Source organism: Flavobacterium granuli, assembly GCF_031456055.1.
Lineage (GTDB): Bacteria > Bacteroidota > Bacteroidia > Flavobacteriales > Flavobacteriaceae > Flavobacterium > Flavobacterium granuli_A.
This window is the reverse complement of sequence record NZ_JAVDTX010000002.1, coordinates 576,715-634,385: the sequence shown is the minus strand read 5'-3', so window position 1 is coordinate 634,385 and position 57,671 is coordinate 576,715. Positions and strand designations below refer to the sequence as shown.

The window sequence follows — 57,671 nt, the reverse complement described above, 5'->3', positions numbered from 1 at the left end:
ATTACGCTTTTTGGTTCTGTCTTTTGAATGATAGGTTACGTAAACTTGCCCTTTGTTATCAATCATCGCTGCATTTCCGTATAAAATTCTGTAATATTCTTCGGGATGACTGTAAAATGCTACGTCACTTATTCCGTCTCCTCCAATTGAGAATATTTGTCCTTCATGCAAATTTGCAGGCAAAGGGAATTTTATTTTATCAGGTGAGTGAATAATGTATTGAAATGGAGCTGCCTCACCTTCAGTGTTTGAAATTCCGCCTGTAGTTTGATCGTTCAGCGCCATTGCTCCAATAGCATAATTAATAGCTTTGGTGGTATCTCTGGCTACGCCAATGATTTCTCCAAATAAATTCGTAATATTTGTATGGTAAGAGCCCCATTGAATATCATCGATTTCTTCACGTTTCGTCAGTGATTGAAGAGTTAATTTAAAATATTTTGATTTTGGGGCCAGTACGACTTTTGCAACAGAGCCATTCGAATAACTTATGGTGAAAGTGTTGTTTTTCTTGTCGAATTTGGCTTGTTTAGGCTCGTAATATTTCTTTTTTGAACTGTCATACAAACACATCAGCGGAGATGGTTTCTCAGTTGGGCTGAACTCACGATTGGAAGTTACAGTCGTGTTTTTCATACTTGTGATAAATCCTTTGTCATTAACATGGATTTTGAAATAATTAGTATTGAAATCCCATTGGGCTTGTGCTTTTAAACCAAATAGCAATTGCAATGCAATAAAAAATGTCAGATTGCTGAAAGTGAAAATTCTCTTTTCCATCTTTTTGTTTTATTATTTCTGTTTTTTTAGAAAATCTAAAATTACTTCTTAATTATTTTAGCGATTAGTTCAATTTTATCCATATTTAATTATTAATTATCAATCTTATCCTAAATAAAAAATCAGGATACAAAAACTGATTTTTTCATTGGGTTTGTACTTTGAAATGGTCATTTTTTCTGAAACTATTTTGTTGAATTATGAATTAAAAGTTACTTCAAAAATGAAAATTGCAAAATAAAAATTGTGTCCTATTATATATGTATGTCATTTTTGTATTTCCTATGTAGAATATTTTCAGTCTTTTTTTTATTTGAATTCTTATAAAAAAATAATTGCACTCGATTAATGTACTAAATGATTTTTCTTCATTTTGTTTTAAAACATCCTTATTCTTTCTGAAATAAAATCATATTTAATGGTATTTTTTGATACTAAATGTTAAGATAATAATTGCTTAATTAATGATAATTTTGAGTTAAAATAAAACTTAATTATACAATAACTTTATTTTTTTTAGATTGAGTCAAAATGCTGTGTCTGAAAATATAAAACGTTTTAGTTGATAAAGTTATTTTTGGTAGAGTACGCCGTATTGTTACTACTAAATCGTTATCGTTCCAAAGAAAAAAACAATAAATAAAAATATGAAAAACAGAATAAAACTAGTATTGGCTGCCTGTTGTTTTGCTACTACGACTCTGTCACATGCACAAGGTGATATTATGGTTGAAAACGAAAAAACACCTTATGATACTTATATTGCTCCAAAAGACAAGGAAGTAAAAGAAAACTTATCAAAATGGCAGGATTACAAATTTGGAGTTTTAATTCATATGGGGTTGTATAGCCAATTGGGAATTTGCGAATCGTGGGGATTAGCTCCAGAAGATTGGGTGACCCGTAACGGTTATGATGATTATGATTCTTTTGCTTCCGATTATCGTGGTGCAAGATTCAGTTTGAATCCAACAAATTTAGATTCTGAAAAATGGGCAAAAATGTTTAAAAATGCTGGAGCAAAATATTTGATTTTTACATCCAAACACCATGATGGGTTTTGTATGTATGATTCGAAATTCACCGATTTCAAAATTACCAACCCAAATTTGCCATCCTCGAAAAACAAGAATCCTGATGTATTGAAAAACGTTTTGGACGCTTCTCGAAAAGAAGGATTGTCAGTTGGAATTTATTTTTCAAAACCAGATTGGACTTCACAGGATTTTTGGTGGAAATACTATCCTCCAAAAGACAGAAATCCAAATTATGATATAAAAGCATATCCTGAAAAATGGCAAAGTTTCGTAAAATACACCCAAAATCAATTGGATGAATTGACGAGCAATTATGGTAAAGTAGATATATTGTGGCTTGACGGAGGATGGGTTCGTCCAGTATCTACGGTAAAAGAAAACGAAGGAAAGAAAGGACGTCAGAATTTAGACATCAATATGAAACTCATTGCAGAAACTGCACGTAAAAAACAACCGGGATTGATTGTGGTGGATCGTTGGGTACCAGGCGAATACGAAGATTATCTTACTCCTGAACGAAAAGTGCTTGAAAAACCAATTCCGGTGCCATGGGAAAGCTGTGTTACCCTTGGAAACGATTGGGGTTGGGTGCCGAATGACAAATACAAATCGGGAACAGAAGTTATTCAACTGTTAACTGGAATTGTTGCCAAAGGCGGAAATTTATTGCTTGGTGTTGGTCCTGACGGAAAAGGCGATTTTGAACCAAAAATTCAACAAACATTGGCCGAGGTTGGAAAATGGCTTGATATTAATGGTGAGGCTATTTATGCTACAAGACCAATCGCACCTTATTCTGAAGGTAATTTGTATTATACGTCGAAAGGTGAAAAAACAGTTTTCGGAATTTACCTTCCAACTGCAACTGAAAAAGAAATTCCTTCACAAATTGTCATTAAAAACAATTTAAAAGGGAAACTAAATGTTACACTTTTGGCAAACAAACAAAAACTAAGTTACAAAAGCGTCAATGGTGGAATCAGTGTTACGATTCCTAATTCATTGAAAGCGGAATTGGCAAAACAAGGAGGAGTCTCAATAAAAGTGAGTGCACAGTAAATAGTAATTGTATTGAATTGTTTTTCAGTATATTAATTATTAATTTCAATCTTTTTAAACTAAAAAAAATAGAATGGTAACCCAAAAATATTGTCTTGCATTAGACTTGATTGAAGACCCAACATTAATGGCAGAATATAAAAAATACCATGAAAAAATTTGGCCAGAAATCACAAAAAGTATCACTGGTTCAGGGATTGAAAATCTTGATATTTATTGTGTGGGCAACAGGATGTTTATGATTATCGAGGCCAATGAGACTTTTACTTTTGAAAGAAAAGGGGAGATGGATGCCAATAATCCGAAAGTACAGGAATGGGAAGAATTGATGTGGAAATACCAAAAAGCATTGCCTTGGGCAAAAGAAGGTGAAAAATGGATGATGATGGATAAGATATTTGACTTGCATAAAAATGGTTAATCATCATAGCGAATTTGAATAAATGCCAGATAAGTAAAATTAATAAGGATTAAGAAACATCGTTCAGATTGAGTCCTATATCAAATTTATGATATTCGTAAGGTTTCAAAACGAAATTTCAAATTCAAAAAAAATATAGAAAATGAATCTCAATTTAAAAGACAAAATTGTAATCGTTACAGGAGGAGCAAAAGGAATTGGACTTGGAATTTGTAAAGTGTTGGCTTCAGAAGGAGCTATTCCTGTAATTGTAGGAAGAGTTGATGCCGACAATCAAATTGCTATCAAAGAGATCGAAACCGAAGGCGGAAAAGCATTATCAGTCGTGGCTGAATTGACCAATCCAGAAGCTTGTAAAAGTGCTGTTGACCAAGTAATAGCTCTATGTGGCCGCATTGACGGATTAATCAATAATGCAGGTGTTAATGACGGTGTAGGTTTGGAAAGTGGAGACTATGAAAAATTTCTAGCATCCATTCATAAAAACTTGGTTCATTATTATTTGATGGCACAACATGCTTTGCCAGAGTTGAAAAAAACAAAAGGAGCAATTGTGAACATCGGTTCAAAAACAGCCGATACAGGACAAGGAAATACTTCAGCTTATGCAGCTTCAAATGGTGGACGAAATGCTTTAACCCGAGAATGGGCTGTTGAATTGTTGAAATATGGAATCCGTGTAAATTCAGTAATTGTAGCCGAATGTTACACACCATTATATGATAAATGGATTAAAACTCTTGAAAATCCGGAAGAAAAAATAAAAGAAATTACAGCTAAAATTCCGTTCGAAAACAGAATGACGACTGCTGAAGAAATTGCAAATATGGCTGTATTCTTGTTGTCAGACAAATCGAGCCACACAACTGGTCAGTTGATTTATGTAGATGGAGGTTATACACACCTTGATCGTTCGTTGTAAATTATAATTAAAATTTTAAAATGATTTTTTCCAAAGTAAAGAGTATACTGTTTTTATTTTTCCTGATAACATTTGGTGTTTCAGGACAAGTTGCCGACACTATAAAAGTGACGCAATTTGGTGTAAAATCCAACAGTTATTCCAATGCAAGTAAAGGTGTTCGAGAAGCTTTGGAAAAATGCAAAGGCAAACAAAATGTTGTCATTCAGTTGCCGGGAGGAAGAATTGATTTATGGCCTGAAGATGCTATCAAAAAAGAAATTTATATTTCGAATTCGACAGAAAGTGATACTTTATCTAAAGTAAAAAGCATTGGATTTTACTTTGACAATTTGGAAAATGTCACTTTGGACGGAAATAATACTTTGGTGGTTTTGCACGGAAAAATGGTTTCGTTTGCTTTGTTCAATTGCCAAAATATTGAGATTAAAAATATTCAATTTGACTATGAGCGTCCAACGATGTCAGAAGTGACCGTCGTTTCGGTTTCACCATCGGCTATCAAAATGAAAATTCATCCTGATTCAAGATATTTTATCGAAAATGGTAAAATTGGATTTTATGGAGAAGGATGGAAAAGTAATTCGCATCACACTATTTCATTGGATAAAGAAAAAAATCTAATGCGTTATTCTTCATTTGGTCCATTTTTGAAATCAAAAGCGATTCAGGAAGAAAACAGAACCGTTTTGTTTGAAGGTGATTTTGCAAAAGAAAAATATAAAGATGGAGATGTGCTTTCTATTCGTGATACTTACAGGGATAATTGCGGCGGATTTATCACTTTGAGTAAAGATATTGTTCTTTCGAATGTGAAAATGCACTTCATGCACGGATTGGGAATCGTTTCTCAATTTGCTGAAAATATTACACTTTCAAAAGTTGTCGTTGCACCGCGGGAAGATTCAGGTCGTGTGATAGCTTCATTTGCAGATTGTTTTCATTTTTCGGGATGTAAAGGAAAAATCTTAGTTGACGGTTGCAGAACATCTGGTTCACATGACGATCCGATGAATGTACATGGAACCCATTTGAAAATCACCGAAATTTCTCAAGATAAGAAAATAATAATAGTGCAATTTATGCACCATCAAACATATGGATTTGAAGCTTTTTTTGCAGGTGACAGCATAAGTTTTGTTAGTCCACAAACGTTAAAACCAATTGTTTCCGGTAAACTGAAATCGGCAAAATTGATTAATAAAAAAGAAATGGAATTGGTTTTGGATGGCAAAATATCAGATAAAGTGAAAGTGGGTGACGTGATTGAAAACACAACTTGGACTCCGGAAGTTACTATCAAAAATTCAAGATTCGAGCGTACCAATACTCGTGGTTTGTTATTGACTACTAGCAGAAAAGTATTGATTGAAAATAATATTTTTTATCGAACAGGAATGCACGCAATCCTGATTGCAAACGACGCTTCGAGTTGGTTTGAGTCTGGTTCGGTTTCCGATGTAACGATTCGTAACAACACTTTTGAAGAGTGTGCTTACAATTCAGGAACAATCATCAATATCGCACCAGAAAACCACGAACTGGTTGAAGGTTATTATGTGCATCGTAACATCCGAATAGAAAACAATACGTTTAAAATTTTCGACAAACCTATTTTGTCAGCACGATCAACTGACGGATTGTTTTTTTCGAATAATACAATTAATCAATCCGATTTGCTCTCTGCTGGATCCAATGAAAATTCGTTTTCTCTTACGGCATGCAACAATGTTGTAATCAAAAATAACAAGTTTGGTACAACTTGGAAACCAAAAATTACAACTGACAAAATGACGAAAAAGCAAATTAAAACAGATATTAAAGATTTGAATAGTAAATAAAAACAACAACTGAAATGCTGTTCGTTTTAAAAACAAAACCAAAAACCAAAAATTAAAAAAATGAATATGAACAAAAAGATGTTTTCGCTGAACAATTGCCTTTCTCTGGTAGTTTGTTTGATGATGGGATTTTCAGGGTTTTCTCAAAATACTGCGATAAAGAGAATGGGTTCCACCGATACTCAATCATTTGACGATAATTGGCTTTTTTCAAGATATGGGCTACAAGCCGATGGATTGATTAAAGAAGAACCTAAAAATTTAGAAGCCGTTTCAACCAATGAAACCAATTGGGAAAAATTGAATTTGCCACACGATTGGGCTATCAAAGGACCATTTAGAATTGAACTAAGAGGTGAAACAGGAAAATTACCTTGGAAAGGAATTGGTTGGTACCGTAAACATTTTACAGTTCCTGCTTCGGATTCTGGAAAAGAAATTTTTGTAGATTTTGATGGAGCTATGGCTAATGCCAAAATTTATTTGAATGGAAATTATGTTGGAACTTGGCCTTATGGTTACAATTCTTTCCGTATGAATTTGACCCCATTTTTAAAATTTGGACAGGAAAATATCTTAGCCGTTCGTTTGGATACGGAAAATTGGGATTCCCGTTGGTATCCTGGTGCTGGAATTTATCGCCACGTTTGGTTGGTAAAAACCAATCCTGTACATGTGGGACATTGGGGGACTTATATTACTACTCCGAATATCACCAAAGAAGCAGCAGATATTAGAATGATCGTAAAAGTAGACAATGCCACCAACCAAACTGTAAAAGCGGTAGTTACGACTGATTTATATGAAATGGACATTAATGATGTGGCTAAATTAAAAGTGGGGTCATTAATTCCAAGAACCGTTGAAATTAATGCTAATGGAAATAAGGAAGTCGAAGCTCATTCCGTTTTGAATAATCCAAAATTATGGGATTTGAAAACCCCAAATCGTTATGTGGCACAAACCAAAGTGACTGTTGACGGAAAAGTGGTGGATACTTACAATACGCCTTTTGGTATTCGTACAATAGAATTTACAGCAAGAAATGGATTTCTTTTGAACGGAAAAAGAGTTGAAATTTTCGGAACTTGTAATCATCACGATTTAGGTGCTTTAGGAGCAGCTATAAATACATCGGCATTAAAAAGGCAATTGGTAATGTTGAAAGAAATGGGATGTAATTCTTTGCGTACTTCTCACAATCCTCCGGCTCCTGAATTATTAGAATTGGCTGATAAAATGGGATTCTTAGTTTGGGACGAAGCTTTTGATGCTTGGAAAAATGGTAAGAAAAAATTGGATTACAACGTGATTTATGACGAATGGCACGAAAAAGATTTACTTGCTTTAGTTCACAGAGATAGAAACAATCCTTCGGTGTTTATTTGGTCAATTGGGAATGAAGTTCCAGATCAACAAAACGTTGCAATGACTAAACATTTGGCAGATATAATGCGTAGAGAAGATCCAACTCGTCCTGTTTCTAATGGCTACAACGATCCTGATGGTGGACGCAGTTCTGGTGCAGTTGTTGCATTGGATATTATGGGGGTTAATTATTTCTTCAGTCAACAACCAAAATGGGATGTTGATCCAAGATACGAGAAAAAGCCAACGCTAGGTAGTGAAACCGCTTCAACAGTGAGTTCTCGTGGCGAATATTTCTTTGGTGACCCATATAATAAAACATCTTGGCAAATTTCGTCCTATGATGATGCTTTCCCAGGATGGGGTTGTTCACCAGACACTCAATTCCGTACCAATGCCCAATTTCCTCATTTATTGGGAGAGTATGTTTGGACAGGATTTGACTATTTGGGAGAACCAACACCTTACAATTCTGATGAAACCAATTTATTGAATTTTAGAACCGATCCTTCAAAACAAGCAGAATTGGAAGCAAAATTGGCAGAATTGCAAAAAAGTAATCCACCTTCAAGAAGTAGTTATTTCGGAATTATCGATTTGGCCGGTTTCCCAAAAGATCGTTATTATAGCTACAAATCGCATTGGAGACCAGATGTACCGACAGCACACATTCTTCCTCACTGGAATTGGAACGAACGTGTTGGACAAATAGTTCCTGTACACGTTTATACTTCGGGTGATGAGGGTGAATTATTCCTTAACGGAAAAAGCATTGGAAGAAAGAAAATGGAGGCTGGAAAAGATTTTCGTTTGGTTTGGGACAATGTGGTTTACACACCTGGCGAACTCAAAGTAGTCTGTTACAAAAAAGGAAAACAATGGGCTACGGATGTGGTTAAAACTACAGATGTTGCAACAAAATTAAAAATGACCGCTGATAGAACCGAAGTATTTGCAGATGATGTTGATTTGGTTTTCGTAACAGTTGATATTACAGATAAATCAGGATTGGTAGTGCCTCGTTCAAATGAATCAGTTAAATTTTCACTTGAAGGAGCTGGGGAAATTGTGGCAACCGACAATGGAGACGCAACCAGTTTTGTTCCTTTCCAAAGTCACGAACGTCCTGCTTACAACGGTAAAGTTTTAGTGATTGTAAAAGCCAAAAAAGGGCAAAAAGGACAATTTACAGTGAAAGCTGAAAGCGCGGGACTACAAACAGCTTCGACAGTTATTAGAATTAAATAAAAAACAAACTAAAAAAAACTATAGACTATGATAAAGAAATTAATATTGGGGGCTCTGCTTATCGGAACTTCGATAGTGGGTAATGCGCAGAATAAAATTCAAACGAAGGATATTGCTGAAAAAATGAAATGGTTTGAAGATGCTAAGTTGGGTATTTTCATTCATGCTGGAATCTATTCTGTTGCCGATGTTTCGGAATCTTGGAGTTTTCATAACGGAAATATTTCTGTTGATGATTATATGAAGCAGCAAAAAAGTTATACATTGAGTAATTATGATCCAGCAGCCTGGGCACAAATGATAAAAGATTGCGGTGCTAGATATTGTGTGATAACTACGAAACACCACGACGGCGTAGCGATGTACGACACCAAATTGGGGAAATTGAGTTCGGTAAAAACTACTCCTGCCAAAAAAGACATGATTAAACCTCTATTCGAAGAATTACGTAAAAGAGATGTGAAATGTGGCGCTTACTTCTCATTAATAGACTGGACACACAATGATTATCCGGACTTTTTGAAAGAAAAAAAACGTTATGATATCAAGAAAGAACCTGCTCGTTGGGAGCGTTTTCAAAAGTTTTTTCAAGGGCAAATCAAAGAAATCTCTGATTGGTACAATCCCGATTTATGGTGGTTTGATGGGGATTGGGAGCATAGTGCAGATGAATGGCAAGCCGAAAAAACACGTAAGATTTTGACCGATAGAAATCCAAATACAATCATCAATGGTCGTTTGCAGGGATATGGTGATTATGATACTCCTGAACAAAATTTCCCTGTGGTGCGTCCTGCGTTCAAATGGTGGGAATTGTGTATGACTATGAATGAAAATTGGGGCTACCGTGTGAGCGATAATAATTGGAAAACACCTTATGAAATCATTACCATTTTTGTGGATGCTGTTTCAAATGGAGGAAATTTATTATTAGATATTGGACCAAAACCTGACGGAACTTATCCAGAAACAGTTGTTTCTACATTGAAAGAATTAGGGGATTGGAACAAAAGAAACGGAGAAGGTATTTTCGGAACTATCCCTGGAATTCCACAAGGGCATTTCTACGGGCCTACAACACTTTCTAAGGATTCTAAAACACTTTATTTGTTTGTTCACGGAAAAACTTCCGGACAAGTATTGTTGAAAGGTTTGGATAACAAAATTCAGGATATTACTGTTTTGGGGTCTAATGTAAAGTTGACTCATAAAGTAGTAGGAAAAATTTCGTGGAGTGCCGTTCCAGGGTTGGTATATATCGACTTACCGGAAACTGCTATTGATAAATATGTGACTTGTATCAAAGTAACATTAGACGCACCAATTAAATTATACAGAGGCAACGGAGGTTTCTTGACGAATTAATAAATAATATGAAAATGTCATCTTCATTTTTCGGGGATGGCATTTTTTTTAACAAATTCATTTAAACGATTTAGTAAAAAAGTCGAAATGAATTGAAAATACGAGCAGTAATGAAGATTTACTCTTCGATAATTGAATAGAATAATATAATTCAATGGTTATCAATAGTATGAAAAAAACATTTTTATTTTTAGCGCTTTTGCTTTTGCCTTTTGTGGGTATTAGTCAGAAAAAAAGTAAATCAGAAACACCAAAAGTGAATGAAGTCATCGTGGTTTTTAAAACCCATTTTGATATTGGTTACACCGATTGGTCGGATAATGTGAGATACAATTATGCGAATTCGATGGTGACTAGTGCATTGAAGACAATCGATGAGTCAAAGCATTTACCCAAAGACCAACAGTTCAAATGGACTGTTTCGGGCTGGCCGATGAAAGAAATGCTTTTGAAGTCGAAACCGGAAGTGAAAACTAAAATTGAAAAAGCGATAAAAGACGGAAACCTTTTTGTTCATGCGCTGCCTTTTTCAATGGAAACAGAAGCTGCCGATTTGGAGCCATTAGTACAATCGTTGGGCTACGCTTCAAAAATACACCGTGATTTAGGATTGCCTTTGGCTATTGACGCAAAAATGTCGGATGTGCCGAGTCATTCGTGGATTGTACCAACAATGTTGAACAATGCTGGAGTGAAATTCTTGCACATCGGTTGTAATCCGGCTTCGATGTCACCAAAAGTTCCATTGTTATTTTGGTGGGAAGGTCCGGACAAATCAAAGCTGATGACTTTCTATTTCGGGGAATATTATGGAACAAGTCCAGCACCGCCAAAAGATTGGACACACAAAACGTGGTTGGCAATTATTCAAACCAACGACAATTCTGGTGCACAGACGTATGAAGAGTACAGAAAAGCAGTAGCAGAAATTGAAAAACTTAATCCTGGTGCGAAAGTAAGAGTAGGTAGTTTAGCAGACTTTTATAATACTATCAGCAAAGAAAATCCAAAACTGGAAACCATCAAAGGGGATATGCCAGATACTTGGATTCATGGTTATATGTCGATGCCTCGCGAAATGAAAGCGAGTCGTGCTTTGAGTAAATCGACTTTAAATTTGGAAGCGTTCAGTACTTTATCTTCTTTCTGGGGACAAAAAGAAGAAGAACCAATACAGAAAATGGTGAACGAATCTTTGGAAGGAATTCATTTGTTTGACGAACATACTTTTGGATTAGCCATGAGCCACGGTCATTCAGGATATTGGGCATACGGAAATGAATTTGAAAAATTGAGAGCCAAAGGATATTATGACATCATAGAATATTCTTGGAAAGAAAAAGGAAATCACGTTACAGCCTCCGAAAAATTAATTTTGCCAGCGTTCAGCCGGGAATTAAAACGTTTGGCAACATCCGTAAATGTAGAAGGGGAGCGTATTGTAGTGTATAACCCACTGCCTTGGGAACGCAATGATATGGTAACACTTCAGACAGGTACAGCCTTTAAAAAATCATTGAAGAGCGTTGCGACTGGTGAAATTATTCCAATTATCAAAAATAAAAACATTTTGCAGTTCCAAGCCAATAAGATTCCGGCCATGGGGTATGTGACTTTTGTTTCGACAGATGAAGAAGCGCCTGCAGCAAAATCAAGTCTATCGTTTGATACTGATAAAGGAATAATGGAGAATGCATTTTTCAAAATCACTTTCGACAAACAAAACGGAACCATCAAATCATTGATTGACAAAAAATCGAATAAAGAAATGGTGAACGCCAATTCGGAATACAAATTTGGTCAATATATAAACGAAAGATTTGCCAAAACGCAAACGGATAAATACGCCAAGGATTATATAAAAGCGGGTTGGAATTGGGCGTATCAAGAATTGGGAAGAATCAATCTTGACGACACTCCTTATAAAAAATCATCAGGAAAGAATGCTGAAATCGAATTTTCTAAAGATGGATTGTCAGTTTCGGCCACAATGAAATTCAAAGGAGATACCGATTTAAACCACAACTATTCAATGGTTTTTACTTTGTATGAAAACAAACCTGCAGTAGAAGTGATTTGGAGCATTAGTGGAAAACCTGCTGAAGCATGGCCAGAAGGCGGATGGATCAGTTTTCCATTCAATATTGATAATGCACAGTTTAAATTGGGACGTTTAGGTGGTGTAATCGATCCTGTAAAAGATATTGTGAAAAATTCTAATCTGGATTACGGTTTCATAAACACCGGTGTTGGAGTTTTGGACAAAAACAACCAAGGTTTTGGAGTGACATCTGCTGATGTACCAGGAGTGAGTTTGGATCGTCCGGGATTGTGGAAATATTCAACAGATTTTGTTCCTCAAAAAGGAAATGTGTTTTTTAACCTTTACAATAATCAATGGAGTACCAATTTTACCGAATGGGTAGAAGGTTCTTGGACTGCAAAATTCTATGTGTGGAGCATTGACAATTATACAGACGGAAGTTCAATTGTTGTTCCTGCAGAGGAAATCAGGAATCCATTGATGGTATCATATGCAGGTGGAACAGCTGGTAAAATTGCTGCTTCGGCAAAAGGAATTTCAGTGTCAGAAAAAGGTGTTTTGGTTACTTTCTTCGGAAAAAATAGAGATGGAGAAGGTGACTTGATCCGACTTTGGGAACAAAATGGAAAAGATACTGTTTGTACCGTGACTTTGCCTCAAGGAAGTATTTATAAAACAGCTCAATTCTGTGACTTGAGAGGAGAAGAAAAAGGAGAAACTTTGTCGATTTCAAACAATGCAATTCAAGTAAAATTCAGAGCAAATCAACCGGTTTCTTTGATTTTGAAATAAAGCTTTAGTCATTGGCTTTTTGGCAATTAGTCAAAAGCCAATGATTTATAATAACTGATGGTTTCGTCCATAATAATATTCAAATGCGCCTTAGCGGTTAGCCAATAGCAAAGACATGAACAAAAAAGCACTTTTACTATGTTTCCTTTTGGGAACTCCGATGTTGTTTTCCCAAAACACACCAAAGTATAAAAATCCTAAATTACCGGTGGAAGAACGAGTTCAGGATTTATTGTCCCGAATGACACCAGAAGAAAAATTCTGGCAGATGTATATGATTCCAGGGGATTTGTCCGACGGTACCGATAACTACAAAAACGGAATTTTCGGTTTTCAGGTAAGTGCCAAAGGAAGTTCCGACGCGGCGAATCAAATTTTGGATTACAGTGCGGCAAGCAACGCTCAGGAAACAGTAAAATTGATTAATAAAATACAAAAACATTTTGTCGAAAATACACGTCTTGGTATTCCGATTATTGCTTTTGATGAAGCATTACACGGATTGGTAAGAGACGGAGCAACTGCTTTCCCTCAATCCATTTCATTGGCAGCAACATTCGATACTGGTTTGATGAAACGTGTTTCGACAGCCATTGCATTGGAATCCAAAAGTCGTGGAATTCGTCAAATTTTATCGCCAGTTGTGAATCTTGCGTCAGATGTTCGTTGGGGTCGTGTGGAGGAAACGTACGGGGAAGATCCTTTTCTTTCTTCCAAAATGGGTGTCGCTTATGTGTCTTCTTTTGAAGAAAGAGGAGTGATCACAACCCCTAAGCATTTCTTGGCAAATAGCGGGGACGGAGGTCGTGACAGTTACCCGATTGATTATAACGAACGTTATTTGGAAGAATATCAGTTTCCACCTTTCAGAGCTTGTTTTACTGAAGGCGGAAGCCGTAGTGTGATGACTTCGTACAATACCGTGAGCGGAAGTCCTTGTACGGCCAGCGATTGGTTGTTGAACAAAAAACTGAAAGGCGAAATGAATTTTAAAGGATTCATTATCTCTGATGCTAATGCTGTTGGAGGAGGAAATGTATTGCATTATACAGCCAAAGATTATACTGAATCTGGAGTTAATGCGATTAATAACGGTTTGGATGTGATTTTCCAGACAGCTTATGAACATAACAAATTGTTTCAGCCGCCTTTCCTTGACGGAAGAATTGATACAAAAAATATTGACGAATCAGTAGCAAGAGTGTTGCGATTGAAATTTGAATTGGGATTGTTTGAAAAACCTTATGCAGATGAAAAAGAAACCAATAAATGGAACGGAAATCCTGCTCACAAATTATTGTCCAGAGAAGCTGCTGAAAAAGGGATGGTTTTGTTGAAAAATGACAATAAAGTTTTGCCTTTACAAAAGAATATTAAATCAATTGCCTTGATTGGAAACGATATTACCGAGGCCCGATTGGGAGGTTACAGCGGACCCGGAAACGGTAAAGTGAGTATGCTTGACGGAATTAAAGCCAAATTGGGTAAATCGGTTGCAATCAATCTGGCCGAAGGTTGTGCGAGAAAAAGCACTGATTATGTTCCTGTTCCGTCCGCTAATTTATTTACAGTTGAAAAAGGAAAATCAGTGAATGGTTTGTCGGGAGAATATTTCAATAATGTTCAATTGAGCGGAACTCCTGCTTTGGTTCGTTTGGACAATAAAATTAATTTCGATTGGACTTTGTATTCACCGGATCAGACAAAAATCAATTATGATTTTTATTCTGTCAAATGGAGCGGAAAAATCAAATCGCCAGCAACAGGAACTTACAAAATTGGTTTCGAAGGTAATGACGGTTATCGTTTGTATTTGAACGGAAAACTAATTATAGACAATTGGAAAAGTCAAACGTATTCAACAAAACTGGTTGATTTCAATTTTGAAAAAGACAAAGAATACGATATCAAAGTAGAGTTTTTCGAATCACAAGGATATGCCAAATTCAAATTGGTTTGGAATATTGGTGTAAATAACGATTGGCAAAGAAAAATTGACGAAGCCGTTGCGGCTGCCAAAAAATCGGATGTGGCGGTGATCGCAGCCGGAATTGAAGAAGGTGAGTTCAATGACAGAGCCTATTTAGGTTTGTTAGGACATCAGGAAGAATTGATCAACGCTGTTGCTGCAACTGGAAAACCTGTAGTAGTGCTTTTGGTGGGAGGAAGTGCCATCACAATGGATAAATGGATTAACAATGTACCGGCGATTTTGGATGTATGGTATCCAGGTGAAGATGGAGGAAATGCTGTGGCAAATATCCTTTTTGGAGACAAAAATCCTGCAGGACGTTTACCAATTACTTTCCCTGTTTTTGAAGGGCAATTGCCTTTGGTGTACAACCACAAACCAACAGGTCGTTCGGATGATTATACCAATTTGAATGGTGCGCCTTTATTTCCGTTCGGGTATGGATTGAGTTATTCGACTTTTGAATATAGCAATATGCGATTTGATAAAAAGCAAATCGGAAAGGCAGAAACCACAAAAGTGTACTGTACCATCAAAAACACCAGTAACATTGATGGAGATGAAGTAGTTCAATTATATGTGAGAGATGTTTTGGCATCCATTGCACAACCAATTAAGCAAATGAAAGGTTTTCAAAGAATTTCGCTGAAAGCGGGAGAATCAAAAGAAGTTTCGTTTGAAATTAACAAAGAAACGCTACAAATGCTGAACGGAGACATGAAATGGGTAGTTGAGCCAGGCGATTTCAGAATTATGATTGGTGCCTCATCAAGAGACATCAAATTGAGAGATATTCTTAATGTTACGGAATAATTATAAATTCAATTCAAAATCGGTTAAGGATTTATTTGAAAGAAGAAACTAGATATTAAAAATAATACTGAAAATGAAAAAACTGCTATTGTCATTCTTCCTGTTTTGTGTTACGATTGGTTTTTCGCAAGATAAAAACGGCTTTCCGAAAGCGGAGAATAATCTCACATCGCAGGCTCCCATTAGTTCTTGGGACGAAGCAATTCCGTTGGGTAATGGATTGACAGGCGGACTCTTATGGGGAGAAAAAAATATAATTAAACTTTCGCTCGATCGAGGTGATTTGTGGGACGAACGCACCAATGGACCAAAAGATTGGTGGAAAACCCAAACTTGGGTTAAAGGAGGCAATATGTGGGAAGATGCATATTATGGAGCCTATCCAACCAAATTACCTGCCGGTGGAATCGAATTTACCTTGAACAACAATACTGTCAAATCGTTTGAATTGGACAAACAAAGAGCAACTGGAATCGTTCATCTTGCGAATGGGAAACAGGCTAAAGTTTTTTTTAGTGCTGTAAAGCCAGTTGCAATATTCCGTATTTCGGATCAGGACTTGGATGGATTCGAAGTTTTAAGTTCGTTGCAGGTTTCTGCGAAATATAGAGGAGGATCTGCAGGACCAGACAGTCATTCGGTAAACGCTTTGGGCTATCCCGAAGCAACGAACGGTGTGGAAGGTAATGCCAAATGGTATGTACAACCAGCCGCTGAAGGATTGGTGTATTGTGTTTATACCGAAACCCGTCATCTGAAAGGGGAATCAATAATCGCCATTTCTGTAACTACGAATCGTGATGGAGGCAATCCTGTGGCATTAGGAAAACAACATTGTACTGAAGCACTCAATGAAGGAATCGGCAAATGCTTTTCTGATCATGTAAAATGGTGGAAAGCATTTTGGGGACAGTCACAAATCATTCTGCCCGAAAAAAGGATGCAGGATTATTACACATTTGCCCGCTATTTGTATGGTTCGGGTTCAAGAGCCGATGCACCGCCAATGCCTTTACAAGGTGTTTGGACATCTGCAACTGGTAGTTTACCACCTTGGAAAGGCGATTATCACAGCGATTTGAATACTCAAATGACTTATATAGCTTATCAAACTGCCGGAAATTTTGATGAAGGAAGCAGTTACCTGAATTTTCTTTGGAACAAAAGAGACCTTTGGCGTGCTTTTGCCAAAGATTTCTATGAAACGCCAGGATTAGCAGTTCCTGGTGTAATGACAGTTGCGGGACAGCCTTTAGGCGGTTGGGCGGCTTACAGTTTGTCTCCTACAATGACCTCATGGAATGCACACTTGTTTTACCTTCATTGGTTATACACAGGCGATGGCAGTTTCCTGAAAGAGCGTGCTTATCCTTGGTGTAAGGAAGCGGCAGAATGTTTGCGAGCACTTTTAAAACCAGACAAAGAGGGTAATTTAAAATTATTGAGATCATCTTCACCCGAAATATTTGGCAACAAATGGTTGGAACCAAATACCAATTACGATTTGATGAGTATGAAAATGCATTTTTTGGCTGTAGCCGAAATGGCTGAAGCGCAAGGATTGACTGCCGAAGCGAAATCTTGGAAAGAATTGGCATCAAAATTAGGCGATTTTCATGTGGCTTCCGATGGAGAATTGATGCTTGATTCAAAATTAATGCTGAGAGACGACCATCGTCATCTTTCGAATATTATTGGAATTTACCCTTTCAATCTTATTACTGTCGAAGGAAGTAAAGAAGATCAACGAAGAATCAATACAACTTTGAACCGTCCAGAATGGAATGCGCAAAAACACAACGAATGGTGTGGTTATTCCTGGGCGTGGATGGCCTGTATGCAGGCACGTGTGGGTAATGCCGAAAGTGCTTACCACCATTTGGATGTTTTTGAAAAAGCTTATATTTTGAGAAATGGTTTCCATGTGAATCAAGACCAAACTCCAGATAGTCGTTACGGTAATGGAGGAGGAAAACCATTCACTTTAGAAGGAAATTTTATCGCTATGCAGGCCGTGCAGGAAATGTTGTTGCAGAGTTGGAGTGCTACGCCAGGAAAACTCGATTCAGGAATTATCCGAATTTTTCCGGCTACGCCAAAAGAATGGGCAGATGTTTCTTTTACAGATTTGAGAGCTGAAGGCGGATATAAAGTTTCGGCTACTAGAAAAGATGGCAAAATCAGTTCTTTCAGCATTATGGCCAAAAAATCGGGAACTGTTAGAATCAAGGACAATTTTGATGGACAAACTCCTAAATGGAATTCTAAAGAAGTAAAACTTCAAAATGGAATCTATGAAATTCATGTGAAAGCTGGAGATAAATTAGAAGCGAAGTTTTAATTAACATTAATAAAACAATAAAATAGTTTTAGAAAATGAAAAAACATAAGAGTATAAAGATTTACATTTTGGGATGTTTCTTATTGCTGTCAATTTTTCAAACGGTTTATGCACAAAAAAACTATGAATTGATTTCTCCAAACAAGAAATTAAAAATGACCGTTTCGCAATCTAAAGAAGATGGGGTGACATACTCTTTTATTGCTGATGGTAAATTGCTTATCAAGCCTTCACAATTGGGTTTGGCTCTTGACGGGAATTCATCAACAAACAATTGGGTGGTTGCAAAAAGTGAAAACCGAAAAGTAAATACAGTTTGGAAGCCTGTATGGGGAAAACGTGCCGTTGTAGCAGACAAGTTCAATGAAATAACTTTGTTATTGGAGGGTGATGGAAATGTTAAACCCAATTTGAAAATCATCTTCAGGATGTATGATGATGGTTTGGCTTTCCGTTATGTTTTTTCGGATAAAAATGTAAAAACGGTTTCCGATTTGACAAAATACAATTTTGCGGGTGATTATACGGCTTGTTTTTACAATGGAGAAAATCCAAATCTAGGGCCTAAAAAATTATCTGATTGCGATGGAACGTTCTTACCAGTAATGACAATCCAAGCAGATGATAGTCACTTTATGGCATTGCACGAAGCGGAATTGATAAAGGGTTCGCCATTGGTATTGAATACAAAAAAAGGAAATACTTCATTTTCGGTTTCAGCTAATATGGATGAAATTGGGAGTGAATATAAATCGGCTTGGAGGGTAATTTTATACGGTTCAACACCGGGAGCAATGGTAGATTCCCATATCATTGAATTGCTGAATCCAAACCCGTCACCCGAAATGGATTTTTCGTGGGTAAAACCAGGAGTTGCCGTTTGGGATTGGCGTATTGACGGTGCAATTATTGACGATTTTAAGTATTCAATGTCTTATCCTTCTTGGACAAGAATGGTTGATTTTGCTTCGGAACAAGGATTTAATTATTTGGTTTTGGATGCCAATTGGTATGGTCCCGAATTCAAGCAGGATTCAGATCCGCTAAAAGGGAATAAGGCTTCGGATGTGAAAAAAATCATTCAATACGGAAAAAACAAAAAAGTAGGTGTTTGGCTGTATTTGAACGATGTGGGAGGAAAAAAATTCGACATTGACCAAACATTAAAGCAATATGGAGAATGGGGAGCTTCTGGTGTGAAGTACGGATTTATGACAGGTACACCAAAAGAAAAAAATAATTGGACACAAAAAATTACTGCCTTATGTGCTAAAAATCATTTGTTAGTTGATTTTCATGATGGCCCGGTTCATCCTTATGGACAAATGAGAACATGGCCGAATGCCGTAACACGTGAATTTTGTCACGCTCAGTTGGATGCTCACCGCGTTTTTGAGCCCAAAACTTTTGTGACTACGGTTTTTGTGAATATGCTTTCGGGACCAATTGATATGAATAACGGAATGTTTGATCTTCGACAGGGAAATACCACTCGAGTTGATGAAAACCAACCTGTACCATCAACGGTAGTTTCAGAGGCAGCCCGCACATTGATTGTTTTTTCTGGAGCAACTATTATTCCGGACATCCCTGAGTTCTACAAGAAATATCCAGATTTGCTCCACTTTATTTCCGAAGAAAAAATGCCTTGGAAAGAAAGTAAAACTTTAGATGGGAAAATTGGAGAATATATCGTGATGATGCGACAAAATCAAGAAGGTAGTTTTTTGGTGGGAGCAACTACCAATGAAGAATCTAGAACGCTAACAATTCCGCTTTCGTTTTTACCAAAAGGGAATTACGAATTGACTTTGGTTCAAGACACCAAAGATTCACATTATCTGACGAACAGGGAATCATTTAAAGTGGATAAAAAAAAGGTTTCAAAGTTAGATGTGATAACCTTGAATTTAGCTCCAGGAGGCGGTGCTTGTCTGTTGATAAAGAAGAATAATTTATAATAAAAAAAATGAAAAGGAAACTGAATTTTTATCTGATGGCATTCCTTTGTACTGTTTCAGTATTTTCTCAATCTGTCATTTATGTTTCTCCGAAAGGGAATGACAAGGCAAATGGCGAAAAAAATGCACCATTGCAGACGATACAGTTTGCTATAGACAAAAGCCAGAAAACAAACGGGAATGTGATTATTGAGCTTTTCGGGGGAAATTATGCTATTGATAAAACAATCGTAATCCACAAAAATAATCTTATCATTCGATCTTTTGAAAATCAAAAAGTTTCGATTTCGGGTGACATCACCATTCCTTTGTCAAAAATGGAAAAGATAAAGGATAAAAAGATTCTTGATCGAATTGATAAAGATTTTCAACAAAAAATTGTCGCAATTGATTTTCAATCTTTGGGTGGAAAAATCGATGGTTTGCATTCCGTTGGTTTTGGACGTCCTTCGGATATTGGTTGGAGTGAACTCGTAGTCAATGGCGAACCATTACAACTCTCAAGATGGCCCAATAATTCGATGGAGCCCATTGGAAAAATTTTAGTCAGTGGAAATGTGAAAGACAAAAGTGAAGGAAACTTACCTGTTTTTCAGTTTAAAACCGATCGCCCGAAACGTTGGAAAAATGCTAATGAGATTTGGTTGTCGGGCTATTTTGCCCACGGTTATGCCGATGATATGATTAAGGTGAAGGAAATGAATTTGGTAGACAACACTTTCCACATGAATGATTTTACTACTTATGAATTTATGACTGGAGCAGCTTTTCGCCAATGGTTTGCCGTGAATTTATTGGAAGAAATTGACCTCGAAGGCGAATATTCAATTGACGAGAAATTGCAGAAAATATATTTCTTGCCTAAAGGAAAAGTAAGCGAGTTAAAATTGCTCAGAATGAAAGAACCTTTGGTGGCTATTGAAAATTGTGAAAATGTTTCTATTCAAAACATCACTTTCGAGAATTCAAGAGGTATTGGAATTTATATTGAAAAGGTCAACGGAACTTTAATAGATGGTTGCACTATTCGAAATTTAGGAAGTGTTGGTATTTGCATGGGAAAAGGAAATTTACCAGAAATAAAATCAGACGACCATTCGATGGAGGGCGGTGGTGAACAAGCTTCGCGGATCATAGGGAGTATGATGGGGGTTATGTACAAGAATACTGTATTGGACCGTCAGGCTGGTACAAATAATGGTGTGAAAAATTGCCAAATTTACAATACAGGCGGTGGTGGAATTATTCTTAGCGGAGGTAATCGGCTCACACTCGAAAGCGGAAATAGCTTTGTAGAAAACTGTAAAATCTACAACTACAATCGCATCGAAAAATCGTATCGACCTGGGGTTTGGATTGATGGTGTTGGTAATAAAATAACAGGTTGCGATATTTTTAATGCGCCAAGTATGGCTATTCTTTTTCATGGAAATGAACATGTGATTGAATACTGTAAAATTACCAATGTGTGTACCGAAGTAGATGATCAAGGTGCAATCTATTACGGAAGAGACCCTTCGGAAAGAGGAAATATTATTCGATACAATTATTTCAAAGAATTAAGTCCGAAGCATAGGGTGACGGCTACTTATCATGACGATATGGCTTGCGGATCCAAGGTTTACGGAAACGTATATTTTAATGCTGGTTCATTACCTGTATTGATTGGTGGAGGAAAAGACCATCATTATTATAACAATATTTTTATCAATTCGCCGATGGCAATTCATATCGATAATCGCGGAGAAAACTGGGCAAAAGGAATGTTTGACAAGGATGCAATTATTGATCAACGACTACAAAGAGTAAATTATAAACAAGCTCCTTATGTTACCAAATATCCTGAACTTGTAAATTATTGGGAAGAAGGTGCTATGAAACCGATGAGAAATGTTTTTGATGGCAATTTGTTTGTCAATATTGAAAATGTGTTAGATGGTAAATCGTCTTGGGGCGAATTCTACAACAATTGGATGACCAATGATGATGCAGGATTTGTGGATAAAAATAATCCAATGAAAGGTTTCAAAGAAAATGCCGAAGTATTTAATAAAATTAAAGGTTTCCCAAAATTGCCTTTTGATAAAATGGGAAGTACGTTGAAGTAGAGAGATTAGAGAATAAAGAGTAAAAAACAAGATAGAATTAAATTGGAAGAATAATGAGGAAAATAATTTTTACAATGCTGCTGGGAACTTTGATTTTTAGTAATAATGTCACAGCACAGAAAATAGAAATTTTTGATCAGGTAAGAGTAAATCACGATGAAAATCGTAAGGACTTTTCTACTGACAATAACGGGAATATCTATTATGGAGGAGGTCAGTATGTGTTTAAAAAAGTGACTTTCCCGAAGCAACAATTGAATACCAAAGCAGAAATAAGTGTTACAGTTATTTCAGGAGGTGATCGTTACGATCGTGCCGGTTCGATTTATGTACTTCCTGTGGACAAAAACAATTCGCTTGAAGATGTGGTGAAAAACAAAAAGTTTGCTTCTAATGAATATACGAAAATCAAAACGATTGTTCCAGAAGGGAATTTTTCACCGACCATCGAGTTAATGCGTTTTATGACCACATTCGGTGTTGGTTTTTTTAGCAATGATTCATTGCAACGCAAACCTGTTTACATTCCGTATTGGGAAAGAGAAGTGAAATGGAAAGAAGATATTTCTCAATTCTCCACTTTGTTGCAAGGTGAAGTTTGGATTGGTGTTCATATCGGGAATTATACCAAGGGTGGGCATATCATAAGTGCATCGATCAATCTTAAGCCTAGCGAATTGAGCTGTGATATTGCCAAGAACAAAGTGGTTGTACCCATATTAAACACAGACCCTTTTGGAACCAATCAAGGAAATGATGAGCTTTTTGCTTATAAAGATTTTCAGGTTGAATTCAATTTGCCAAAAGGAGCTAAAAATCCAAAACTTTATTACATCACCACTGGCCACGGAGGTCATGGTGAAGGCGATGAATTTGTTAAAAAACAGAATATCGTAAAAGTCGATGGAAAAAAAGTAATCGATTTTGTGCCGTGGAGAGATGACTGTGCCAGTTTTCGCCGATTTAACCCAGGTACAGGGGTTTGGTTGAGAAAACGTGTGGCTCCTTATATCCAAGAGGACAAAGGAACTTATACTACAAAAGAAATTGAAGAACCTATTGCTAGTAGCGATCTGAGCCGTTCGAATTGGTGTCCGGGAAGTAATGTTCCAGCGATGATGGTTCCTTTGGAATTAAAAGAAGGGAAGCACACGGTGATTTTTAGTATTCCAGAAGCGCAAAAAAATGTTAACGGAACTTCAAATCACTGGATGGTGAGTTCGTATATCGTTTATGAGCTGTAAAAATTTAAATAATTCGAAAGAATAAATAATTATCAAATGAAAAAAGCATTCTTAATTTTATTGTTGCCATTTCTTTGTTTGGCACAAGCGCCTTACCGAGTTTCGATTATCCCAAAACCTCAAAAGATTAGTTTTAATGAGGGCGGATTTATTTTAAAAAATGGTTCAACAGTGGCAGTAACCGATGCGAGTCTTACTCCTTTGGCAAACTATCTTGTGGCAACCATTGGGAAAGAAAATGGTTTGGATTTAAAAGTTTCAAAAGATGCCAAAGCCGACATCACACTTTCGTTGGGTTACAAGAACGAAAAAACGGAAGCTTATAAAATGGAGGTTTCTGCCAATGGAATTGCCATTACCGGAGCTTCTCCTGCTGGAATTCTGATGTCGATTGCCACTTTGCGACAACTGATTCCTGTTGGTGTAAACCAAACCAAAGTACAGTTTCTAAAAATAGAAGATTTTCCAAAATACAGTTATCGTGGAGCACATTTGGATGTGAGTCGTCATTTCTATAGCGAAGATGAAGTCAAACATTTTTTGGATTTGATGGCAAGGTACAAGTTGAACAAATTCCACTGGCATTTGACTGATGATCAAGGATGGAGAATAGAAATCAAAAAATATCCGTTATTGACCGAAAAAGGGGCTTGGCGTAAATTGAACAATCAAGACAGGGATTGTATCAAATTGGAAAAAGAACAAGATAATAGCGATTTTAAATTACCAAAAGAACATTTAAAAATCGTTGGAAATGATAAACTTTACGGGGGATTTTACACTCAAGAACAAATCAAAAACGTGGTTAAATATGCCAAAGAAAGAGGTATTGATGTTTTGCCGGAGATCGATATGCCAGGTCATTTTATGGCGGCAATTATTGGTTATCCTTACCTTTCTTGTAAAGGGAACGCACACATGGGAAGTACCTTTTCTGATCCTTTGTGTGTAGGGAATCCACAAACTTTGAAATTGGTAAAAGAAATTTACACTGAAGTTGCGGGCTTGTTCCCTTATGAGTATATGCATTTGGGCGCTGATGAAGTGGAAAGAACCAATTGGAAGGAATGTCCGAAATGCCAAGCAAAAGTAAAAAAAGAGCATTTAAAAGGGGTTGAGGAATTGCAGTCGTGGTTTGTTCACGATATGGAAAAGCATTTCAATAAATTAGGCAAGAAACTCATAGGTTGGGATGAAATTTTAGACGGTGGATTATCGCCAACAGCAACCATTATGTGGTGGAGAAATTGGGCGCCAAAAGCGATACCAACCGCAACAGAGCAAGGGAATTTTGCGATTTCAAGTCCGTGTTTTGAATTGTATTTTGATTTGACTGAAGGGCCAGCTTCTTTAGAATCGGCTTATTTGTTTGATCCATTGAAAGGGCTTACGCCAAAACAATCCAAAAATGTAATTGGAATTCAAGGAAATCTTTGGACAGAAACAGTTCCGACAGTTCGTCGTGCCGAACATCAATATTTCCCTAGAATATTTGCACTTTCAGAAGGTGCTTGGAATGGAGAAAAACGAAACTGGGAAGAATTCAGAAGCCGAGTGGTAAACGAAATCGAATATCTTGATGCCAAGAAAATCAATTATCGTGTTCCAAATCTAACAGGTTTCAACGATTTAAATGTTTTTACAGAAAATGAAACCGTAAACGTAAATTGTATTTTGCCGAATATCACCGTAAGATATACTACAGACGGCTCGATTCCACAGGCAAATTCAACAAAATATATTGCTCCATTTTCTGTTTCTGAAAGTACTAAGTTTAGCTTTAGATCATTCCGTCCCGACGGAAGTGGCTCGGAAGTGTATAAAGCCGAATTTCGCAAGGAAAGTTATTCAAAAGCTTATGATGGAGCCTTTCTTAGCGATGGAATCGTGCTAAAAGAGTATGAATCGAAATCGAAAAAATGTGCCGAAATCAAAAACAGCAAATTAGTCAAAGAATCGAAAACGGAAAGCATGGAAATGCCAAAAGACTTTAAAGGATTTGCTGGGCTAATTTTTGAAGGTTATTTTGAAGTTAAAACCGATGGTGTTTACACTTTTGAATTGGCGTCTAATGACGGGTCAATGTTGTATGTGGATGGTGCAATGGTTATCGACAATGACGGTCCACACGGAAACAAAGCCAAGACAGGACAAAAAGCTTTGGCAAAAGGATGGCATAAAATGGTAGCCGAATATTTTGATTTGGATTCCGGAGGAAATTTCTCTGTTAAAATCAAATCATCTGATGATAAAGAATTCAATCTGATGAGTCATTTTAAAAATTAGTAAAGAGTTAATCAAGAGTGTTGTTCAGCCCGAAATTTATAGTTTGTAGCTATATTTTAATTGAATTTTGTATTGTATTGTTTTTTTAGGTTGTTATCGTTTTTAAGTGAATAAAAAATGAAGATAAAATTATTAGTTGCTTTAGGATTTTTATCGATAGTTTGTTTTGGTTTTCCTCCAAAGGAATATTCCAAAAAGGTGCAAACGGTGTTAAGTCGCCATACCGTTATTTATGATAAAGTTCCAACCAGAATACCAAGTCGTGTTGCTGTGGATGCTCCTTTGTTAGGTAATGGATATACTGCAATTGCTCTTTCTGGAAATCCTGAAAAACAAATTTTCCGAGTGGCTCGAAATGATTTTTGGCGATTCAAATCGGCATTGGATGAATCGTATCCCACTGTTTTGGGTAAAATAATTTTGAATGTGCCACAATTAGAGGGAGCATCTTATCAGGCGATTCAAGATTTATTTACAGCAACAACAACTGTAACCTTATCTAAGGGTAAAACAAAATTAGTGTATAAAGCTTATGTTTCGGCAGTGGATGATGTTTTAGTTGTCGAAATGACATTGCAAGGAGATTCATCAATAGAAGCTACAGTCAATTTGGAACTTCCGGGAGCGGACGAAATAGTGAATCAACCACCATTGGAGCGTGTTTTTCCAGATGAAAAAGGAATTAAAACAGAGAAAGAAATAGAAACGCTTTGGCGAGGTTTTGAAAAAGATGTGGATCAAAAAACAATAGCATCAATTGCTCTACGCATTTTACAACAAAATAGAAACGGAAAAATTACATTGAAACCAAACCAAACCGTTCGTTTTGTTTGTGCCTTTTCAAGTAATTTTAAAAGTGAGGATTGTGTGAAATCGGTTAATTCCAAAGTTTCTGCGATTAGCGAAAAAGAAACCAAAACTATTCAAGCCAAACATCAAAACTGGTGGAAAACGTATTGGGAAAAGTCATTCGTTGACATTCAACAATTTCCAGAGATTGAAAAACAATATTATATTTCGCTTTATGGGCTTGCTTCTTGTAGTCGTGACAAGGATTTTCCTCCGTCTATTTTTGGGAGTTGGATAACCAAAGAACGTCCGGATTGGAACGGGGATTACCACTTGAATTACAATCATGAAGCTCCCTATTACGGACTGTATTCTTCCAATCGAATCGAACAGGCTGATCCGTATTATGCGCCATTATTGGCAATTATTCCGCAAGGAAATCTTTTCTCAGAAAAAATTACAGGGATTAAAGATGGAATTTTGTTACCAGTTGGAATCGGTCCGCTCAATACAGATACGGTTCACCAATCACCATTTCTGGAACAATATTTTGCTAGTTGGATAAATAATCAAACCGTAGAAGGCGGTAGTTGTTTTTGGGGACAAAAGAGCAATGCAGCTTATGCTACAGTAGATATTTCGATGCAGTTTTACCACACTTGGGATAGGGCTTTTACCGAAAAAGTTTATCCGTTTGTGTTTGGAGTTGCTAAATTTTGGAGTGAATATCTCAAGTTTGAAGACGGTCGATATGTGATTTACAACGATGCAATTCATGAAGGTACAAATGGAACAAAAAACCCGATTTTATCTTTAGGATTGGTTCCGATGGTGATGAAAACTGCTATCGATATGAGTACGCTTTTGGGTAAAAATGAACAAGAGCGGGCCAAATGGCAGGACATTATCAATAAAATGTCGACTTATACATTTCAAGAGAAAAACAATAAAACCGTTTTTCGTTATTCAGAAAAAGGAACCGATTGGTGGGATGGTAATACTTTGGGAATCCAACACATATATCCTGCCGGGCAAATTGGTATTTACAGCGACCCAAAATTGCTTGAAATTTCAAAAAACACTATTGAAGTAATGGGAGACCGTTGGTTTGACAGCAATGGAAGTAACAGTTTTTTCCCGGCGGCAGTACGCATTGGTTACGACCCAGAAATTATTTTGGAAAAAATGAAACAATATTGTTTGGATATGTATCCAAACGGTTTTCGAAGAGGAAATCCACATGGTATAGAAAACTGGAGCACGGTTCCCAATACGATTAACGAAATGTTGTGTACAGGCCACCAGGATGTTGTTCGCGTTTTTGAAGGCTGGAACAAAAAAGAGGATGCCGAATTTGGAAATATCAGGGTTGAAGGTGCTTTTTTGGTTTCATCAAAATTGATAAAAGGTGAAGTTCAAACCGTAACCATTGTGAGTGAACAAGGCCGTCCGTTAGCTTTCTTGAATCCATGGAAAGCGAAAAAAGTAAGTATAAAATCGAATGGAAAAACACAGATTCTTTCAGGGGAATTTATAAAAATGAATACGGAAAAAGGAGTTGTTTATACAATTAATTGCGTACTGTAATCCATTTCATTAAACAGTTTGTTGTATATATTTTGATTAAATTAAAACATTAAATAATAATGAAAAATATACTATTTTTTAGCATTTTATGTATTTTATTGACTGAGTATTTACAGGCACAGAAAAAAGTTTCAAATCCTTCGTATGAAAAAACAGTGAATGATTTGCTATCCAAAATGACTTTGGCCGAAAAAGTTCATATTCTTCATGGAGATCATTTGTATAGCTTTCCCGGAATCGAACGATTGGATATAGTCAGGGAAACCAAAATGGTGGAAATCCAACTTTCGGCTCGTGATTTCTCCTATTGGTCTGTTGAAGAAAAATGATGGAAAGCATCAGATGGAAAATTCGAAATACGTGTAGGTTCTTCATCACGTGATATCCGTGCGAAAGAAGAAGTGAAATTTATTTCTGTGAAAAAATAATAATAAGTATTCGTAGAGCAATTGCGGTTAGCAAAAAGTATTTAAAAAATAAAAAAAATGAAGATAAAAATTGGTTTGCTATCTCTGGTTTTGTCAATTTTCGTCGGACAGCTGTCGGCGCAAAATCAGACTGGAGCGGTTAATGATTTTCTAAAAGAACTAAAAGGTTCGTTTAAGCCAATGATTAACGAATATAGCGGAACGGATTTGAAATCGTCTCAATCAATTAACAACGGCACTTTGAAATTAAATGCTGCTGATTGGAATTGCAAGCTGACTACCAAAAAAAATGGTAAGTCGGAAGTAATGGATGTAAAAGTGGCGTTTCAATTGCAAAATGGTATTGCCAAAGAAACTGCAGTTGTGGCGGCTTTTGATTTCAGTCAGTGGGACACCAAGAATTATGTGATGATTCCGGCGATTATTTACAATGGAAATCGTTACCAAACTATCGGAAATGGCTATATGCCAAATTACCCAAAGGACATGTACTACAATCCAAATGTGTCTTTGACTTTTTCAAATGATCCACAGTTGTCGCCCGATCCTTCAAAAACTTCATTGATTGATTTGCAAACGGGTAATATGGCGACCCCGGCGGTTTGTTTCTATTCTCCGATCTTGAAAAAAGGGTTCATTTTATTAACTGAACAACAAACCCAACTTGGAAATTCTGGAATTTCGGTTCGTGAAAATGCCGATCGTTCGGTAGCTTCTATTCAGGTGAGTGCTCCTTCGGTTAGAAAATTGCGTACTGGTTTTGGTGATTTTGCGCCAAGCGAAGACAAAGCAGCCGATTGGAAAACGGGAGATGAAGTGACTTTGAATTTCAAATTATATTCCTTTCCAGCAAAATCGATTCCTGATTTACTAACGAAATTCATGGAAGTTAGAAAATCTTTGTCAGGCGAAAACAATCCAAGAAATCTAGTTCCGATGAGCAAGCAATTGGAATTGGCAACTGGAATTACGTCAACACGCTGGGTTGAAGTTCCAGTTGGGAAATATTATGCTCCAGAAAATGGGAATGATTTTCAGTTGGGATGGGTGAGTGGTATGATGAATACGTTTCCGATGCTGACGTTGAATAATGCCAAAGAAAGAGAAAGAGTAGGAATCGAATTTGATTTTATAATTGACAAATTACAAGGGAAAAGCGGTTATTTCTATGGTGGAATTACAGCTGACGGAAAAATTCGTCCGGAAAGACAGCACGAAGCCTATCCTAAAATTCAGGCAATGGTTCGTAAAAACTGTGATGCTTTACTATGGATGACCAAACATTTGATGTTGTACAAAGAATTGGGTTACGGAAAAGAAATTAAACCAAGATGGGAAGAAGCAACCAAAAAATTGGCGCAGGCATTTGTGAATACTTGGAAAAAAGACGGTCAATTTGGCCAATATATTGTTCCTGAAAATGGTGAAGTTGCTGTCTATAACTCTACTGCAGGAGCTATAGCACCAGCTGGTTTAGCGGTAGCTTCTGTTTATTTTGGAAATAAAGAATTTTTGGCTGTAGCCAAAGAATCGGCTGCTTATTATTATAAAAGAGATGTTGAAAATCAAGGTTTAACGACAGGACACTGTGGGGATATTTCACAAGATGCCGATTCTGAATCGTGTTTCGGATTTATGGAATCTCTGATGGCTTTGTACAATGTGACAAAAGAGATTCAATGGTTGGAAAAAGCCAAAGTACAGGCAGCTTTGTGTTCGACTTGGGCATTTTCGTACGACCCAATTTTTCATGATGAAAGTCAGATTGGAAAAAATAAATCGAATATGGCGGGAGCCGTTTGGGCAAGTACTCAAAATAAACATGCGGCACCTGGTATTTGCACGGCTTCTGGGGATTATTTGTTCAAATTATACCGTGCAACAGGCGATTTGAAATATGCCGATTTGATTCGAGATATTCAACACGCCAATGTAGAAGCAATGGATATGCCCGGACACCGAACGACCAATCACGGTTTTGGAACAGAAATGGAGCGAATTCAGCTTTCGGATGCTGAGGGGAAATCAACTATAGGTAACTACTATAACACCCGCAATTCTTGGTGCGAAACCAATGGCGCTTTTATGGCATTGGAACTTCCTGGGATTTATGTGCAAACTGATACCCAAAAAATATATGTTTTTGACCATGTTGAAGCGAGTTTGAAAGGAAATGTGCTAACAATAAAAAACAATACTGTTCACGATGCTAAAGTGGCTGTATTTGCCGAAACTTCAAAACAAGCAGAAACACCAATGAGCTATGTCGCTTTTACAAAATGGAAAAAAGTAGAAGTGAAAGCGGGAAAAGAAGTATTGATAACTTTAAATAATAATGGGACTCTCAAAAACGTAAAATAATGGATTTAAAATAAATTCGTTAAGTTTTTAAGGTCACACAGAAAAATCTAAATTTTAAAATAAATGAGGAAGATTTTAATTTTTATGGCAGTTTTGTTGTTTCAAAATAGTTATTCTACAGCCATTATTTTGAAGACAAAATATGCATCGATTTCAGTAAATGAAAAAGGATTCATTACCAGTATAAAAGATTTAAAAAGCAAGAAAGAATATTTTGCCAAAGGGCAGGATTCGCCTTTGCTTACCTTGCATATTTGGTCAAAAAAACAAACGTTGGAACCTTTGTCTGCTTTGTACAATAACGAAAAGCAAGTGTTTGTTTTGAAGTACCAAAATGGTTCGGAGGCGACGGTTAAAGTGAATCAGAAAACACAATACATTCGATTTGAGTTAATCGAATTGAAAAATCGTGGCGAAGTCGATAACGTGATTTGGGGGCCTATCAAAACGACAATTTCCAAAACCATAGGGGAATTGATCGGCGTGGTTCGTGATGATAATTTTGCCATTGGTCTGTTTGGATTAAATGATAATACAACGACTGGTTTACCAGCTAATGGTGATGCACTCGAAATGATGCATTATTACATTCACTCTCCCGATCCCAAAAAATATCCTTTACCATCCAATTTGAAAGAAGGACAGAAATTCCGCATCGGTGGAGACGGGGTGAATGATGTGGCTTTTTATTCACACCCTGAAGAATATTACCGAATGACTTGTGGAAACGGAGCCATTTTGGAACCTGATTATGGTTCGCATATCGTCTATCATTCGAGAGACCGCCGTAAACCCCATACCATTTCGAAAACTATCGATACCGATATTCTTTTCCATACCGATCCGCAACACATGGTAGTTGATGGTTTGGAGGGTGTCGATTTGTTGCATTCAGCAGTTGCTTTTTATGCTTGTCCCGATAAAATAGGACTTTCGGTAATTGAGGATATTGTAAAAAATGAGGATTTGCCTTATATCAAAGACAAAGGAAAATGGATTAAAGATCCAACAAACAATCGACCGGATGTGGCCTGGAGTGGTGTCCACGACAGTTTAATCAGTTATACGAAACAAATTGGTTTCAGAGCTGTACAAGATGAGGGGCAAGGTGGTGGTTATGCCGAATATTATTACAATCCTGCTAATCGTCTTGGAGGAATGAAAGGAAAATATGCTAACGGGAAAACGGAAGATATTCGTCTTTTTGGAGCCAAACTAAAAAAAGAAGGAATTGCTTATGGAGTACATACTTTATGTGAATTTATCCAAACCAACAGTTCTGATGTGACTCCGGTTCCGAATAAAAATCTGTTGAAATTGTTTACCGTTCAATTGGATAAGGATGTGTTGCCAAAAGATACCATTATTGTCGTAAAAGATACTTTGTATTTGAACGAAAGAGGAGAGTACAATGTGAATGTATTGAAAATCGGAGACGAAATCATCGGTTACAAAGGGGTGACCAAAACAAGTCCTTACACTTTAATCGGAGTCGAAAGAGGCTATTATAAAACCTTTGCTTTGGCACATAAAAAAGGCGATGATGTGTCGAAATTGAAACCGAATTGCTACTCGGGTTTGATGCCAGATATGATTCTGCAGGATACATATGCCAGGGCTTATGCCGATTTACTGAACGAATGTTCGATGGACTTTATCGATTTTGACGGAATGGAAAGCTGTCTGTACCAAGGTCACGGTTATTATTCATACAAACGTTTTTTCAGAAGTATGTTTGACCAGGCCGCAAAACACGGTAATACTTATATTCGAGTGATGGGAGCCGGACCTTCGGAAGGAAATTGGCTGTATATGAATACGATCAATCTCGGAGGAGGAAATCACATGTTTAATCCTGAAACCGGACAATGGGGGATAGAAGGGAAAGATATGCGTTACGTTTTTGAAAGCAGTTATATGCCAGGAACTTTCGGGATTCAGGGTTTTCCGAAAACAGCGGAAGTGGCACATAATCTGCAATGCAAGTCAATTGCCTGGGGAGCGCAATATATGTTGGGAATGAGCCAGGAGACTGTTGAAAAGAATCTTGAGAAATATCAAATTTTCAAGGCTTTGAAAGCTTGGGAAACTGCTCGTGAAGCTGGTGTTTTTACAGATAATCACAAAGAAAGATTCAAAAGTACTTCTGATAAATTTAAGTTGGAACAAACAAGTCCCAACAATTGGACACTTTATAGCCAAAAATCAGGAAATGGATCATGGATTGCTGAAAAATTAAAAAGGGAATAATAATAATTGCTTATTATTGTTCTTAAGCAGTAAGAGTAGATAACGATCTAATGGATTTATAAATCAATGACATTAATACTTAAAAAATAAACCGATGAATAGTAAGTACAACTGGATTTTTATGATTTTGCTAATGAGTATCTTTTCTATAGGATATGGACAGTCGCAAAATAAAAATTACCCTTTCCGCAACCCGGATTTGGATATGGAGGTTAGAATAAAAGATCTGATATCCAGATTGACACTTCAAGAAAAGGTAAGCATGATGAAGCATGAGTCTCCTGCGATTGAACGTTTGGGAGTACCGGCTTACAATTGGTGGAATGAAGCCCTGCATGGTGTTGCTCGTACCAGCGAAAAAGTTACCGTTTTTCCACAAGCTATTGGGATGGCTGCTACTTTTGATACTGAGGCTCTTCAGAAAATGGGAGATATAACCTCTTCGGAAGGGCGAGCACTTTTTAATGAGGATCTTCGAAATGGCAAAACAGGAGCAGGTTATCGTGGATTGACATATTGGACACCTAATATCAATATTTTTAGGGATCCTCGTTGGGGAAGAGGACAGGAAACCTATGGTGAAGATCCATTTCTAACCGCCAAGATGGGATCGGCAATTGTTAGGGGATTGGAAGGAAATGATCCAAAATACTTAAAAGCGGTGGCTTGCGCCAAACATTATGCTGTGCATAGTGGTCCAGAGCATAATCGCCATACTTTTGATGTTAAACCTTCCACTTTTGATTTGTGGGATACGTATCTACCAGCCTTTAGAGAACTTATTACCAAGACAAAGGTTCATGGTGTGATGTGTGCCTACAACCGTTTGAATGGACAACCTTGTTGCGGAAACAGTAAATTATTATCTGATATTTTACATAACCAATGGAATTTTGATGGCTATGTAACTTCCGATTGTTGGGCGGTAAGTGATTTTGCTCAATATCACAAGACACATGCCAATAATACTGAGGCCGTTAGTGATGCTTTGTTGAGTGGAACGGATCTGGAATGTGGGAACTTATACCAATTGTTGGAACAGGGAGTTAAAAACGGATTGCTTTCAGAACGAGATATTAATGTTTCGTTAAGTCGTTTGTTTAAGATTCTCTTCAAAATAGGGATGTTCGATCCTCAAGATAAAGTGCCTTATGCTTCTATCGGAAGGGAAGTGATTGAAAGTGATGCACACAAAAAACATGCTTATGAAATGGCTCAAAAATCAATGGTGTTGTTGGAAAATAAAAAAAATGTACTTCCACTTAATGAATCAAAAATTAAGAGTATTGCATTAATAGGTCCTAATGCAGATAATGCCCATACTCAGTTAGCCAATTATTATGGAACTCCAAGTGAGATTGTAACCCCTTATGCAAGTTTACAAAAACGTTTTTCTGGTAAGATTAAGGTTGACTATATGAAAGGGGTAAATATTGTTGATAAAATAAAAGATGGGCCATCATTTGCACAAGTGGCTGCACAGGCCAAGAAATCGGATGTGATCTTATTCGTAGGTGGTATCAGTGCCGATTTTGAGGGAGAAGCAGGAGATGCAGGCGCAGGCGGTTATGCAGGATTTGCCAGTGGGGATAGAACCACTATTGCTTTACCACCAGTACAGACTGAGCTTTTGAAAGAATTGAAAAAAACAGGTCGTCCAGTGATTGTGGTTAATATGTCAGGCTCTATTATGGACTTCCAGTGGGAAAGCAAAAATGCCGATGCTATTTTGCAGGCATGGTATGGAGGACAAGCTGCTGGAGATGCTATTGTCGATGTGCTTTTTGGGCAATACAATCCATCGGGGCGTATGCCATTGACAACTTATATGAGTGATAAGGATTTGCCAGCATTTGAAGATTATTCAATGGAGAATCGCACCTATCGTTATTTTAAAGGTCAAGTAAGATATCCTTTTGGTTATGGGTTGAGCTATACAAATTTTAGTTATAGCCCCTTGGAAAATGATTCGGTTTTACAGACAGGAAATAGTATTCAAGTAAGTACAACAGTTAAAAATATTGGAAAAATTGATGGTGACGAAGTGGTACAATTGTATTTGATACATCCACAGGATAAAAATATGAGAACTCCAATCCATTCCTTGAAAGGATTCAAAAGGATTCATCTAAAGAAAGGGGAATCTACCAAAGTAACCTTTACTCTTAGTCCGGAAGAACTCGCCTTGACAGAAAGTGACGGAAATCTCACGGAGAGCGCTAAGAAGGTTGAAATATATATTGGAGGTGGTCAACCCAATAAATCTTCTGGCAGTTTTAACTCTCTAACTATTCAAGGGGAATCCTATAAAGTATTCTAATTTCACCTAAAGAGGCAGTTATAATTATGAACAGAATAATAATGGAAAAAAGTACTGTAATTCGGCTGTTGTCTTTTGTTTTATTTTTGATAGGTGTGACTGCTTTTTGTCAAAAAAAAGGAAGTGCTGCAAAATCGACTCCAAATGTTATTATCATTTATGCTGATGATTTAGGCTATGGAGATTTGAGTTGTTATGGAGCCACCAAAATCAAAACTCCAAATATTGATAAATTGGCAGCTCAGGGAGTTAGAATGACCAATGCACATGCTACGGCAGCGACTTGTACTCCCTCGCGTTATTCGCTGATGACAGGACAATATCCTTGGCGAAAGCAGGGTACTGGAATTCTTCCTGGTGATGCCGCATTGATTATTCCGACAGATAAACTGACCTTGCCTTTACTGTTTAAAAAAGCAGGATATACAACAGGTATTGTCGGGAAATGGCATTTGGGAATAGGCGATTCGGTAGAGAAAAATTGGAATCAGGAGTTAAAACCAGGACCAAATGAAGTTGGATTTGATTATTCTTTTATTTTTCCTGCTACTGCCGATAGAGTTCCGACGGTTTTTGTTGAAAACGGAAAAGTACTTGGTGCAGAGGCTTCCGATCCAATTATGGTGAGTTATAATAAACAAATTGGAAATGATCCGATCGGTGCAACACATCCTGAATTATTGAAAATGAAAGCATCTCTCAATCATGGACATGATGGTACAATTGTTAACGGAATTGGACGAATCGGTTTTATGAGTGGTGGGACAAAAGCTCGCTGGACAGATGAGGAAGTACCTCTTACTTTTTTAGAAAAAGCTAAATTGTTTATGGAGCAAAACAAGAACCAACCTTTCTTTTTGTATTATTCAGTTACTGAGCCCCATGTTCCGCGTATGCCATCAACTGCTTTTAGAGGGAAAAGTGAATTGGGTTATCGGGGAGATGCCATTCTGCAACTTGATTGGTCAGTGGGAGAAGTGATGAAACAGTTGAAGTATCTTGGTATAGAAAAAAATACAATAATTGTATTTTCCAGTGACAATGGTCCTGTTTTGGATGATGGTTATCAGGATGAGGCGGTCTCAAAACAAAATGGGCATAATCCCTGGGGAGCATTGAGAGGAGGGAAGTACAGCGCGTTTGAAGCAGGAACACGAGTTCCGTTGATTATCAATTGGCCAACTCAAATTAAGCCAAAAATTAGCGATGCACTTGTATCACAAGTTGATTTTATTGCTTCTTTTAATCAGTTATTGGGAATGAATATCAAAAATGATGAGTTTTTAGACAGTCAGAATATGTGGGAAGCCTTTATTGGGGAAAGTAATTTTGGAAGAGAAGTGTTGATAAAACAAGGAGGCGCATATTCGGTGATTAAAGGTAATTGGAAATATATTAAAGCTCAAAAAGGGGATTCTTTTTGGCCATTACAGAATATTGAAACTGGTACTTCTGAACTACCTCAATTGTATGATTTAAGAAAGGATATAGGAGAGATAAATAATTTAGCAAGTCAATTTCCTGAAAAAGTTAAGGAATTAGAAAAGTTTCTAAACGAAAAGCTAGATATAAAAAAGTAATGCAAAAAAATAAATGTAAGAAAATATAATATTTTGTTAAAAAAGGCATAATTGCATAATTTAATTTTGCCTTCTTTTTTATCCTAGGTTTTACGCGAATTCTGAATGTTTAGCGGGGAATTATTCTGAGGTATTATTGTATTTGTTTTATATGTAGGGAGTTGAGGAGTTAAATTTTAATATTTTGGATGAAAATATTGGAAAAAAATATTTTTAAAAAAAATTACTAAAACGTTTTTGTAAATCGATTTATTTTATATATTTGTTAATATAAAATTAAGTAGAGTTTAAGAAAGAATTAACTTTTTATGAAAAAAATGATCACTATAAAGGATATCGCCAAAGCAGCAAACGTATCAGTTACAACTGTTTCCTTTGTTTTGAATGACAAAGGCGAAAAGATGGGGATAAGCACTGAAGTGATCAAGAAAGTTCTTAAAGTTGCTGAAGAAATGAAATACAAACCCAATATGATTGCTAGTAGTCTGAGAACAGGTAAGACAAGATCTATTGGGCTTATTGTTGAGGATATATCAAATCAGTTTTTTTCTGAATTGGCAAAAGTGATCGAGAGCGAGGCTATAAAATTAAACTATAGAGTGTTTTATTGTAGTACTGGAGGAGATGATGTACGTGCTGTTGAATTGGTTAATAGTTTATTGCAGGCAAATGTTGATGGTTTTATTATCACGCCTACAGCAAGTATGAGAACTACTATTGATCGATTGATAGAACTTCAGCGTCCTGTTGTTTTAATTGACAGATATTTTGAAGGACAAAATGTAAGTCATGTAGTGTTGGATAATTTTGAAGGAGCTCAAACAGCAACTCGTCATCTTTTGGAAAAGGGATTTGAAAAAATTGCATTTGTAACTATTTTTTCTGAGTTGGTTCAGATGCAATTGAGAAAAGAAGGATATATAGATGCGTTGAAAGAGGTGGGGTTATATGATGATTCAAGAATTCTTGATTTGGAATATCATATTACTGAAGAAGAGCGTATAGAAAAGATCATTGATTTTTTGAGTAAAACTCCAGAAATTGATGCTGTATTGTTTGGTGCCAATTATTTATTGCTTGCAGGTTTGCAATCATTTAATAAATTGAAATTGAAAATTCCAAAAGACAAGGCAGTGATTAGTTTTGACGATCATGACAGTTTTAGGTTACATTCTCCTTCTATTACTGTATTGTCGCAACCAATTGAGGAAATGGCAAAAAAAACAGTAAAGTTACTGATGAGGCAGATGAATGATAAAAGTAATTATCATATTGAGAAAGAAAAGAAGAAAGGAAGCTTAATTATAAGGGAATCGGTTTAACAAATTGACAGCCTTTTTTTTTAAAAGTAAAACTAAAACGATATAGTTGAGTTTTTGAAGTATTTAAAGAAAATTAAACAGAATATAAACAAAAAACAATTGCTTATGATATAAAAGAAGTAGAGATATGTTAATCTAGTAAACTAATTATTACCAAAATCTTGATGACGAAATAGGTAGTATTGAATTAAAGGGACTAGAATTCGATATTTTTCAGAAACAAAACCTTTTAATTAAAATAAATTCAAAACAAAAACAAAACCAAACTAATTATGAGAAAACTGTTATATGAATCGCTGTTAGTTTTTCTAATGGTGTTGTGCTTCCAAGGTGCGAATGCGCAAAACAAAACAATCTCCGGGGTAATTAAGGATAATGCAAATATGCCAGTTCCAGCGGTTACTATTAAGGAGAAAGGAGCAAAAGAAGCGGGTGCAATTTCCGATGAAAATGGACAATTTAAAATTTCTGTAAATGAAGGTGCAACTTTAATTGTAAGTTCGATAGGATTTAAAACAGCTGAAATAAAAGCTGTTGATGGAGTGAAAATTACATTAGTTAGTACAACTAACGAGCTTGAAGGTGTTACTGTTACTGCTTTGGGGCAATCTAAAAAGAACAAATCGATTGGTTATGCAACAAGTATAATTAAATCTGAAGCAATCGTAAAGACAGCTTCGCCTAACGTTGCAAACTCTTTGTATGGTAAGGCACCAGGGGTTCGTATTGCCTCTACACCAGGAGGAAATGGACAAATCAATATCCAGATTCGTGGGATTAACTCTATCACTGGTAAAAGCCAGCCACTAATCGTTCTGGATGGTGTGCCAATTCGTGATGGAGAGGTAAGTAATAACAACTATTGGGAACAATCACGTCTAAAAAGTAATGGTTTAGCAGATATTAATCCTGAAGATATTGAGAATATCTCTATCCTTAAAGGAGCATCAGCTGCTGCATTATACGGTTCTGAGGCTGTTAATGGAGTTGTATTGATTACTTCTAAATCAGGTAAAGGAAAAAAAGGCTTAGGTGTTGACTTCAGTAGCAGTTATTCAAGTAACCAACTTGCATACTTGCCAAGATTCCAATATGAAAGAGGTCCTGGTTATGCAAATCCAGCTTATTCTACTTCAGCATATTTAGCTCCAGACGGTTTTGCTCATTACGATACTGATGGTGATGGTGTTGCTGAAACTAGAGGGGTTTCAAATGGAAGTTCTAACTTTGGTATGTGGTTTGATGGTCAGCCTATTATGTCATGGGACGGTGTAGTTCGTCCTTATTCTCCTCAAAAAGATGGATACAAAAATTTGTTCCAAAATTCTTGGGATACGACAACAAACCTTGCACTTTCTAATAATACTGATAATAGTAGCATCCGTTTTTCTTATACACATAATGAATCACAAGGTTTGAGTATGGGTAACTTGAACAAGAAAAACACACTTAACTTGAATACATCATTCAAAACAGGTGAGCATTTAAAAACAGACATTATTGTGAGTTACATGAATCAAAATGTTCATAACCGTACTGTTGGTATGGATCGTTTGATAAATAACTTTACAGGTATGATTAGTCCGTTTGATAATGGAGACTGGTACAAAGCTAAATACAGAACTAGTTTAGGTTACAAATTTGTTACTGGTACAAATCAAAGTTTAACTCCAGAAGAAAACATTATCCGTAATGGTTTCAAAGCGGATGTAGGTGATTATTTTTGGAATACAAATGCAAATCAACAAGACGAAATTACAAACCGTTTGATGGCTAGTGTTACTGAAACTTATAATTTTAATAAAGAGTTTGCACTACGTGGGCGTGTTTCTACTGATTTAACTTCGGTAAATATTGAAACTGAAAACCCAGTAGATAAACCTTTGGTTTATGGATTTGGACCTGGTTCTTTTTCTATGGATTCTCAAGATTACAATATTCTTTATGGGGATGTATTGTTAACTTACAACAAACAAATCAATGAGGATTTCGGTGTAAATGCAACTCTTGGTTATTCAGGAACTACTGAAACTGGTAGTTTTTTAAATCGTTCTACGAGTGGTGGTTTAAGTGTTGAAGGTTGGTATGATATGAATGCGTCTGTAAATACGGCAACAAGTACTTCTTCAAGATATGAAGTAGTGAAAGATGCTGCTTTTGCACTTTTGGGGGGTAACTATAAAAATTATTTATTCCTTGAAGGAACAATTAGAAGAGACCGTACTTCTACAATGAACCCAAATAACAATGCATTTACTTATCCTTCTGTAAACTCAAGTTTCGTATTATCGGATGCGTTTCAATTACCAGAAGTAATTAGTTATGCAAAATTACGCGGTTCTTGGGGTATTGTGGGTAATTACCCAGACAGATACCTTGCTAACGTAGCTTACCAACAAACTACATTGGGTACGCAAGGAACTACTGCTCCAGTATTGATTACAAATTCGATGTCGGCTTATGGAAATGAGGGTATCAAACCTGAAATGAAAAATGAGATAGAGCTTGGTTTTGAAACTAAATTCTTAGACAGAAGACTTGGATTGGATTTTTCTTACTACAATGCGAAAATTAAAGATCAAATCTTACCATTGACATTGGCACCTACTACAGGAGCTAATAGTATCTTGGCTAACGTAGGTGAATTAAGCAACCAAGGGATTGAAATCGCTTTTACTGCTTCTCCTTTTAGAACTCAAGATTTTTCTTGGGACATCACTTTAAACTGGGCTAAAAATATCAACAAAATTGTAAAATTGGCTAGCGGTTCAAATGAATTATTGCATGCTGACTATGATGGAGCTGCTGCTCAATTGAAATCAGTTGTAGGTGAACCAATGGGGGGAATTTATGCACACCCAGTTAAAACAGACGCTAATGGTAATAGAATGGTTGACGCTGATGGATTCCATATGATTGATGGAGATAAATGGGTAAAATACGGAACTGCTACGCCTAAAGGTGTGGGAGGTTTATTGAATACATTTACTTATAGAAACTTAAGTTTAGATGTGAATATCGATTATTCTTATGGAGGTTATTTGATGCCTACAGGTGTTAACTGGATGAAATCTAGAGGATTGACAGAAGAAACTTTGAACAACAGTACTAATGAGCGTGGAGGTTTAACTTACTATAAAGACGCTAGTGGTCAAGGGGTTCAAGTTCCTAATAGCACTACTGCTGGACCAGCAGGTGAAACATTATACCGTGATGGTATGTTGATGGATGGTGTGACTGCAGATGGTTCTACAAATACTAATGTTATCTCTCAAGCAGGTTATTATAATATGACTTATAACTGGGGTGGACCTCAATACAGTAGCTCACGTTATGAATTGTATATTCAAGAGAATAATTATATCAAATTGAGAGAATTGTCATTAAATTATAATTTGCCATCTCAATGGGCTTCTAAAATTGGTGCTTCTAAAATAAGTTTATCTACTTTCGGACGTAACTTGTTTTTTTTCTACAGAACAATTAAAGATATGGATCCTGAGCAAACTACTGCAGGATCTAGATGGTCTCAAAACGTAAACAATTCTGGAACGACTCCAGCAACTAGAAGTTTTGGAGGAATGGTGAGAATATCTTTCTAATTTTTGATAAATCATAATTTAAAAAAACATAATATGAGAAAATTATTTTATATATCATTAGCGTCAGCGGCTGTTTTCTTTGGCTCTTGCTCGCAAGATGATTTTGCGGATGCTTATAAAAATCCTGCAAATGTAGAGGCAACAAATGTTCCTAAACAGTTTGCTGGGTTCATGAAAATCAACTATGAGGATGTAATTCCAGCATACTGGAATTATTTTACAGTGATAAGAACAACTTCTTTAACTTATACTCAAGCGCATGGCTTTACAAATTTAACGGGGCGCTATGTTCCGGGAGCAGCTGTAACCAACAGATGGGATAGATATTACAAATTTATTACCCAATATAGAGAGTTGGAAAAAGTGATGGCTGCTTTGCCTGCTGCTGAGCAGACTGAAAACAGAATCTTTACGATTGCATCAACTATTTATTTGTACGATCATACAGCAAAAATGATTGATAACTTTGGAGATATTCCTTTCTCTGAAGCTGGTAAAATTGGTTCAGTTGGAGGTAATTATGCTAATGCATTGGCTAAGTATGATAATCAAACCGAGCTTTATACTATGATGTTGGATCAATTGAAAGCTTTTTCTACAGAATTGAATTCAATTACTTTGTCTACTAAAGCGGAGTTGGAGTTCAAAAATCAAGACTTGATTAATAAAGGTAACTTGACTAGTTGGAAAAACTATTGTAATTCTTTGCGTTTGAAACTATTGAACAGAGTTTCTGCAACTTCTGCTTTTTCTGCAAGAGCAAATACTGAAATTGCTGAAATCATTGCTACAGGAAACATTGTGGATGAAAACTCAGAAAATATTGCGTTCAGAGTTTATGATCAAAATCCTGATACGGGATTGAATACTTCAGGTTTTAAAGATGCTTTGGAGTCTTGGAACAATAATGTTGCTCCAAAACCTATGATTGACCACATGAATGCTAATAATGATCCTCGTAAACCTTGGTTGTTTGAACCAGGAGTAGAAGCAGCAGGTGCTTATAAAGGACTTGATCCATTGTTGACCTCAGGAGTTCAAGATCAATTAATAGTTGATGGAGAAATTGCTACTTATAATAGATCTGTAATCAGTAGAAACAAATGGTTGCCAGGAACATTAATCAATGCTGCTGAAGTAAACTTACTTCTTGCGGAGTACTATTCAAGAACTGGTAATGCTGGTACTGCAAAAACTCATTTCGAGAAAGCTATCAGACAATCAGTTGAATATTATGTAAGATTAGGTGATAAAGCTGATGATTTAACTTGGAAACCAACAGTTGAACCAACAGTGGCTGAAGTTGATGCTTATATTGCTATTATCAACTTTGGAGGAGCTGCAACACCAGCTGCTCAATTGGAGTTAATTGCTTTCCAAAAGTATATTCACTACAATATTATGCAAGCTGACGAGTCTTGGGCTGAACAAAGAAGATTAAAACTTCCAGTTTTAACATTCCAAGAAGATGAGACAAGCAGTGTTAGAAAAACTCCACCAACACGTTGGACTTATCCAACTTCTGAGAGTGTTTATAATACAGATAATTACAATGTTGTTAAAGCAAATGATAATTTGAGTACTAAAATCTTTTGGGACGTAAAATAATCGCATTTTTAAGTTAGTTATTTTGGTTAGTAACGAGTAAACCCCAGAGTCAAATAATTATTTGACGATGGGGTTTACTTTTATTATTATATTCAAAAAATTAAATCAATTGAGAAAAATAATATTTGGTTTGTTGCTAATTCATATGTTAGGCTTGATACAATCCAAAAAAAACATAAAAAATGGTGACGATCTCCATCAAAAATTGGAAAAATTGAAAAATCAAATTGATATTGATTTGTTTAAATGTGGAAACTATCCAGAGAGCGATTCAATAAGCGTTTTGGTAATAGAAAATCCAACAACCAAAGAAGTAAATAGTAGATGATAGGTTTCGTTTAAGAAATAAAGTAGGAAGAAGTACAATATTGTACATATACCTAAAAAAAATCGGCAAACTGCGGTAAAATTTACTGCATGTTCGCCGATTTTTATTTTAAAAAGGATTTGTTTATTTTACTTGAATCATTGCTCTAAATCACTAAAAATAGATAATAGCCATAATTTTGTAGTGTTTTAGTTTTGTTTGATGAAACTTAGTGTTTGCTCATAGTTTGCAATTGATGTCAAAGCATTGTAAATGTATTGACAAACTAAAACCGCACCTTCGCTGTTAATCAATGCAGAATCATCTTCAGGCGTATGGTATTGCGGGTGTCCACCTGTGTGTAACCCGATAGCAGAAATGTCATTTTTGTAAAAAGTAACATGATCTGAACCACCAACATCTCCCGCAAAAACAATCGGACTCAGTCCACTGCCTTCCCCCAGTTTTTTCATCAATTCCACTCCGTCGGGAAAAGTGCCGGCACCACCCATATACAATTCTTTTTTGTCATTCAATCGGCCAACCATATCCATGTTCATCATTACTTTTACCGAACTTTTATCTACAGGGAGGTGATTTACAAAATATTTGGACCCCAATAATCCTTCTTCTTCTCCGCTGAAAGAAATAAAAATGATACTTCTTTTGGTTGTGATTTTATTTTCGTGAAATTTTTCCAAAATCGATAATAAAGCCGAAACTCCTGAAGCATTGTCATCTGCACCATTATGAATCGCTAGAGTGTCTTTTTTCTTGCTTCCAGAACCTTTTCCACCCCAACCCCAATGATCGTAATGAGCTCCAATCACGATGAATTCTTTTTTCAAATTTTCATCAGAACCTTCAATATAGCCTACTACATTTTGAGTAGATACACTATCGGATTTCATCTTGTTGATGTCAGGTTTTATAAATATTTTGAACGGCTGATAATAATCTCCGTTGAATTTTTTTAACCCAAACTTTTTAAAATATTTTTTGATGTAAGTGGCTGCTTGATTATTGCCTTTTGTTCCAGCAAGACGACCTTCTAATTTATCCGAAGCTAAATAGCTATCATGTTTATAGAATGTTTCAGCTGAAAATGTTGTTTGTGCGGCTCCTTTTTCGGTCGCTAGAAAAGCTACAACAAAAAGGAAAATAATTTTTTTAAACATGTATTTTAGAATTTAATTGTGAAAAAAGAAATCCTGCAGGGTTTTTAAAAGTTCCACAGGATAACAAAATTACTGTATTTGCATTTCGATTATCGTATCAATTGAATCGATTTTTACACCATCCAAATACACAAAAGTTCCCTCTGGCTGTTGCTTGAATTTCAGCTCTTTTTTGCCGTCCATCAAATAACATTTTTTGATTTTTTGTTTCATTTCTGGGATAAAAATATAATTGGATTGTTTAGGCGTATTGATGATATGTGCAAACCAAGTTTTATCTTTGGCAGTAAATACACCCCAATCTTGGGTTTTCATCACACCACCTCTGGACCCATAAATGCTGTTCCCATTTTTCTGCATCCACGTACCCATTTCTTTCAAAGTGGCTACAAATTCCGGTTGAATTGATCCGTCCGCCATTGGTCCAACATTCAAAAGGAAATTGGCATTCAAACTGGCCGCATTTATCATGTAATGAAGTAATTCTTTAGTCGATTTGTATTTTCTGTCATTGATGTTAAAACCCCAGGAATTGTTCATCGTTTCGCAGGTTTCCAAAGGTAATTGAGAAATGGATTGTCCTCCAAATCCAGATGTGTTTCCACCTGGCAAATCTTTTTCAAAGGCTTGAAAATCTTCTCCTTGAATTGGAGTTAAATGATGATTGTTTGAAATCAAGCAATCAGGTTGGAGCGAATGAATCAATTTGTATATTTCATCATAATGCCAATTTACTTTTGAAAGTAATGTTTTGTCAGTATCATTATCCAATTGATCCCAATGTCCGTCAAACCATATTCCTTCGATTTCTCCGTAGTTCGTTAATATCTCCGTCAATTGTCCTTTCATAAAACGTAAGTAGCTGTCCCAATCGCTTTTTTGAGTTCTGCCAGTTCCTTTTCCAGTTTTTCCGGTTTCGTATTGGTAGTCAGTTCTTGTCCAGTCTAAAAGTGAATAATAGCAGAACAATTTGATGCCTTCTTTGTGACATTCATCTGCCAATTCTTTTAATAAGTCTCTTTTAAAAGCTGTATTTGTAATTTTCCAATCGGATAATTTGGTGTCAAAATTGCTAAAACCATCGTGGTGACGAGTCGTGAAAGTGATGTATTTCATTCCTGCTGATTTTGCAATTCCAACCCATTTCTTGGCATCAAAATCTTGTGGATTGAACACATTAATCAACCTTCCGTATTCGGTTACTTTGATGTTTTGATTGTTCATAACCCATTCACCATTGCCAAGAACACTATAGGGACCAAAATGAATAAACATCCCAAATTTATTGTCTTGAAATTCTTTTCTGTTTTTAAGATTTCCCTCAGTTGGGGTGTACGTTTGTGCCTGTATTCCCATCCAACTCATCGAACAGAACAGCAGACTAAGTGCTAGGTTTTTCATTTTATTTAAAGGTTTGAGGTTTTTTGGAATAGCAGTGTCAACATGTATCGAAACTGCAATTAGTTAATGTATTTGATAATAATGTTATGTTTATTTTTCTCCAACCAAAAATCCGGAAACATTCCACGCACTGCTGCTGTTTCCTTCTGGTTTTCCGAGTGGAATCGAAATACGAATGGTATGTTTTCCGGGTGTAAGATTTCCTAAATCTATAAGATTCGGGTTGGTAGTTGTACCAGGACACCAGTTCGAGCGACTTTCATCAGATGAGGACAATCCATTGCCGAAATTTCCCGAAGCAGGATTACTCAATCGATACGAACCACAGTCAGTGCGCCAAGGCGTGAAGTCAAAAACTTCTTTCTCGTCAATTAAAATGGTGTTCTTTTTCTGTAAAAATTCATCACCATTTTCCCAGCCTCCATGCCCTGTTGTGGTGTAACTTAATTTGAAATTTTTATATCCTTGCGGTACTTCAAATGTCATTTCGAGTCCTTTTTCATTGTCAAACATTGTCGAATATTCTTGTCCTGCCATTTCCATCACGTTCAGTGTATTGAAAAGGGGCAAAATGAAATCGCCTTTAGGATTGTTGTCTTCGCCTTGGTGAATAGAAATGTTCAAACTTGCTTTGTGTCCCCCTGCATCGTAATTCCCAATAAACATTCCGATGTATACTTCCTGATTGCTTAATTTGGGCTGTAATAGTGAGATGTCCTGACGATAGATAACACTGTCTTGCCAAACTTTGTTTTTTAGTTCTAAATAGTTGAAATGTTTTACACCAAATGGGGTAAAAAAACGCATAACTTCCAATAAAGATGTATATTCCTCTGTTGATACAACACCTTGATATTTTTTACCGTTTCCGTTATCATAAACAGGCAATGCTTTGACTCCATTTTTTAAACCATCAAGAAATGACTGCTTTTTGTCCATTGGAATCATAAAAACCGAACCGGTTCTGTCGTAAGCGTCACCATTTGACTGCTCGGTCACATCAGCATAAATGGAGCTTCCTTTTTTAATTTCTGGGAATTTTACTTTTCTAACGATTACCGTTCCACTTGCAAATCTGAAAACGCTGTCATTGGATTTTGCATCGGAAACAAAATGAATTTGCTCTTTATTGAAAACAGGAATATTAACAAAACGGCTTTTCCAAAGTAAATCTTTATAAGTCAGTTGGTCAACTGATTGAACCGAAGGCACAGCCAAAATGGAAGGGATTGTCTTTAGAATCTCAATTTTTGTGGCTGTCAAAGTGCTGTTTCCATTGCGGATGGTTTCGAGAACCAAACCTAAATCTTGTCCCAAAACTCCTGGACCACCTTTTAATGACAATTCGTTAGTGTACCAAATTTCTATTTTATTTGAGTTCACCGATGTTGTTGCTTTTTTACAAGTGTAATTCAGAATTTTTTTGGTTTCATTACTGAATTCAAATTTTTGTTTTCCCAACGCCTCACTGTCGTGACTTAGGATTGATTTATTTGCCTTAAGTTGTGCCCATTGTGAAATGGTTTTGGTATTGAAATCAACAAAAGTTTGTTCGAATGGAAAATCTGCTTTCTGCTGCATGATTTTGTCAGAGGTGATCAAACTCAAATCTTTGGAAGCAAATAGAAACATCAAATTTTGATTTTCAACCAGTTTTCCATTTGAACTTCTTTGATATGTAATTTTAATTGCTTTTGGTACTTTTTGAGCAAAAGACAAATTGATTGCACAAAATGTAAAGAATGTAAATAAAAAATTTTTCATGTTTTAGTTTTGTTCGGTAGTGTTAGGTTGGATAAGTTGATAAAGGAATTTTATTACCTAAATCGTTTTATTAAAAACAAATATAAATAAATTACAGTATTGAAAGTATAAGGATCTAATATAATTATTTTTCAATCGCATATGAACATATTATTTTTATTTAAATCAAAAAGGTGTTTTTATTACATCATTTGCTGAAAATCAGCAGTTTTGCTATAACGTTTTAGTTGAAAATATATTTTAGTAAACATTACTAAAAATCAGTAGCTTACATTTTTGTTAAATATTTTTTTTCATAAGATAAAAAAACTATTTTTGTCATATGTATGAACATTTGAACAAACTGCCTTTGCTGGATCACGACAGCAAGATTCCGTTGCATAAGCAAGTGGAAGAACAATTGCGTGAATTAATCAAACATCCCGATTTTAAAGACGGTGAATTATTCCCAAAAGAAGTCGATTTGGCTAAACGTTGGGGGATTTCCCGCAACACGCTTCGTCAGGCAATTGCCATTTTAGTAAATGAAAATCTTTTGGTTCGAAAAAAAGGTTCTGGAACACGGGTTTCTCAAAATCGTATCACCACTAATCTGAACAATTGGATGAGTTTTACTCACGAGATGGAGGATATGGGATTGGAGTTTAAAAACCTTTCTGTGAATGTGGAAATGGTTCAAGCCAGTGCCAAAGTTGCCAAAAATTTGCAGATTAATGAAGGTGATGAAGTCCTGTTTTTGCAACGCACACGAAGTATTGATGATAGTCCGATGGTGTATTTTGAATCTTATTTTCATCCGAGAATCGGTCTTTCAATTGAAGAAGATTTTGAAATTCCTTTATACGAAATACTAGGCAATAAGTACAATGTGGTTCCAGTGTATTCGCAGGAAGAGCTCAAAGCCATTGCAGCGAGCAAACGAATTTCTACCACTCTGAAAATTGAAAAAGACCAACCTGTTCTGGAAAGAAGACGTGTGGTACTTGACACGGCCAGAAAACCTATTGAGTACAATATTTGTTATTACCGAAATGACTGGTTTACTTATACGATAGAAATAAAACGTACGATTTAAAAGGAATGAAAAAAATAGGAATTGATGTAGGTGGAAGTCATGTAACTGTTAGTGTTATCGAAAATAATACTGATGGAAAACTTCCACAGACAATAATGAGAAAGGAAATTAATGCAAAAGAAAACCCATCTGCCATTATTTCGGTAATTGGAAATTGTATTAAAGAAGTTTTAAGTGATGGAATCCTTGTTGATGCAGTAGGAATCGCTTTTCCAGGGCCTTTCAATTATGAGAAAGGTGTGAGTGAAATTAAGGGAGTGGGCGGGAAATTTGAACCGACTTTTGGTGTTAATATCCAACAAGGGCTTAAAAATTTTACGGGTTTGAATACTGTTCCTTTTGTATTTGCCAATGATGCCCATTGTTTTGCCGAAGGAGCTTATTTCCGTCATCAATTGAAAAGCAATAGAACAACTTTCTTGACTTTAGGAACAGGCTTTGGTTCGGCTTTTATGATTGATGGAGATTTGGTAGAAAAACATCTAGACATACCAGAAAATGGTGTGTTTTATAACAAACCATTTCTAGGTACAATTGCTGATGAATGTTTTTCGACTCGTTGGATTTTGGCAGAATACAAACGTCTTTCAGGAGAAACTATAGAATCGGTAAAAGCTATTGCAGGTTTAAATACAGATATTTCCAATGCCGTTTTTGAAAAATTTGGCGCCAATATGGGGACTTTTCTTTTTCCTTGGTTTGAAAAATTTGGATGCGAAGAACTCGTTATAGGTGGAAATATTTCGAAAGCCAAAGCTTTGTTTTTACCAGCTTTGAAAGAAAAATTGAATTCATTAAAAATAAAATTAAATATAGTTTTCTGCGATGATGCTGAACAAAGTATTCTGAGAGGAGCGACAATTATTGCAGACAAGAAAAATAAAATACAAATGGAAAAAGAAATTCAGTCCAAAAGAAAGACCACACAACCTTTATTGCCAGTGAATGCGGTCGTAAAAACGAATGCCGAATATAATGTTTTCCCTTCTTTTCATACTAATTCTGAAATTTTTGTAGGGTTTAAATCTTTGGCGAATGCGATTGTTAAACAAAAAACGGTTGTCATTGACGGATTTGGTGGTGTTCTTTGGGAAAATTTTAAAAATCATTTGAATTCTGCTTTGACTGAAAAAAAGGTGAATGTGCTTTGGTATGACATCGATTCCTGTTTAAAATCTTCTGAAGAAATTGATGTAATGATCAAACCGAATCTAAATGGTGATGACCCAGTTTTTGGGAAAAGATATTTAGGGGAACTTTCGGATTTCTTCGATGTAGAAAAATTGAATTTGTTGCAACCTGATACAACTGCTGATGTTTGTATCGTTTATGGCACGGGAGCTTCTTTAGCTAATTGGGAAGGAAAACTGATTTATGTAGATGTTCCTAAAAACGAAATTCAATACCGAATGAGAGCGTGTTCGACTAAAAATATTGGTTGTACCGATACTTTGGTATACACTCAAATTTACAAAAGAATGTATTTTATCGAATGGCCGGTTTTGAATGCTCACAAAGAGCGGTTGTTGCCAAAAATAGATTTGATAGTTGATGAACAACGTATCGATGAAATCACCTGGATGCAAGGAAGTGATTTTAGAAGTGCATTGAATTTGATGTTGGAAGGTCCTTTGCGAGCCCGTCCTTGGTTTGAAGCAGGAGTGTGGGGTGGTCATTGGATGAAAAATCATATTGCCGATTTGAATCAAGACGAAGTGAATTATGCTTGGTCTTTCGAATTAATCACTCCCGAAAACGGAATCGTTTTTGAAGGAAATAACCATTTATTGGAAGTTTCTTTTGACTTTTTGATGTTTAAAGACAACAAAAAAGTATTAGGAAAAGCGGCTGACCGTTTTGGAAATGATTTTCCTATTCGTTTTGACTATTTGGATACTTTCGATGGAGGAAATCTTTCGGTGCAATGCCATCCGCGTCCGGAGTACATTAAAGAAAATTTTGGTGAATCGTTTACGCAAGATGAAACCTATTATATTTTGGATTGTGCTGATGATGCAGATGTTTATTTAGGCTTCACAGACGATATTAATCCCGAAGAATTCAAAAACGCTTTAATCGAGTCTCAGGAGAAAGCAGAACCGATAGAAATTGAAAAATATGTGCAAAAATACAGAGCAAAAAAACATGAATTGTATTTGATTCCAAACGGAACGATTCACGCTTCTGGAAAAAACAACATGGTTTTGGAAATCAGTAGCACGCCATATATTTTTACTTTCAAAATGTACGATTGGGTTCGCCCGGGATTAGACGGAAAACCTCGCCCTATCAATGTTGAACACGGATTCAAGAACGTTTATTTCGACAGAAAAGGGGAAAGGGTTGCAAACGAATTTATTTCAAAACAAAACGTAGCGAAAGAATTTTCGAATGGTAGAAAAATGAACTTACCAACTCACGAAGAACATTTTTATGCTGTTGATCGTTATGAATTCACAGGTAAAATCGAGATTGAAACCCACGGGCAATGCCATATTTGTATGCTAGTTGAAGGGGATATTGCTGAAGTATCTGTTGGAGAAAATTCCCAAACATTCAAATATGCTGAAACTTTTGTGATTCCGGCAAATGTACCGAAATACAAAATCAATTATAAAGGCGACAAAAAGGCGTTTGTGGTAGTTTCATATGTAAAAGATAGCTGGTGCTAAAACAAACCAAATAAACTATTAAAAAATATACCACATTTAAGAACCAAAATTATTATGGAAAGAAAAGGAACAAATTATTTTATATCTCTAATTACGCTTATTGCAGCGTTAGGAGGTTTTTTATTCGGTTTTGATATGGCCGTTGTAAGCGGGATTATCGAACCATTGAAATTTCAATACGGATTATCATCTGCACAGGAAGGATTATTTGTGTCCTGTGCTTTATTGGGATGTATTGTGGGTGTGGCTTTTTCAGGTTATTTGAGTGATAAAATTGGAAGAAGAAAAGTATTATTTATTTCCGCTGTATTATTTTTAATAAGTGCCGTTGGTTTTGCTTTTTCGGAAGCTTATCCAATATTGATTTTTTTCCGCATTCTTGCCGGTATGGCTGTGGGTGTAGCTTCAAATGTTTCACCGCTTTATATTTCTGAAGTGGCGCCTTCGCAAAAACGTGGAAAGTTGGTTGTATTTTATCAACTTGCTATAACTGTAGGGGTTTTGGCGGCTTATATTAGTAATTTATTTTTACAAAAATATGCTACCGCGAATGCTGGAGACGGTAGTGGTTTGATGCATTGGTTATTTGTTGAAAATGTTTGGCGTGGAATGTTTATTGTTGGTGTAATTCCTGCAGCCGCATTTTGTTTGCTTTTGGTAATTGTTCCTGAAAGTCCACGTTGGTTGGTGCAATACGGAAAAAATGTTCAGGCTTTGGATATTTTAACCAAAATAAATGGAGAAGAAACAGCTCGTTTAGAGTTGGCTTCCATCAAAGAAATGGCCGGTCAAAAATCAGGAGGGTATAAAGAATTATTGCGTTTGCCACTACGTAAATTATTGACTTTGGCTATGGTACTTACTGCTTTGTCTCAATTCAGCGGTATAAATGGGGTGATTTTTTACGGGCCAACCATTTTAAAATCTGCAGGTATTGTTACAAGCGATGCATTGTTTTATCAGGTTATATTGGGTGCGGCCAATGTTCTCTTTACATTTATTGCCATTTCAAAAGTAGATACTTGGGGACGTAGACCTTTATATATTGTGGGTTCGCTTTGCGCCGCTTTTGCATTGGCATTGACAGGCTTTTGTTTTATGATGAATATAACAGGCTGGTTCATGTTGTTTAGCATTATCTTATTCCTTTTCTTTTTTGCCTTTTCTCTAGGACCATTAAAATTTGTCATCTCAACTGAAATTTTTCCAACTCATATCAGAGGAACGGCTTTATCTATGTGTATTATGACCATGTGGGTTTCTGATTGGGTTGTGAATTTATTGTTTCCAATGATGAGAGATGGATTGGGAATAGCAACTACATTCTTTATTTTCTCTTTCTTCTGTATCCTTTCTTTTATTTATGCAAAAAAGAAACTGTTTGAAACCAAAGGAAAAAGCCTAGAAGAAATTGAGAAAGAATGGAATTCTGATTTGAATATTGAAAAGGATTTGTCTGCTAAGAAAATGGAAGTTTTGGAAGAAATCGAATAGGCGTAAATCATGAAATTACAATTTTATTATCCAAGATGGGGCTCAGAAAATATCGATTGGGAGCAATTTTGCCAAAAGGTGAAACAAGCCGGATATGATGGAGTGGAAGCTCCAGTACCGGAATCTGTCAAGGAGCAAAAAATAATTTTGGATGCGCTGAAAAATTACGATTTAAAGTTAATTGGTCAATACTATCAATCTTTTGAAAAAGACTTTGAGGAGCACAAAACCAATTATGCCAAGGAGTTGTATATACTAGCTTCGGCGAAGCCTATAAAAATTAATGCGCAAACAGGTAAAGATTATTTCAGTTTTGAACAGAATGCTGAATTGTTTGCTATCGCCAATAGAATAACTCAAGAAACTGGTATTACTATTTGTCATGAAACGCATCGGAATAAGGCTTTATTTGCTGCTCATATTGCTTATGATTTTTTGAAAAAGTTGCCTGAACTAAAAATAACAGCCGATTTTTCACATTGGTGCAATGTAGCCGAAAGTTTGCTTGAAGATCAGGAAGAGGCTCTTGATTTGGCTTGTAAGCAAGTTGGACATCTTCACTCAAGGGTAGGGCATTCGCAAAGTGCACAAGTTATTGATCCTCGCTTGCCGGAATTTAAAAACGAATTGGAAGCACACTTGAAATGGTGGGATGCAATTGTAAAAGACTATAAGGACACTAAAGAAGAAGCATTAACGATTACGACTGAATTCGGTCCAGCGCCATATATGGTTCATTTACCTCATACGAATATGCCTATAGCCAGTCAATGGGATATCAATATACACATGCTGCACATGCTGAAAGAAAGATATTGTGAATAAAAATAATTGCTTTTATAAGCTTTAAAAATAATAGTTATGGAAAACGTAAAATTAAATTTTTCAAAAGATTTAGCCGATTATGGTCATCCAATAGGCAATATGTTTGTTCAGCCAAAAACTGCAAAAGATTGGGAACAATACATGTTGTCTGAAGAACAAATTGCTTCCTTTAAAAGAGACGGATTTGTAAGAGGAATTAAAATCCTAACAGAAGAGCAAGTAGATATACTCAACAGTGAACTTGTAAAATTGCAAACCGCAAATGAAGAGGATAAAAAATTATTTTATCACTACGAAAGTAATGAATCGGAAGATCCAAGTAAAGTTCTTTTTCATGCCATCGGAGCTTGGCGTTTGACTCCCGGATTCCATGATTTATTATGGGCACCTGCATTTCGTATGGCTGCTTATCAATTGTTAGGACAATCTTTTAGGGTTTTTCATGATCAATTGTTTTGTAAGCCGGCTAAGCATGGAGGAGTAGTAGCATGGCATCAGGATTATTCCTATTGGACCTTTACTAAACCGATGCATCATCTTACTTGTTGGATAGGTTTGGATGATGCTAATAAAGAGAATGGATGTCTTTATTTTGTTCCGGGAAGCCATAAATGGGGCTTACTTCCGATTACAGGATTAACAGGGGATATGGATTCGGTAAGAACAGTGTTGAATGAAGAACAATTGGAAGCTTTTGAAAAAAGAGTAGCAAATGAGTTACTAAAAGGATATGCGAGTTTTCATCATCCTTTGACAATGCATGGTTCATATTCCAATACTTCAGAGCGTCCCAGAAGAGCCACAGTTCTAAATGCGATGAGTTCTACTACCTTAGGTAATACTGAAGGTTATTACAGACTTGAAGCTTTACATTCCTTTCCAGCGATGCCGCAGGATCAAGTACTGGATAGTAATTTTTTCCCACTTCTTTTTGATGGGGATAAAGAATTAGAAGCTTTTGGAAAAGACATTCCTAAAGTTGATTATAGAGAATTTTATGATGTTTTATAATAGAGCAATGGAATCAAATAAAATAATTTCGGTATTAAAAAAAGGCTTTTTAATTGTGTTAGCATTTTTGACGCAAAATACATTTGCCCAGAATGATGTTCCTTTTTTCGGAAAAATCAATTGGATTAATGGTTTTTCCAAAGAAATCAGTGGTGAAAATATTAGCTATAATTCAGCTTTTCAGGATTATGCCACTGTGGCACTTTTGACGAGAAACACTGATGGAAATAAGATTATAGAATGGGAAACAGCTCCTGTGCCAAAAGGCACTAAAGGTGATTATGTTTATTTCGGCTGGGTAGCAGGACATTCAACAGGAACTAGTAGTGGTGACAGAAATTTTGATTTGTATGTAGATAGTAAAAAGGTTCTGACTTTTACAACTGTACCAAAAAATCAAAAACCGAATTGGGTTTTCAAAGCAGAGGATGGATCGGCATTGGCGTTTCAGCAAACTAAGTTGGATGGAGCGAATGACTCACAAGGATATGCCTTCTTGCGTCTTCCTGTGAGTAAAGTAAAACCGGGACAAGCTGTGCAAATCAAAATTGTTGGTCAGAAACAAAACAGCAGTGATTGGTTCATGACTTTCAAATTTGCATTTGAGGAAAATGTAAATATCGTTCCTACGCCTTTTCTTTTGAAAGATGGTACCCAATCTATTGCACTCACTGTTTTACATTTTGGAAAAGAAGAAACTGTAAAGGTGAAAATCAATGACAAAGAAAATCATACTTACACTGTAAAAGATGGAATGAACACTTTTGACGTTCCAGTTGCAGCTGTGAGTAAAGAGGAAAAAATAAAAGTGCAGGCAACCGTTGGTAGTAAAGTTTATATCAATGACTATTTTGTCATAAAACCTGTCGTGTACAGAGAATTTCACTTATTGCATCATTCTCATACTGATATAGGTTATTCTCATTTACAGCCGGAGGTTTTGAAAATTCACAATAAAAATATTGATGATGCGCTCGAAATGATTGAAAAAACAAAATCATATCCTGAAGAGGCAAAATTCAAATGGAATGTTGAGTCTATTTGGGTAGTTGAGAATTATTTGAAAGAAGCTTCTCCTGCCAAAAAAGAGAAGTTTGTTGCTGCTGTAAAAAATGGAGATATTTTTCTTTCGGCTTTGTATGTGAACATGCTTACTGGTATGAGCCAGGCCGAAGAGATGTTTCATTATACTGATTATGCGGCCAAACTGCGTAAGGAATTTGGATTTAACATAAACAGCGCAATGATTTCTGATGTACCGGGCTTTGCATGGTCAACGGTAACGGCTCTTTCAAAAGGAGGCGTGAAATATTTCTCTATTGGTTCCAATTTTATGGGATTGGATCATCCATATATGGGAGACAGAGCTGGTCATTTCTTGAAAAATTGGGGAGATAAACCTGTTTGGTGGACATCACCTTCAGGTCAGGAAAAAGTATTGTTTTGGGCTGGTGCCAAAGGGTATTCGTCTTGGCATGGTATGCAACCAGGTGTAATTTTTGAAAGAGGATCTAAGAAAATCGCAGACTATTTGAATGAACTGACTGCGAATAATTATCCTTATGACATGGTGCAATGGCGTTTTAATATTATTGCGGATAATGCTGCGATTGAACCCAATGCTTCTGATTTTGTAAAAAAATGGAATGAAAAATATGCCTCTCCAAAACTGGTTTTGAACACTACGGAGAAAATGTTCGAAACTTTCGAGAAAAAATATGGTGATAAAATCCCGACTGTAAAAGGTGATTTGACTCCATATTGGGAAGATGGTGCGATGTCAACAGCTGAGGAAGAAGGGAAAAACAGGGTGAATAGTTTGCGTCTTCAACAATTGTCGACACTTTATACAATGTTGAATCCTAAAAAATACAATCAGCAAAATTTCTACGAAGCGTGGAGAAATATCATCATGTTTCATGAGCATACTTGGGGAGCTCATAACAGTACAACCGAGCCAGATTTACCTTTCGTGACTGAACAATGGCGTATAAAAAGACAATTTATGCTCGATGCAGACACACAAATTAACGCATTAGAGAAAAACTTGTTTGAAGCAGTGAGTAATTCGCAATCTAAAAAAATTGCAGTTTTCAATACTTCATCTTGGAAAAGAACCGGATTGGTAATTGTTCAAACTGTTGTTGAGGGTAAATCGGTAAAAGATGCAAGCGGTAATATTTTGCCATTGCAAAAATTGAGCAACGGAAAATATGCTTTTATAGCAAAAGACGTACCTGCTTTTGGAGCTGTTACTTATGAAATTACAAACAAAGAGGCATCAGCTTTGACCAACAAATTCGTTTTGGGAGAAAATTCATTATCCAATGGAAAGATTGAATTCAGTTGGGACAAAAACAATGGAAGTATAACGAATCTAAAAACCATTTCTGATTTTAATTATGCAGGTGATTTTAAAAATCAAGGATTAAACAGTTATTGGTATGTACCTGGATTAAATCCAGAAGAAGTACAAACGAACGGAAATGTCCAGG

Annotated in this window: 33 protein-coding genes (2 of these 33 only partly in view); 29 read left to right on the top strand and 4 right to left on the bottom strand. The window is 36.2% G+C overall.

Translation table 11 applies throughout. The annotated features are described in order from the left end of the window. Positions 1-780: the start of a hypothetical protein gene (locus tag J2W95_RS06870; protein ID WP_310005308.1), read on the bottom strand. It extends 1,509 nt beyond the left edge of the window; the window shows 780 of its 2,289 coding nt (coding positions 1-780); it begins with the start codon at positions 778-780; the stop codon falls past the left edge of the window. A 647-nt stretch (positions 781-1,427) separates the two neighbouring features. Between J2W95_RS06870 and J2W95_RS06865 the strand changes: the two genes are divergently transcribed. The 23 genes from J2W95_RS06865 (at position 1,428) to J2W95_RS06755 (ending at position 43,777) form a co-directional block, all read left to right on the top strand. Beyond that, on the top strand, positions 1,428-2,876 hold the full coding sequence (locus tag J2W95_RS06865) for an alpha-L-fucosidase (protein ID WP_310005307.1): 1,449 nt from the start codon (positions 1,428-1,430) through the stop codon (positions 2,874-2,876). 73 nt (positions 2,877-2,949) lie between these two features. Continuing rightward, on the top strand, positions 2,950-3,297 hold the full coding sequence (locus J2W95_RS06860) for an L-rhamnose mutarotase (RefSeq protein ID WP_310005305.1): 348 nt from the start codon (positions 2,950-2,952) through the stop codon (positions 3,295-3,297). 142 nt (positions 3,298-3,439) lie between these two features. Further along, a complete protein-coding gene (locus J2W95_RS06855) occupies positions 3,440-4,219 on the top strand; it encodes an SDR family oxidoreductase (protein ID WP_310005303.1) in 780 nt (259 codons plus the stop codon). Between the two features lie 20 nt (positions 4,220-4,239). Continuing rightward, positions 4,240-6,060 carry a right-handed parallel beta-helix repeat-containing protein gene (locus tag J2W95_RS06850; protein WP_310005301.1) on the top strand — a complete coding sequence of 607 codons (1,821 nt, stop codon included), beginning with the start codon at positions 4,240-4,242 and terminating at the stop codon, positions 6,058-6,060. 60 nt (positions 6,061-6,120) lie between these two features. Further along, a complete protein-coding gene (galB, locus tag J2W95_RS06845) occupies positions 6,121-8,676 on the top strand; it encodes a beta-galactosidase GalB (RefSeq protein ID WP_310005299.1) in 2,556 nt (851 codons plus the stop codon). Between the two features lie 27 nt (positions 8,677-8,703). Continuing rightward, complete coding sequence (locus tag J2W95_RS06840) at positions 8,704-10,041, top strand: alpha-L-fucosidase (RefSeq protein ID WP_310005298.1); 1,338 nt, start codon at positions 8,704-8,706, stop codon at positions 10,039-10,041. A gap of 169 nt (positions 10,042-10,210) precedes the next feature. Continuing rightward, positions 10,211-12,877, top strand: a complete 2,667-nt coding sequence (locus J2W95_RS06835) for a glycoside hydrolase family 38 N-terminal domain-containing protein (RefSeq protein WP_310005296.1) — start codon at positions 10,211-10,213, stop codon at positions 12,875-12,877. A gap of 115 nt (positions 12,878-12,992) precedes the next feature. Continuing rightward, on the top strand, positions 12,993-15,662 hold the full coding sequence (locus tag J2W95_RS06830; RefSeq protein ID WP_310005294.1) for a glycoside hydrolase family 3 C-terminal domain-containing protein: 2,670 nt from the start codon (positions 12,993-12,995) through the stop codon (positions 15,660-15,662). Positions 15,663-15,735: 73 nt separating this feature from the next. Further along, the gene (locus J2W95_RS06825) at positions 15,736-18,003 is read left to right on the top strand and encodes a glycosyl hydrolase family 95 catalytic domain-containing protein (RefSeq protein WP_310005292.1); all 2,268 of its coding nucleotides are present in this window, start codon (positions 15,736-15,738) and stop codon (positions 18,001-18,003) included. Positions 18,004-18,038: 35 nt separating this feature from the next. Further along, entirely contained in the window at positions 18,039-19,964 is a 1,926-nt protein-coding gene (locus tag J2W95_RS06820; protein ID WP_310005289.1) for a glycoside hydrolase family 97 protein, read from the top strand. An 8-nt stretch (positions 19,965-19,972) separates the two neighbouring features. Beyond that, positions 19,973-22,072: a right-handed parallel beta-helix repeat-containing protein gene (locus J2W95_RS06815; RefSeq protein WP_310005287.1), complete on the top strand. Its 2,100-nt coding sequence runs from the start codon at positions 19,973-19,975 to the stop codon at positions 22,070-22,072. Between the two features lie 53 nt (positions 22,073-22,125). After that, positions 22,126-23,316, top strand: a complete 1,191-nt coding sequence (locus J2W95_RS06810) for a peptide-N-glycosidase F-related protein (RefSeq protein ID WP_310005285.1) — start codon at positions 22,126-22,128, stop codon at positions 23,314-23,316. Positions 23,317-23,352: 36 nt separating this feature from the next. Beyond that, entirely contained in the window at positions 23,353-25,602 is a 2,250-nt protein-coding gene (locus J2W95_RS06805) for a family 20 glycosylhydrolase (RefSeq protein ID WP_310005283.1), read from the top strand. A gap of 117 nt (positions 25,603-25,719) precedes the next feature. Further along, the gene (locus tag J2W95_RS06800) at positions 25,720-27,978 is read left to right on the top strand and encodes a glycosyl hydrolase family 95 catalytic domain-containing protein (RefSeq protein ID WP_310005281.1); all 2,259 of its coding nucleotides are present in this window, start codon (positions 25,720-25,722) and stop codon (positions 27,976-27,978) included. Between the two features lie 59 nt (positions 27,979-28,037). Beyond that, positions 28,038-28,307: a hypothetical protein gene (locus J2W95_RS06795; RefSeq protein ID WP_310005279.1), complete on the top strand. Its 270-nt coding sequence runs from the start codon at positions 28,038-28,040 to the stop codon at positions 28,305-28,307. A 156-nt stretch (positions 28,308-28,463) separates the two neighbouring features. After that, the gene (locus J2W95_RS06790) at positions 28,464-30,767 is read left to right on the top strand and encodes a hypothetical protein (protein ID WP_310005277.1); all 2,304 of its coding nucleotides are present in this window, start codon (positions 28,464-28,466) and stop codon (positions 30,765-30,767) included. A 63-nt stretch (positions 30,768-30,830) separates the two neighbouring features. Beyond that, complete coding sequence (locus tag J2W95_RS06785) at positions 30,831-33,017, top strand: hypothetical protein (RefSeq protein WP_310005275.1); 2,187 nt, start codon at positions 30,831-30,833, stop codon at positions 33,015-33,017. A gap of 94 nt (positions 33,018-33,111) precedes the next feature. Further along, positions 33,112-35,337: a glycoside hydrolase family 3 C-terminal domain-containing protein gene (locus J2W95_RS06780; protein WP_310005273.1), complete on the top strand. Its 2,226-nt coding sequence runs from the start codon at positions 33,112-33,114 to the stop codon at positions 35,335-35,337. 26 nt (positions 35,338-35,363) lie between these two features. Further along, positions 35,364-36,917 carry a sulfatase family protein gene (locus J2W95_RS06775; RefSeq protein ID WP_310005271.1) on the top strand — a complete coding sequence of 518 codons (1,554 nt, stop codon included), beginning with the start codon at positions 35,364-35,366 and terminating at the stop codon, positions 36,915-36,917. 308 nt (positions 36,918-37,225) lie between these two features. Next, positions 37,226-38,239 carry a LacI family DNA-binding transcriptional regulator gene (locus J2W95_RS06770; RefSeq protein ID WP_310005269.1) on the top strand — a complete coding sequence of 338 codons (1,014 nt, stop codon included), beginning with the start codon at positions 37,226-37,228 and terminating at the stop codon, positions 38,237-38,239. A gap of 272 nt (positions 38,240-38,511) precedes the next feature. Beyond that, complete coding sequence (locus J2W95_RS06765) at positions 38,512-41,841, top strand: SusC/RagA family TonB-linked outer membrane protein (protein ID WP_310005267.1); 3,330 nt, start codon at positions 38,512-38,514, stop codon at positions 41,839-41,841. Positions 41,842-41,874: 33 nt separating this feature from the next. Then, positions 41,875-43,449 carry a SusD/RagB family nutrient-binding outer membrane lipoprotein gene (locus J2W95_RS06760; protein WP_310005264.1) on the top strand — a complete coding sequence of 525 codons (1,575 nt, stop codon included), beginning with the start codon at positions 41,875-41,877 and terminating at the stop codon, positions 43,447-43,449. A 109-nt stretch (positions 43,450-43,558) separates the two neighbouring features. Next, positions 43,559-43,777 (top strand): hypothetical protein, encoded by a 219-nt coding sequence (locus J2W95_RS06755; protein WP_310005262.1) that lies wholly within the window; start codon positions 43,559-43,561, stop codon positions 43,775-43,777. Positions 43,778-43,965: 188 nt separating this feature from the next. Here the strand turns inward: J2W95_RS06755 and J2W95_RS06750 are convergent, their stop codons facing one another. The 3 genes from J2W95_RS06750 to J2W95_RS06740 all read right to left on the bottom strand — a co-directional run bounded on the left by J2W95_RS06750 (position 43,966) and on the right by J2W95_RS06740 (position 48,099). Then, positions 43,966-44,934 carry a M20/M25/M40 family metallo-hydrolase gene (locus tag J2W95_RS06750; RefSeq protein WP_310005260.1) on the bottom strand — a complete coding sequence of 323 codons (969 nt, stop codon included), beginning with the start codon at positions 44,932-44,934 and terminating at the stop codon, positions 43,966-43,968. Between the two features lie 69 nt (positions 44,935-45,003). Next, positions 45,004-46,335: an alpha-L-fucosidase gene (locus J2W95_RS06745; protein ID WP_310005258.1), complete on the bottom strand. Its 1,332-nt coding sequence runs from the start codon at positions 46,333-46,335 to the stop codon at positions 45,004-45,006. A 90-nt stretch (positions 46,336-46,425) separates the two neighbouring features. Continuing rightward, a complete protein-coding gene (locus tag J2W95_RS06740) occupies positions 46,426-48,099 on the bottom strand; it encodes a GLPGLI family protein (protein WP_310005257.1) in 1,674 nt (557 codons plus the stop codon). A 322-nt stretch (positions 48,100-48,421) separates the two neighbouring features. Between J2W95_RS06740 and J2W95_RS06735 the strand changes: the two genes are divergently transcribed. The 6 genes in view from J2W95_RS06735 to J2W95_RS06710 are tightly spaced (at most 54 nt apart) and all read left to right on the top strand, a layout consistent with a single transcriptional unit that may run on beyond the window. After that, on the top strand, positions 48,422-49,174 hold the full coding sequence (locus tag J2W95_RS06735) for a GntR family transcriptional regulator (RefSeq protein ID WP_310005255.1): 753 nt from the start codon (positions 48,422-48,424) through the stop codon (positions 49,172-49,174). A 5-nt stretch (positions 49,175-49,179) separates the two neighbouring features. Beyond that, the gene (locus tag J2W95_RS06730; protein WP_310005253.1) at positions 49,180-51,846 is read left to right on the top strand and encodes an ROK family protein; all 2,667 of its coding nucleotides are present in this window, start codon (positions 49,180-49,182) and stop codon (positions 51,844-51,846) included. Between the two features lie 54 nt (positions 51,847-51,900). Then, on the top strand, positions 51,901-53,340 hold the full coding sequence (locus J2W95_RS06725) for a sugar porter family MFS transporter (protein WP_310005251.1): 1,440 nt from the start codon (positions 51,901-51,903) through the stop codon (positions 53,338-53,340). 9 nt (positions 53,341-53,349) lie between these two features. Then, on the top strand, positions 53,350-54,165 hold the full coding sequence (locus tag J2W95_RS06720) for a sugar phosphate isomerase/epimerase family protein (protein WP_310005248.1): 816 nt from the start codon (positions 53,350-53,352) through the stop codon (positions 54,163-54,165). Positions 54,166-54,201: 36 nt separating this feature from the next. After that, positions 54,202-55,176: a phytanoyl-CoA dioxygenase family protein gene (locus tag J2W95_RS06715; protein ID WP_310005245.1), complete on the top strand. Its 975-nt coding sequence runs from the start codon at positions 54,202-54,204 to the stop codon at positions 55,174-55,176. 7 nt (positions 55,177-55,183) lie between these two features. Further along, on the top strand, positions 55,184-57,671 hold the 5' portion of the coding sequence (locus J2W95_RS06710; RefSeq protein ID WP_310005243.1) for a glycoside hydrolase family 38 N-terminal domain-containing protein. The gene runs 860 nt beyond the window's last position; 2,488 of the gene's 3,348 nt are visible here — the first part of the coding sequence; the start codon lies at positions 55,184-55,186; the stop codon falls past the right edge of the window.

What these genes read in the sequence shown, in the direction of transcription:
- J2W95_RS06865 (WP_310005307.1), top strand. Translation starts at nt 1,428, where the DNA reads ATGAAAAACAGAATAAAACTAGTATTGGCTGCCTGTTGTTTTGCTACT.
- J2W95_RS06860 (WP_310005305.1), top strand. Translation starts at nt 2,950, where the DNA reads ATGGTAACCCAAAAATATTGTCTTGCATTAGACTTGATTGAAGACCCA.
- J2W95_RS06855 (WP_310005303.1), top strand. Translation starts at nt 3,440, where the DNA reads ATGAATCTCAATTTAAAAGACAAAATTGTAATCGTTACAGGAGGAGCA.
- J2W95_RS06850 (WP_310005301.1), top strand. Translation starts at nt 4,240, where the DNA reads ATGATTTTTTCCAAAGTAAAGAGTATACTGTTTTTATTTTTCCTGATA.
- galB (WP_310005299.1), top strand. Translation starts at nt 6,121, where the DNA reads ATGAATATGAACAAAAAGATGTTTTCGCTGAACAATTGCCTTTCTCTG.
- J2W95_RS06840 (WP_310005298.1), top strand. Translation starts at nt 8,704, where the DNA reads ATGATAAAGAAATTAATATTGGGGGCTCTGCTTATCGGAACTTCGATA.
- J2W95_RS06835 (WP_310005296.1), top strand. Translation starts at nt 10,211, where the DNA reads ATGAAAAAAACATTTTTATTTTTAGCGCTTTTGCTTTTGCCTTTTGTG.
- J2W95_RS06830 (WP_310005294.1), top strand. Translation starts at nt 12,993, where the DNA reads ATGAACAAAAAAGCACTTTTACTATGTTTCCTTTTGGGAACTCCGATG.
- J2W95_RS06825 (WP_310005292.1), top strand. Translation starts at nt 15,736, where the DNA reads ATGAAAAAACTGCTATTGTCATTCTTCCTGTTTTGTGTTACGATTGGT.
- J2W95_RS06820 (WP_310005289.1), top strand. Translation starts at nt 18,039, where the DNA reads ATGAAAAAACATAAGAGTATAAAGATTTACATTTTGGGATGTTTCTTA.
- J2W95_RS06815 (WP_310005287.1), top strand. Translation starts at nt 19,973, where the DNA reads ATGAAAAGGAAACTGAATTTTTATCTGATGGCATTCCTTTGTACTGTT.
- J2W95_RS06810 (WP_310005285.1), top strand. Translation starts at nt 22,126, where the DNA reads ATGAGGAAAATAATTTTTACAATGCTGCTGGGAACTTTGATTTTTAGT.
- J2W95_RS06805 (WP_310005283.1), top strand. Translation starts at nt 23,353, where the DNA reads ATGAAAAAAGCATTCTTAATTTTATTGTTGCCATTTCTTTGTTTGGCA.
- J2W95_RS06800 (WP_310005281.1), top strand. Translation starts at nt 25,720, where the DNA reads ATGAAGATAAAATTATTAGTTGCTTTAGGATTTTTATCGATAGTTTGT.
- J2W95_RS06795 (WP_310005279.1), top strand. Translation starts at nt 28,038, where the DNA reads ATGAAAAATATACTATTTTTTAGCATTTTATGTATTTTATTGACTGAG.
- J2W95_RS06790 (WP_310005277.1), top strand. Translation starts at nt 28,464, where the DNA reads ATGAAGATAAAAATTGGTTTGCTATCTCTGGTTTTGTCAATTTTCGTC.
- J2W95_RS06785 (WP_310005275.1), top strand. Translation starts at nt 30,831, where the DNA reads ATGAGGAAGATTTTAATTTTTATGGCAGTTTTGTTGTTTCAAAATAGT.
- J2W95_RS06780 (WP_310005273.1), top strand. Translation starts at nt 33,112, where the DNA reads ATGAATAGTAAGTACAACTGGATTTTTATGATTTTGCTAATGAGTATC.
- J2W95_RS06775 (WP_310005271.1), top strand. Translation starts at nt 35,364, where the DNA reads ATGAACAGAATAATAATGGAAAAAAGTACTGTAATTCGGCTGTTGTCT.
- J2W95_RS06770 (WP_310005269.1), top strand. Translation starts at nt 37,226, where the DNA reads ATGAAAAAAATGATCACTATAAAGGATATCGCCAAAGCAGCAAACGTA.
- J2W95_RS06765 (WP_310005267.1), top strand. Translation starts at nt 38,512, where the DNA reads ATGAGAAAACTGTTATATGAATCGCTGTTAGTTTTTCTAATGGTGTTG.
- J2W95_RS06760 (WP_310005264.1), top strand. Translation starts at nt 41,875, where the DNA reads ATGAGAAAATTATTTTATATATCATTAGCGTCAGCGGCTGTTTTCTTT.
- J2W95_RS06750 (WP_310005260.1), bottom strand. Translation starts at nt 44,934, where the DNA reads ATGTTTAAAAAAATTATTTTCCTTTTTGTTGTAGCTTTTCTAGCGACC.
- J2W95_RS06745 (WP_310005258.1), bottom strand. Translation starts at nt 46,335, where the DNA reads ATGAAAAACCTAGCACTTAGTCTGCTGTTCTGTTCGATGAGTTGGATG.
- J2W95_RS06740 (WP_310005257.1), bottom strand. Translation starts at nt 48,099, where the DNA reads ATGAAAAATTTTTTATTTACATTCTTTACATTTTGTGCAATCAATTTG.
- J2W95_RS06735 (WP_310005255.1), top strand. Translation starts at nt 48,422, where the DNA reads ATGTATGAACATTTGAACAAACTGCCTTTGCTGGATCACGACAGCAAG.
- J2W95_RS06730 (WP_310005253.1), top strand. Translation starts at nt 49,180, where the DNA reads ATGAAAAAAATAGGAATTGATGTAGGTGGAAGTCATGTAACTGTTAGT.
- J2W95_RS06725 (WP_310005251.1), top strand. Translation starts at nt 51,901, where the DNA reads ATGGAAAGAAAAGGAACAAATTATTTTATATCTCTAATTACGCTTATT.
- J2W95_RS06720 (WP_310005248.1), top strand. Translation starts at nt 53,350, where the DNA reads ATGAAATTACAATTTTATTATCCAAGATGGGGCTCAGAAAATATCGAT.
- J2W95_RS06715 (WP_310005245.1), top strand. Translation starts at nt 54,202, where the DNA reads ATGGAAAACGTAAAATTAAATTTTTCAAAAGATTTAGCCGATTATGGT.